A 56,753-nucleotide genomic window follows, 5' to 3' on the forward strand; every position below is an offset into this window, starting at 1 on the left:
TGGGAATTGAGATGGAAGGGCAGTTCCGATTTTCTGACGTCGATCGGATTGGGCTTTATCGCCTTGTGGGCGGAGATTCCCCAAAAGTCACAGTGACGTTGGTCCATCTCAGAGAACATTTCGGAAAAGGGGAAGATCGGCCCGTAGAAAGTGTGGTTGAAAAACAATATCTCGTCGAAGTGTGAAAGCTCATCCCACCCAATATGTTCGAGGGCAGCCCGATAGGCCCAGACATCGAACCCCTTGTTTTCCCTGATTAGAAAGCTGTCGGTAGCGTCAGAAAGGCGAGATCGGGCCTCGTCGTCTACCGGACCGTTGCAAACGACCAGCAGTTTTTCAACAAAGGGCCTTATCGATGCAATCAGGTGAAAATAATACTCATCTATCTTGCCTTCTTGATCGTAATAAAATGCGATTGCCAGGCGCCTCATCGACCTAATCTCTCTCTGGTGCAGATGGCACTTAGAATTAGAACGCTCCGATATGGGATCGCCGGCGGCACCGAACCACATCCTGCCACGCAAACATCATCGAGAGGCGGTGTTTCCAGGTTGCGCCCTCGATGCCCGTGATAGCGTTGAAAAACAGGTATTCCAAGACCGCTGGTTGGAATGGCACCATCTGGCAGGACGTCGACCGCACCCATTAAACCATTCGGTGCCGCCAAAAAAGGCCGGCCACATGCGATCTTCTACACGACGCCGACATGCGGCTTGCCAAATGATGCCAGCCTTCCAGGAAAAGCGCACAGCGTTTCGCCATGCCTGGAGTTTGATTTAGGGCTTGGCCACAGCTCGATAGATCGGTCTCAATATTTTGAACAGGGTAGGCGCTCTGAACCACAGAGAGTTTTTAATGGCCAAATTGAGTTTACCCAGAGAGCGCTTCACTGACGTTACCGACGTCTGCGACGATGACGCAGCGGGCGGTAGATGGTTTGCCACGGGATAACCGGCTTTCTTCCACTCAGACAACAAATGGCACTGCCAAGGGAAGTCGCCTGACGGCATCAGGCTGGCAAGTTTTTGCAGCTTGAACTCCAGCATGGTGTAGTTGTGCGCCGCCTGATGCGCGCACATGATGTGCCGCGTGGTATATCCGGCATCCTGAGCCGCGTAGGCGATCAGCCGCTCCAGCACATGGGCCAAGCCGCCGTCAACATGATTTGGCTCGGCATTGAAGTCTTCCCATTTCCACTTGTGTTCGAAGATTTTGCGCAGGGCGCGTGGCCGGAACCAGAACATGGTGCCATAGGCAGCGACCGGGGTGTCATGATCGAACTTGACCTTGATGTTCAAAAGCCGAGCGGTTTCCTCAACCTTTGGCCTGTTGAAGAACCATGCGTGCCCCATGGTCGGATAGGAAATATGAACGACAGGCGGAACGGCTAGTCCGACTAACGGATTGTCGTGAAACATATCCAAAACATTATGGACATACCCACGCGTATTCAGCAGATTCTCAAGCATATGCCGCTTGAACAGGTTGCTTCTCGACGCCTGCACTTGAGGCGACTTTTTTGTATGCAGGCGACAGACAAGGTCATAGCGGTCGTCGACGAGCAGATCGCGCAAGGAAATGAAAAGCGAGGACATGTCACGACCGCGATTTTTCTCGACGATGCGGACGATGACGTTCTTCACGCCAGGGCGTTTTGCCAGTGTGGCTTCAATCTCGGCCTTTTTTTCCGGCGTATCGGTCGTGGCAATGAAATCATAGGGCACCGGGATGTTGCCGGTCAGCGCCAGTATCTCTTCCAGCATGTCGGTGTAGTAAATATGCGCGCAGACGGCGATCTTGCCGTAGTCGGAAGGAGCGTCGCCGTCTTTGGCTCGCTCATCGGGCAAGACGCTCATCAGCGCGGCATTGGTGTTTAGATTCCTCAATTCCGAAGTGCGCAGGACATTGCGCCAAATCAGATTGAGATCGTAGTCGGATGTCTCTTCAAGAACTCGCAAAGCGCGCGGCAAATCAATGCCTTGAGCATTCAAAAACGTCGGATCATGAAAAAACGGACGTCGCTTTAGCAAGGGAAAGCGGTTGATGATTGTCTCATCAACGTTAATAAACGCCGGATAGTGCGAACCATATTTATCCGGATCGACATACGCTTCCGCCGAGTAGCCAAGATCTGTAAAATGCTTGGTAAACTGCGACTCGTGCAGCATGATAGCGTCGATGTAAGTTTTGATCGCGGGCAGATTTTCCCAGTATGTCTTGAAGGCACGTGATTTCAGCATCTTCTCGCGGATGGCAATGAAGTTTGCTGTGAGATGGCGGGGCAGATGGCCTGTTCCGGTAAACGGATTTGGCGTCATTTGCGAATGAGCAGCGCTGCCCCAGAAATCACAATCCCGGCGCTCCATTTCCGAAAACATTTCCGAAAACGGAAAAAGAGGCCCGTAGCAGGTGTCATTCAGCAGGATAAGTTCATCATACTCGGAAAGAGCGTCAAAGCCGACAGCGTCAATACCGGTCTTGTATCCCCATACGTCAAATCCCACGTTCTCCCGGACCAGAAGCTGATCACAACTGGCTTTGATTGCTATTTCCGAAAGCTTGGAAAGATTTCCGTTGGATACGACAACAATCCTCTCGACAAATTCGCGCAGCTTTTCGAGCAGGAAGATGACATAGTCATCGGCAATTCCATGCTCGTTGTAGAGAGAAAATACGGCAATACGACGCACCTTGATGCTCCTGACTAGATCGTGAACCTGTCTGATGCCCGCCATTATCCGCCACTACGCCGAGAGTTCGGTTTCAAAACCGCCCTCGTGCTGCGATAGATCGGCCGCAGTGCTTTGAACAGGATAGGCGCTCTGAACCTCAGAGAGCTTTTAACGGCCAAATTGAGTTCAGCCAGAGAATGCTTCACCGACGTCGGCATTGGTGCCGGAGTGGCCGATACATGGCTTCCCAAGGGATAGCCGCCCTTTCTCCACTCAGACACCATATGACACTGCCAAGGGAAGTCCCCTGACGGCATGAAGCTGGCGAGCTTTTGCAGCTTGAACTCCAGCATGGTGTAGTTGTGCTCGGCCTGATGCGCGCACATAATGTGCTGCGTTGTATATCCAGCATCCTGAACCGCGTAGGCGATCAGCCGCTCCAGCGCATGGGCGAAGCCGCCGTCGACATGATCCGGCTCGGCATTGAACTCCTCCCATTTCCACTTGTGTTCGAACATTTTGCGCAAGGCGCGTGGCCGGAACCAGAACATGGTGCCATAGGCAGCCACCGGAGTGTTCTCATCGAATTTGACGTCGATATTCAGAAGCCGCGCGGTTTCCTCAACCCTTGGCTTGTTGGCAAACCACGAGAACCCCATGGTCGGATAGGAGATATGAAAGATAGGCGGAATGGCCAGGCCGACCGAAGGATTGTCGTGAAACATATCCAACACGTTGTGCACGTACCCGCGGCTATTCAGCAGATTGTCAACCATATGCCGCTTGAACAGGTTGCCCATCGATGACTGCACTTGGGGCGATTTTTTTGTATGCAGGCGACAGACAAGGTCATAGCGATCGTCAACAAGCAGATCGCGCAAGGAGATGAAAAGCGAGGACATGTCACGGCCGCGGTTCTGCTCGACAACGCGGACGATGACGTTCTTCACGCCAGGGCGGTTCGCCAGGGCGGTTTCGATTTCGGCCTTTTTTTCCGGCGTGTTCGTGGTGGCAATGAAATCATAGGGCACCGGGATGTTGCCGGTCAGGCCCAGTATCTCGTCGAGCATATCGGTGTAGTAGATATGCGCGCAGACAGCGATCTTGCCATAGTCGGGAGCAGCACCGTCGCCTTTAATCCGCTTGTCCGGCAAGACACTCATCAGCGCGGCGTTGGTGTTGAGCGTTCTCAAATCCGAAGAGCGCAGAACATTGCGCCAAATCAGATTGAGGTCGTAGTCGGATGTCTCTTTGAGCACCCGCAAAGCACGCGGCAAATCGACGGCGTTTTTATCCAAAAATGTTGGATCATTGAAAAAAAGGCGACGCTTTAAAATGGGGCTTCTATCATTGTAAATCTGATCGACATCGATCATCACAGGGTACGCGGAATTGTATTTATCCGAGTCAAGGTATGTTTCAGATTTGTATCCCAAGTCCTCAAAAAGAACTGTAAAACGCGACTCATGCAAGAGAACAGACTCCGCATAGTCTCTGATTCTCGGCATTCTCTCCCAGTAGTTTCGAAAAGCGATCGACTCAAGCATCGCCTTCCGCACGGCGATAAAATGAGAGTTCAGATGGCGGGGCAAGACCCCTGTTCCAGTGAAAGGATTGGGAGTTACCTCCTTGTGATCGGATATGCCCCAAAAATCGCAATCCCGGCCTTCCATTTCCGAAAACATTTCCGAGAACGGGAAAACAGGTCCGTAGAATGTGTGGTTAAGCAAAAGGATTTCATCATAATCGCCGAGCTTGTCGTAACCGATGAACTCGAGCCCTTGGCGATACGCCCCTACGTCAAATCCTGTATTCTCGCGGATGATAGTCTCGTCAACCGCGGATCGCAGTGAAGCTTCCGATGATTTTGAAATCTCCCCGTTTGAGACAAAAATAATCGTCTCCACGAATGGCCGCAATTTTTCTAGAAGGTAGAATATATAGTCATCAACCTGACCGCGTTCGTCATAGAAGAAAAATATCGCTGCACGCCGCATCGCCAAGTCCCTGCAAATATCACATCCACGTGGTATAGGGACCACGTCTCCCGTGGAAGCATTTTCGACGGCAGAACGCTTCCGTTGTCACGATCTCATAATTCTAGCCAAGTTGTGAATCGATCCACTCGGAAAGCTGACCGATCCCCTCGTCTACACTTTTCAAAGGTCGCCATTCCAGTTCGCGCACCGTCCTGTCGATGTTGGCGACAGCGCAGCGAACGTCGCCGTTGCGGAACATGCCGTTGACGTGCGGTTCCGGAGCCCCGTATCTTTTTGCGACGATCCTTGCCAGGTCAAGAACCGTGGTCTTGGACCCGGTGCCGACATCATAGGCGAGCGACTGTGACAGATCCGTGGCCGTGGCCTTGTCGAGAGCCGACGCCACATCATCGATGAAGACGAAGTCGCGTCCGATATCCCCGTCCTCATAGATCGGGATGCTCTTGCCTTCCTTCGCCATCCTGATGAACAACGACACGATTCCCGTGTAGCTGTTGGTCAGCGATTGGCCAGGACCATATACGTTCTGAAGGCGAAGCACGTTGACAGCTGTTCCGAACGAAAGAGCCCAAGCCCGCAATATCTGTTCCTGGGTTAGTTTCGTCGCTCCGTAGATGCTGGTTGGATTCGGTATCGTTTTTTCCGCGTCCATTGGCAGAGGTTCGAGCCCGGAAAAATCCCACTCCGCGCGTTCGAGCTGCTGTTTCGATCTCTGACCGGGATACGTTATCTCGCCTGTTTTCCTGGACCGCCATGCCCCTTCTCCATAGACGGCGCGGCTCGAAGCCAGGACAAAACGCTCAGGAACGTGCGATGCCGTGGCGAAAGCATCCAACATGCGGGTGGTGCCAAGAACATTTGCTATTGCGTGGCGAGAGGCCTCCGTGAGCGACTGACCCGTGCCCGTTTCGGCAGCCAGATGCACCACAACTTCAGGTCGGATGGTTTCCAGTGCCTGCGCCCAGGTCGAGGCCTCGGTCACATCGGCAACCACGAGTTCAATGCGAGGATCAAGGTCGGCGGGACGCTTTCGCTCTGCGTGGATCTGCGGATGCAAACTGTCGATGACAACCACGCGATCGAAGCGGTTTGCCAATTTGGTGGACAACGCGCATCCAATGAATCCAGCTCCGCCGGTCATCACGCATGTTTTGGGCATTCAGGTAGCATTCCCGTTTCATTGACTTGGCCGTTCGTTATCAGCGTCAACCTCATTTGAATAGATACAAGAGGTCAGCTCCGGTCGAATTGGATTTTGGGGTGTCGCATTCGGGTTTCCCGCCTGCCTGCAGAGGGTTGCAGCAAACGGCGAATCTCTGACGAAACGACCCGATCAGCGATCAATATGTTGCCTGCATCCTGAAGCAATCCAGATTTATCGCGGTCCAGTCACGTGCAAAGCTATGCACCGGTCTGGTTTGCGGCCCTATTTTCGACACCCAGGCAACCAATTAGCCAGCGCCGGCTCGTGGCCTGGAAGCTCTGCCATTCACCATGATCAAGAGAATGACTGAAGCCGCAAAGCCGGCAGTGCAAAGTTCCAGCGTTTTCAGCAAGTGACTGCTGTCGTAATAGAAACGAATTTTGCTTGGCCTGTTCACCTCGACGGCAGGGAAAAAATCTAAAAACTTCCCCAGTTCGACCGGTTTTCCATCTAGCGTGGCTCGCCAATACTTATTCGTACGAATAGGGAAAACGACCCATCCATGGGCTGCGCCCGAATATTCCACTGTCAGGTCGTCCGGTTGATACGCCGCAAGGCGCACAGGGCCAAAATCTGCTTCCGGTTGTCCACTTAACCCGTCCACATAATAGCCCGAGCCTGAAACCGTGTGATTTTCAATAACGCTAACACCCCGCTCTGCCGACGCGATCGAGAAATTCTGTGGAAGACGCGCTCTCTCACCAATCCTCATTTTCGGGATGCCGGGGAATACACTCGATCCAATTTGATAAGTTGCCCCTCCAGCGGTTTCGAAGGCCCATGCACTGAGCATCTTCTGGCTATTGGGTTTGGCCATTGAAATGACGTACCGATACGTTCCGGCCACAAGAGGAACGTCTTGATTGAAATTAAAGGTGGCGTATTGGTTGTTGCGTATCGCCTCCGGTGTCAATTCAGTATGAGCCACGAGGAGCTTGTCTCGATAAAGATCAAACATCACCGCCGAAGGGGCGAAATCCCTATCATAAGTTCCGAATAACACTTGCATGTTCGTAGCGCTGATAGACTTGTCAATTACCAAGTCACCTTGAAGAGCGCCATTGGTGAGGGAGGCAGTAGCCCGCTGGCCTATGCCAGTGGTCTCGTAACTCGATTCAGTACAGCCTTCTTTGACAAGGAAGAAACGGACCGCAGCATAGGTAATCTCTGGGCTGGAAAAATTAATGTCAGAGCATTGAATGATGGAGGCCGTGTATGTTGTCTGAAAAGAAGGGGCTATGTCAGCGCCTATCTTGTTTTGAGCATCGGTACGAAATCCGTGAGCAAACAATTCTGGCAGCCGATAGTTTGACAAAAATCCCGAGACAAGGAAGCTGCCGTCCGCAATGATGCTTTGACCTGGAAGGATCTTGGACGCCACATAGGATATCGATGGCGTGTCCGGGAAAAAAGTCTCGATGTCAGGTCGCGCATTAAGCTGCCTGAACCAATAGCCAAGGTTGATTGCCTGTAAGAGGCATATAAAAACCACCAAATGAAATCTATAAGGCGATTCAGGCTTTGGAGACTGTGGCGCTAAGAATTTCACGGAATATGAAGATAATACAGCTGCCGACAATCCAAATAAGACCGACCCCCTGCTCCACGCGTTGAAACCAAACCCTGGAATTGCGTTCACTATGCTGGCCGGAGCCATGCCAAATACGGTTGCTAGCATGAATACCGCCACGAATAGCCCAAAAACAGCAAATCGATTGGGTGACTTGAAAATGAAATAAAACGCGAGAAGGGTTAGGAGAGCAGCAGGTATTCCTGCCGAAAAGGTACGCTCGACGCCAAGATTGTTCACAAAGTCAGAGCCAAACATATTGACGATGTCATAGGGTGTGAACCAAGTTCCGCCTGTTCGGCTCGACAAATCAGTTGAAACGAGAATTTCTCTAACTTGCAAGAGGCCGGGAAGGGCAAGGAACGCACCCGCTATGCCTGCGAATCCCAGCCCAAAAATTCGCCTAACCGGAAGCTGATTGATGCCGGCGCTCCGGACTTCGGCAAAGAGGACTGCGATCGCCAGCATCAGGGACGATATACCTCCAAGGAGGGCGACGAATGGAAAACCGGCCAGACCTATCAAGGCGACACTGAGAGTGAACCCAAACGCCCAACCCAAACGGCCTGTTTGCCAATAGCGAAGCTGAGTGGCGAGAACCCAGGGAACAAGAGCGCTCGTTGTCAGGTGCGGCCAGTGTGCCCAAGCGATGTTGAACCCGCAAAATGCGAATGTAATGGCGCCGAAAACCGCAGCCACACGATTTCTGAACATGAAAAACAGCAGGCAATAGGCACCGAAAGCCGCCAGCAGATAATTTGACAAAAGTGCGAACGTATAGCCCATGGCCTCATTGGGCGTGAGGGCATAAACCAGGAAGGGTACTGACAGGCCTTCGTAAATCGGCGCCTGGATGCCCGGCGCACCCAGTTGGTGGAGTGGGTTCCATAGCGGGATGTGCCCTTCCCGCAACTCTCGCCTGAACTCCCGCCAGTTTGGAAGCCGGTGATCCAAGGCGTCAGAACGCTCCGCATTGACAAGGTCGGTGTCGACCCCGGCATTGTCCCATCCTGGATAAGCCAACATCAAATCCATCGGTGCCAGCGTTTGCCGCAAAGGATTTACGCCCACGATCCCCAGGACAAGAGCGAAAAGAAGCACCATCGAAATGATGTGTCGCAAAAACGGGATCCGGTCCGGCAAATGGGTGTCTTGCACGGATGTCTCCGTCATTTGCGTCGTCATGCACTTTTCCCTTTTCGCAAAACCAACTCTGCCAAGGCGACCAGGCAATCTCCGAGAACGGTGACGAGCCGGTTGCCGAGGGCAACCGCGGTGGCCGATGGAAGCGGCAAACCCGCGGCAGTTAATCCCATGATCAGAACGGCCTCGCGCACGCCAAGCCCTCCTGGCGCCCCCGGAACGACAAAACCAACGAGCCAAGCCGTGGCTCCTATGCCGATCAATTCAGCAATATGGCCTCCATCGTTTATGGCCCTCACAAGCGCGACGATCAGAAACCCATTGCCCATGAAAAACAATGCATAGAGGAAAAAGGCCTCTGCAGATGTAATGAGCGCCCTGCCTCCGATGTCCGCCATCCTGAAGCGGAACAAAAGTCCCATCCCAAACGCGATCGCCAAAAGACCGGCGGCGATCAATCCCACAGTCAAAGTAGGGTGGCCGGGACCATACCGCGCATACGCAGCTTGGAAAATCGGCCACGCCAGCAACGCGCCCGACCCCCCGGCGGCGAGAACAATGACGGACAGCTCCCCCATCTGGGCAACGGCAAGCGCCCTGTTCGAGGTCCCGGCACTGCGGGCAAGGGCGAAGCGACCAACCATATGCATCACATTGCTCGGCAGGTATTTGTAAATCTGCGTCCTTCCAAAAATGGCGAGCGCACGACCCAATCCAAGCGACGGTCCGTCGACGAGAACCAGGAACCGATACCAGGCGATGGCGACCAGTTGCAGAATGACTGCATAAGCGACAGCGCACCCCAATATGGCGATCAAGAAGAGCGGGGAAACGAGCTGGCGCTGCACATCGCCGAAGGAACGATGGATCGCCAGCCCCACGAAGACGAGCGCCGCGAGACTGACGGTCACCGCTCCAAGGCGAACGAAAGACTTTAGCCTGAGCCTGCTGCTTTTGGGTGGCTGTGCCGTCTGCGTTGGCTCAGTCACAGCGGCAAAGGACCATGGTCCAGGGAAAAGGCTTGCTGACTTTCACGACTTTTAGCGTCTTGCTCAACAGATCGATGAAAGACGCGGATGACCAGTGATTGATATGCCCTGGCGTGTTGCCAAACTGGGTTACATATTTTCCCCTGGCGACATTCAGGACCCGCCAGATCGGCTCTCGCGGCACGCTGACAAGGAGATACGGCTTGCCAAGCGATTTCAGGACCGAGAGCGCTTGTTGCGTATTTGGAACATGCTCGAGAACCTCACAGCATATTACCAACTCAGCGGAGTTCGCCTGCGGCGTCAGTTCGAAAAGCGAGCGCGTTTCAAACAACGGCGCTATCCCACGCTTGACGCATTGCTCATTGGCCTGCGAAACACTGACGCCTTCCAGATCGCTGCCGCGGACGTTCCACCCCCGATCATGAAGTCGAATGGACAAATTTCCTTCGCCACAGCCGACCTCGTAGGCATTGCGAACGCCTGTCTCGGCCGTCAACGCATCGAAGCTACTTAAAAAGCCATCCATCAAATATCGCGCAACCGGATTCCGGGTGTTGTACTTATCATAGTAATTACCTGGAACGTTATCGTAAGCGACCGGCGTATCATTCATCTTATATCGTTCCGCCTACACTTTCTTTCTTGATTTTTCTCTCCATCGCAAACGACCGGACCCTGGCCCTTGCACCATACTCTTGCTGCAATTGCCTGATCCTTATTTCTTCAAGCAATTGCCTGTTGACCGCGATGAGCTCGGAAATGATGCCGCTCATCGCAAGAATGCCGGCAATCGCGAGCAAGGCGCTGGACAGAACGAGTGACTGGATGTTGCCACTGCCTTCGCCCATCAAATAGTGGACAAGGAACCGAATAACCCCGATCACCCCCGGCGCGGCGACGATTGCCGCACATGTCGAGAAGAAGCGCAGCGGGCTATAGACGACAAAAATCCTCACGACCGTTATCAACGAGCGCCGCACATAGCTCGGTATGCTCTTGACCAGCCGCGAGGGTCGAAGATCGCCGTTGACGCGGATCGGCACCGAGGTGATCGGGATGTTCCTGCGCCCCGCCTGGATGATCGTTTCCAGCGTATAGGTATAGCGGTTGAAGACATTGAGCTGTATCGCCGCGTCGCGATGAATGGCCCGGAAACCGCTCGGGGCGTCAGGGACCGTCGTGCCACTGGCAAGCTTGACAACGAAGCTGCCAAGCTTCTGCAGAAATTTCTTGACCGGTGAAAAATGCTCTATCTCGCTGATCGGCCTTGCGCCGATGACGATCTGAGCTTTTTTCTCCAGTATTGGCCGGACGAGATCGGGAATGCAGGAGGCATCGTACTGGTTGTCCGCATCGGTGTTGACGATGACGTCCGCGCCCAGTTTCAGCGCGGTTTCGATGCCGGTCATGAACGCTTTGGCAAGCCCCTGATTATGGGGCAGCGAGACCACGTGATCGACGCCGTTTTCCCGGGCGACCTCGACCGTGCGGTCGGTGGAGCCATCATCGATTACGAGCCATTCCACCGTGCTGAAACCCGCGACCTGACGCGGCAGATCGGCCAGTGTGACGGCGAGCGTCCCCTCCTCATTCAAGCATGGGATTTGAATAATAAGCTTTGACAATCCACCCTCTTCTTTCCGCAAGGCTGATAGGCTGCCGTATTCCATATGGACCTAAAGAACTTTGCTTCCGCGCGCTACCTGCTTTGGCAAAATATGCTGTTTTTGCGGCTGACAAAAACGGCGCGAGGAGCTCCGGGCGGCGCCGAGTTCATGGCGTTCAGGCGAACTCGCTCAGGGAGCCATTATGCATTGGTCACGAGCCGGATGGCGGGGGCCGCCGACATTGACCGACATCTGTTCTGAGCTTGCCGGTATTGCCCTGCGCCGGTGGCCGGTTTTGCCTTGCGCGGGTTCGCGTCTCTCAGGGCAGGACCCGACGTACCACTGCTTCCGTCGAAAGCCGCCAGTCCGGCGCAGACCAGCCGAAGGCGGAGGCGAACTTCGCGCTCGAAAGCCGGGAATTGGCAGGGCGTCGCGCCTTGGTCGGGTAGTCCGTCGTCGTAATGTCGCGGACCCGCGCTGAAGGACCGCCAGACACGCGGCTCGTGTCGAGGATATGACGGGCAAAGCCGCTCCAGTTGGCCTCGCCGGTGCCGGCCAGGTGATAGATGCCGAACGCGGCGAAGTCCTTGTTGCTGTGCAGCGTGGCCGCGGCATGCAGGATCGCATCGGCGATATCCAGCGCTGAGGTGGGATTTCCCCATTGATCGGCCACCACTGAGATCTCGTCGCGGTCGGCCGCAAGCCGAAGCATGGTTTTGACGAAGTTCTTGCCGAACGGACTGTAGACCCAGGCGGTGCGCAGGATCAGGTTGCGCGGATTGGCGGCGGCCACCGCCTGTTCGCCGGCGAGCTTGGAAGCGCCGTATACGCTGGCTGGCGCGGTCGCATCGGTTTCGACATAGCTACCGGAAGCGCTGCCGTCGAAGACGTAGTCGGTCGAAAGGTGGATGACGGGAACGCCAAGCCGCGCCGCGGCTTGCGCCACCTTGCCGGCGCCGACGGCGTTCACCCTGAATGCCAGATCGGGCTCATCCTCGGCCTGATCCACGGCCGTGTAGGCGGCAGCCGAGACGACGACGTCAGGCCTGGCCGCAGCAATGGCTTCGATCACGGTGTCGGGGTTTGCCAGGTCGAGCTGCGGACGGCCAATGGCGATGACGTCTACACCGGCAAGCTGGCCGGCCTCCAGAAGGCTCGACACAACCTGGCCTTCGCGTCCGGTGACAACGAGCCTCACGCGGCCCCCTTGCGGGCTTCGCCCAGTCTTTCGCCGGCATAGTTCTGCTCGCGGATTGGCCCCCACCACCATTTGTTGTCGAGGTACCAGTCCACGGTTCTGGCCAGGCCGCTGTCGAAATTCTCGTTGGGCACCCAGCCGAGGTCCCGGCTTATCTTCGATGCGTCGATGGCATAGCGGCGGTCATGGCCGGGGCGGTCGGTGACGAAGGAAATCAGGTCGCGGTAGCTCTTGCCGCCGGCCCGGGGACGCCTGCTGTCGAGCAGGTCGCAAATCGTCTCGACGACGCTGAGGTTTGTCCGCTCCGAATTGCCGCCGACATTGTAGCTCTCGCCCGGCGTGCCTTTGGTGGCGACCAGTTCCAGGGCTCGGGCGTGATCCTCGACGAACAGCCAGTCGCGCACATTGGCACCGGCGCCATAGACCGGCAGCGGCTTTTCGTCGAGCGCGTTGAGGATGACGAGCGGGATCAGTTTTTCGGGAAAATGATAGGGGCCGTAATTGTTCGAACAGTTGGAGAGCACGACCGGCAGGCCGTAGGTCTCGTGCCAGGCGCGGACCAGATGGTCCGAGGCCGCCTTCGAGGCCGAATAGGGCGAGGACGGCGCGTAAGGCGTCTCCTCGACGAACATGCCGCCATCGAAAGGCAGGTCGCCGAACACTTCATCGGTCGACACGTGATGGAAGCGGAAGCGGCCCTTCCTGTCGTCGGCAAGGCCGCGCCAGTATTCGAGCGCCGCATTGAGGATGCGGTAGGTGCCGACGATGTTGGTCTCGATGAAGGCGCCAGGCCCATCGATCGAGCGGTCGACATGGCTCTCGGCGGCAAGGTTCATGACGATGTCGATATCGTCACGGCGCATTATGTCGAGCACCGCTTTCTCGTCGCATATATCGACCTGGGCGAAGCGATAATTGTGCGCGTTCTCGATTTGCCGCAGCGAGGCCAGGTTGCCGGCATAGGTGAGCTTGTCGAGATTGGTCACCCTATAGGCCGGATTGGCGCACAGATGCCGACACACCGCCGAACCGATGAAGCCAGCCCCGCCTGTCACCAGAAAATTCATGCCGCTATCCTCATGCCCATCAGGCAAACACTTCGGCCTCGGCGAGCACCGGCGCCTTGAGGTCCTTGTCCGAAAGCTGGAATCCGCCAGCCACTGAAGGCCATTCGATGCCGATGATGGGATCATCGAAGCGAACAGACCGATCGTGCTCGGGCGAATAGGTGTCGGTAACCTTATAGAGAACCTCGGTGTCGGGCACGAGCGTCACAAAGCCATGCGCGAAACCCTTCGGCACCAGAATCTGATTGCCCTTTTCGGCCGAAATCTCGCAGGCGACCCACTTCCCAAAGGTTTTCGAACCACGGCGGATATCGACTGCGACGTCGAGGATACTGCCGCGAATGACGCGCAGCAGCTTGTCCTGGGCCCGCGGCTCGAGCTGGTAGTGAAGCCCTCGCAAGACGCCTGCCGTAGCGGAATAGGAGTGGTTGTCCTGGACGAAAACCAAGTCGATGCCCGCCTGCGAAAACCGCTCGGCATTGTAGGTTTCCATGAAGAAGCCGCGTGCATCGCCATGTCGCTTGGGAACGATTTCCAGCACGCCATCGATGCCGAGGGACCTGATCTCCAAAGCTTAGCCCTCCAACAGATCGGCGACGCGCCGCCGCAGATAGGCGGCATATTCATTTTTGCCCAACCGAGTTGCGCGTTGCAGCACTTGCTCTGCCGTCAACCAGCCCTGCTCGAAGGCGATCTCCTCAGGGCAAGCAACCTTGATGCCCTGCCGATGTTCGATCGTGCGCACGAAAGAAGAGGCTTCGTGCAAACTGTCGTGCGTGCCGGTGTCGAGCCAGGCATAGCCACGTCCCAAACGGTGCACGTGCAGCTTGCCGCGCTCGAGATAGACATTGTTGACAGCCGTGATCTCGAGCTCGCCTCGCGCCGAGGGGCGGATCGTCGGGGCGATGTCGACCACGTCATTGTCGTAGAAATAGAGACCGGTGACTGCCCAGTTCGACTTCGGCTTCTGCGGCTTTTCCTCAATCGTCAGCGCGGTTCCGGTTGCCCTGTCGAAGGACACAACACCATAGCGCTCGGGATCCTCGACATGGTAGGCGAACACCGAAGCACCCGCTTCGCGCGCAGCGGCGGCGCGGCAAAGCTGCGACAGGCCGTCACCGAAATATATGTTGTCGCCAAGAATCATCGAGACACTGTCTTTGCCGATGAAATCACGGCCGATAATGAAAGCTTCCGCAAGACCATTGGGCTGCGGCTGCTCGGCGTAGGAGAACGCCAGCCCGAACTCCGATCCGTCGCCGAGTAAATCACGAAAAGCCGGCAGATCACGCGGCGTCGAAACAATCAGAATCTCACGGATTCCCGCGAGCATCAGTACGCTCAGCGGATAATAAATCATCGGCTTGTCGTATATCGGAAGGATTTGCTTAGAGACTGCTAATGTCAGTGGATAAAGACGCGTTCCACTGCCTCCAGCAAGGATAATTCCTTTCAAGAAGCTCTCCTTGACATGCTGAGCCCCCCGGCCCTGATCGACCGTGCTTAGGTTTCATTCAATGGCTTGTCAATGCGGCACCCGGCACAGGAGAGGTCTGTTTCGCACGCCAGGACATGACCTCCGCCACCCCTACCCAAAATACGCCTGGTACCACTCGACGAACCGCCCTACCCCGTCTGCCACGGACGTGCCGGGGCGGTAGCCAACAGCCTCCTGCAGCGCGGAAGTGTCGGCGAATGTGTCCGGCACGTCGCCGGCCTGCAGCGGCAAGAGTTCTATGACGGCCTTGCGGCCAAGCGCGCTTTCCAACGCCTCGACATAGGCGGTCAGCCTCACCGGATTGTTGTTGCCGATGTTGAAGATGCGCCAGGGCGCGCTGCTCGTTGCCGGATCCGGATGACCGGAATCCCAGGCGGGATTGCCGGCTGCAGGGCTGTCGCTGGTCCGGATCACACCTTCGGCGATGTCGTCGATATAGGTGAAATCGCGCGTGTGGTTGCCATTGTTGAACAGCTTGATCGGCTCGCCGGCCAGAATGCTCCTGGTGAACAGGAACAGCGCCATGTCGGGGCGCCCCCAGGGGCCATACACGGTGAAGAACCGCAGCCCGGTCGTCGGCAGCCCGAACAGATGGCTGTAGCTGTGCGCCATCAGCTCGTTGGCGCGCTTGGTCGCGGCGTAGAACTGCAGCGGATGATCGGCCGGGCGGTGCTCGGAAAACGGCATGTCGGTGTTGGCGCCGTAAACGCTCGAGGTGCTGGCATAGGTCAGGTGCGCTATGCCGGCATTGCGGCAGGCCTCCAGCATGTTGGTGAAAGCGACGATGTTGCTTTCGACATAGGCGCGCGGGTTTTCCAGGCTGTAGCGCACCCCTGCCTGGGCGGCGAGATGGATCACCCGATCAAAGCCGTGAGCGGCAAAGCAGCCGTCCACGATTTCGCTGTTTGCAAGATTGCCGTGGATGAAATGATAGCCGGCATTGGTGCGTTGGCTGGCTTCGGCCAGCAGCCGCAGCCGCGCCTGCTTGATCCGCGTGTCATAGTAGTCGTTGACGCTGTCGATGCCGACAACCTCGTCGCCACGCTCCAGAAGCCGCCTGGCGACATGATAGCCTATGAAGCCGGCGGCGCCGGTGACCAGAACCTTCATCGGAAGCGCCCATCCTCGGGAATGGATCCCTGACGTCTATGGCACGCCAATCTTCCTACAGACCTCAGGAGCGTTTCAGCAGCGACCAGACGGCCGGCACAAGGCTTGCCGCCAGCGCAACCTTGATGAGGTCGCCGACGATGAACGGCACGACGCCGAACTGCCAGGACTTTTCCGGGCCGATCAGCAACGCCAGCCAGGCAAAGCCCATCGCCATCATCACCACTTCGGCAACCAGCATAGCGTTGAAAAGCTTGATCGGGTGGCGATCCCAGCCGCGATCCGCGGCCCAGCCGACAATCGCCGCCATGACGACAAAGCCCGCGAGATAGCCACCCGTCGGGCCGACCATGTAGGCAAGGCCAATGCCCTTCTCAGGCGTGCCCTGGAAGACCGGGAAGCCCATGGCGCCTTCCGCCATGTAGAGCAGCAGCGTGGCGACGCCGAGGCGAAGGCCGAAGGCGGCGGCGATCAGCAAGACGGCGAGCGTCTGCATCGAGATGTCGACGGGCCCCAGCACAACCTTGGTCTTGGCCGACAGGGTCAGCAGCAGCGTTCCGGCAATCGCCAGGAAAAGCTGTGTTGCCAGTCGCGCCGCGCCTTCCTGCGGCAAAGCCAGAGAAACAAGCGGGCGCATCGTCGTTGCAGTTGCCATGGTCTTCCCCATTCGGTCTAGCGCGATCCTATAATCGCGGTCCTGCGTTTTCCTATATTGGCTTGCGTGCTATGCGGCAATCGGTTTTGCCGTTCCGGGAACAATGTGCCGACATGGCTCTCAAATTCGATACCAGCTTCGATCCGCACTACGGCCAGGGTGTGAACGTCGGCCCGGACGTGCAGCGCGTCACGGTCCGGAACCCCAGCCCCTTCACCTTTCATGGCACCAACAGCTATGTCATCGGGCGCGACACGCTGGCGGTCATCGATCCCGGGCCGGATGACGAGGCGCATCTTCAGACCTTGCTCGGTGTGATCGCCGGCAGGCCGGTCAGCCATATCTTCGTCAGCCACACGCATCGCGACCATTCCCCGCTGGCGGCCCGGCTGAAGGAGCGCACCGGTGCTTTGGTGATGGCGGAAGGGCCGCACCGGCCGGCGAGGCCACTGCATATCGGCGAGACCAATGCGCTCGACGCCAGCGCCGACACCGCTTTCATTCCCGACATCGCACTCCCGGACGGCGCGTTGGTCGCCGGCGACGGCTGGGCGATCCGTACGGTTCTGACCCCCGGCCACACCGCCAATCACGCGGTGTTCGCGCTGGAAGAAACCGGCATCCTGTTTTCGGCCGATCATGTCATGGCGTGGGCGACATCGATTGTCGCGCCGCCGGACGGGGCCATGGCCGATTACATGGCGTCGCTGGACCGCATGATCGAGCGCGACGACCGCCTGCTGCTGCCTGGGCACGGCGGGCCGGTGACGAAGCCGCGCGCTTTCATGCGGGGACTGAAGACCCATCGCAAGATGCGCGAGCGGGCCATATTGGAGCGGGTCAGAGCCGGCGACCGGACGATTCCCGACATGGTGAAGGCGATCTATCGCGACACCGATCCCCGGCTGCATGGTGCCGCCGGACTGTCGGTACTTGCCCATCTCGAGGACCTGGTGGCGCGCGGGATGGTATCGACAGACGCCGCCCCCGCTATCGACGGCATTTTCATCCCAACCCGATAGGGCCTGCCCCCGGGGGGCTCCCGAAGGCGCTGGATCCGTGGGAAAATGCCTATTCGGCCGGAGCCGCTCCGACCTGGCCGGCGACTTCCTGATCCAGTTCCGCCAGGAAATCGGTGATGCGCGCGGCATTGTCACCAAGGTCGTAGCGGCCGTAACGCGAGGCCGACCGCATGTCGACGATCACGCTATCGCCATCGTCCGTCACGCGGATCGCCACATCGGCCGGAAGGCCGAGCACGAAACCCTTGGCGACAGCGGTGATGGTCACGTCGCTTTGCCCGGCAAGGTCGGGATAGGGTTCGGAAAGATCCCAGCTGCGCCGGTCGAGCACGGTTTCGACGGCATTGACGATGGTCTCGAATGGCAGGTCGTAGCTGCGCGCGGTGACCAATGGATAGCTGTCGGCCTGCAGCCTCTGTTCGCCCGGCGTCGATGGGGACAGCACATTCATGTCCTTTGTCCGCTCGCTGACGTCGAGCGCGGGCGGCTCATCGAAATCGGTCGAAATGTCCCTGAGCGGCGGATAGATCGTCGCCCAGTAGGCGGCAACGCCATAGGGGACCAGCACCAGCAGTGCCAGCAAGGCGCCGACGGTCAGGTCGCGGCCGCCGCGATCGCCGAATTTCCATAGTCTCGAAAAGGCAAAGGCGGCGAACAGCAGCGCCAGCGCCGCGAGCAGCGCGACGATGCCGAGCACCCACAGGAACACCGGCGTCTCGACGAGATCGAAGCGGTGGCCGGCGAAGTCGGTCAGCAAAAGCACCGCTGAAAACGCGGCCGTGCGCCGCGACCAGCCGGCAGCCTTCGACGTTCGCCGTTCGGGAATGCTAACCATGGTTCTCTGCGTTGCCCCAACCCGGACGGAGGTTTAGTGCCTTTTCGCGGCGGCTTGAAGCCGAAACACGCAACATCCCCTCAATCCGTCGGCAAGCGGTAGTCCCTGAACTGCTGGCGCAAGGTGATCTTCTGGATCTTGCCGGTGGCGGTATGCGGTATTTCGCCGACGAAGGCGACATCGTCGGGCATCCACCACTTGGCCACCTTGCCATCCATGAAGTGGAGAATATCCGCCTTGGTCGGCTCCTTGCCGGGCTTGGTAACGACGACCAGCAAGGGCCGCTCGCCCCATTTCGAATGATGGACGCCGATCGCCGCAGCTTCCGCCACGTCCGGGTGGCCGACGGCCAGATTCTCGAGATCGATGGTCGAAATCCATTCGCCGCCGGACTTGATGACGTCCTTGGCACGATCGGTGATCTGCATGTAGCCGCCGGCGTCGATGTGAGCGACATCTCCGGTATCGAACCAGCCGTCCTCATCGAATTGCTCCGCCCCGGCGCCACCATAATAGGCGCGAGCGACGGCCGGGCCGCGCACTTTCAGGCGGCCAAAGGTCTTGCCATCCCAGGGTTGCGCATTGTTCTCGTCATCGGTCACCTTCATTTCAACGCCGAAGGGCGGGTAGCCCTGCTTTTGCTTGATATCAAGCCGAGCCTCGCCCTGGAGAGCGGTATATTCCGGCTTCAAGGTGCACAGCGTGCCGAGCGGCGACATTTCAGTCATGCCCCAGGCATGGATGACCTCGACACCGTAATCGTCATGGAACTTCGTCATGATCGCGCGTGGACAGGCAGAACCGCCGATGACGACCTTGTTGAGATAGGGAAGCTTCTTGCCGGTCTCCTCCAGATATTGCAGCAGCATCATCCAGACGGTCGGTACGGCGGCGCTGAAGGTTACCTTCTCGGTGTCGAGCAACTCATAGATCGAGGCGCCGTCCATCTTGCAGCCGGGCATGACCAGCTTGGCGCCGATCATCGGCCCGCTCTGGCCAAGGCCCCAGGCATTGGCGTGGAACATCGGCACAACCGGCAGGATCGTGTCGCGCGACGACAGCCCCATCGCGTCGGGCATGGCGGCGATCATGGCGTGCAGCACGTTCGAGCGGTGGCTGTAGACGACGCCCTTGGGATCGCCTGTGGTGCCTGATGTGTAGCACATGCCGGCGGCGGTGCCTTCGTCGAAGGCCTTCCAGGCGAAGTCGCCATCGGCCTCGTCAAGCCAGTCCTCATAGGCGACGGCATTGGGCAAGGTCGTCTGTGGCGTGTGCGCCTTGTCGGTCAGCACGATCACCTTCTTCAGCGATTTGACGGCACCGGCGATCTTTTCCAGCAAAGGAATGAAGGTGAGGTCGACGAAGACCGCCTTGTCCTCGGCATGGTTCATGATCCAGACGATCTGCTCGGGAAACAGGCGCGGATTGAGCGTGTGATAGATCGCGCCGACGCCCATGATGCCGTACCAGGCCTCGAGGTGGCGCGCCGTGTTCCAGGCCAGCGTGGCGATACGGTCGCCCAAGCCATAGCCGTCCCGCTCAAGCCGCTGGGCGACCTTGAGAGAACGACGATGGATGTCGGCGTAGGTGGTGCGCACGATGGGCCCCTCGATCGAGCGCGATACGATCTCGCGCACCCCATGCTGCCGTTCGGCGTTGTCGATAAGCTTGTGGCACAGCAGCGGCCATTCCTGCATCAGCCCCAGCATCCGGTTCCTCCTCCCTCGCGCATTTTGCGTCGTAGCTTTGGCGCATTGTGAAGCGAACCGGCGGATTGTCCAGTCACCCGCTCGCGCGGCACACGAATTTCAGGGTCCGTGCCGCAACGGCAAGCAGTTGAATTTTGACATGTTTTGGATTTTGGACTGCTGGGCATTCGTGCCACCGCGATGGCAGGAGGGTCGAAAACACTGCAGGCGCTACGGTGTCCTATCCCACGAATTGACTGGGAAATCCGCCACAATCCGGCCATCGTCGGCGTTAAGCTTCGTTAACGGGTAAAGGGGGCGATTGGCGACTGAAAGAGGTTCGCATGGACACGCAGCTCGACGACAAAGCCCTTGAGAGCACACTTGCCGAAAGCCTGGCCGATCTGGTGCCGGACGAAAAGACTGTTTCCGAAGACGAATTTGTTGAAGTTGTCGGCGGCGCGCTCGAAGCGGTCGGCGGCACGCTCCTGTTCAAGATGTGCGTCCAGAACGAGGGGGAAGGCCAGCACGTCGCGGCCGCATCCGTCGGCGCTGGAGGCAATCGCCAGTTCCTGCTGCTCACCTTGCCGACCGGCGGCGGCTCGCTGAAGGTCGAGACCGTTTCCAGGAGCAGCAACCCGGTTGCGGGCATCGCGGCCGCCTATGCCGGACTGATGGACGCATTCAAGACCGCCGCCTGAGCCACGGCTGCCACTCGAAGCGCTGCAGCGCCACGCCTTGGTGATTGGCGCGCCTGTTTTCGTGATGTGAACCCACCTTGCGCAACAGCTGTGCCCGCCACACTTTAAGGGGCCACGCAAGGAGAACCAGCATGGACAAGATCGCCAACCCGGCACCCGGCTTCCAGCGCAACCCCGACAAGATCATCACCATCGAACCCTATGTCGGCACCGTCACGGTGCGCGCTGGCGATACGGTCATCGCGTCGTCCACGAAGGCCAAGGTCCTGAGCGAAGCGCCCTATCCCGCCGTCTTCTACATTCCGTTCGCCGACATCGATTTCGACAGGCTGAGCGGCACCGAACACTCGACCCATTGCCCTTACAAGGGCGATGCCAGCTATTGGAGCGTGCTGCCTGCCGGCGAAGCCGGTCAGAACGCGATGTGGGCCTATGAGCGGCCTTTCGACGAAATGACCGAAATCCGCGACCACGGTGCTTTCTACGCCAGCAAGGTGACAATCGAAGCCACGCCGGGTTGAGTAGGGGTCAGTTCCAGCTCGTCCTGCGGAATTAGTCCGTGGTGCCGTGATTGCCTGTGCCGTCGGCATCGTCGAGGCGCACGAAGATCATGCCTTTGGCTTTCAGCGCCAGCAGGCCTTGCACCACGCCCTGGCCGGCGGCGTGGGTCGGCTGGTTGATGTGTGAGATGATGACGTCGCCGTCCTTGGCCGCGGCGATGCGCTTGGCGGTTTCCTTGGCGCCGAGCAGCGAACCGCCATCGCCATTGATCGAGAAGCCGGCAATCTTGAAGCCGAGCTTGCGGATCATCGCGATCGCCGAGGGGCTGTATTCGGCAGTTGCACCGCGGAACCATTTGGGCGTCGGCTCGCCGGTCCTGGCGAGTGCCGCGGCCCCCGACTCGACTTCGGCCAGCACGGCATCCGGGCTGCCGGCGCTCTTTATGCCATAGATCTTCTGTGGCGTGTCGACCGCCGGAATGTGGCGGTCGCCGTGATTTTCCAGTTCGAAAAGGTCTGGATGCGCCCGCATGATCTCGACGGCCGCGGCATTGCGCTTCAGCCAGATGCCGGTGACGAAAATGGTGGCGGGGATCTTGTTTTCCACCAGGGCCGAGAGAATGCGTGTGTCGGTCCGTCCGTCGCAAGCATCGAGCGTGAGCGCAACGCGGCCCGCTCCGCTCGCCGCGGGCTTGATGTGCAGCGTGGGCTCGACCAGCGTCGCGGCATGGGCGCTGGATACAGCCACCAACGACATGGCGATCATGCAGAGATGTCTTTGCAGCAGACGCATCAAACCGAATTCCTGATTGGCGATTTCAAGCCGGCATCCAAAGACCCGCATGAAGGCGGAAATCGGACGATGGATAGCAGAAAAATGCATGGCGCGGCAATTTGACTGCCCTGGTGCACGCGCCATTTCGGCAGCCTGACGAGCCGTTGCCCTTCAGACAGCGCGTTGCCGCTTCATCTCGGTGCGATTACGCAATGCCTTGATCTCCCTATCCGCGCCCCGCTTTCGCCACCTGTACCGCGGCCTGCGCGGCCGCCAGCCTGGCGATCGGCACGCGATAGGGCGAGCACGACACATAGTCGAGCCCGACCTCCTCGCAGAAGCGGATCGATGCCGGGTCGCCGCCATGTTCGCCGCAGATGCCGAGCTTGATGTCGGGGCGCGTCGCCCTGCCCTTTTGCGCGGCCATGCGCACCAATTCCCCTACGCCGTCGATGTCGAGCGAGACGAATGGATCCTGCTCGATGATGCCTTTCTGGCGGTAGGTCTCCAGGAACGAGGCCGCATCGTCGCGCGAGATGCCGAACGTGGTCTGGGTGAGGTCATTGGTGCCGAAGGAGAAGAACTCGGCTGTAGCGGCGATGACATGGGCGCGGATCGCCGCGCGCGGCAGTTCGATCATCGTGCCGGTGAGGTAGTCGATCTTGACGCCGCTCTCCTCCATGACGCTCTTGGCGACCGCATCGATGCGCGCCTTCACATAGTCGAGCTCCTTCACCAGGCCGACCAGCGGCACCATGATTTCGGGGACGACCAGCGCGCCGGCCTTCTGGCCGGCCTCGACGGCGGCCTCGAAAATGGCGCGTGCCTGCATCTCGGCGATCTCGGGATAGGAGACGGCCAGCCGGCAGCCGCGATGGCCGAGCATCGGATTGAATTCGTGCAAGGCCTCGGTGCGCTGCCTGAGCTTGTTGGGCGACACATTCATGACGGCCGCGACCTCGGCGATTTCGGCCTCGGTCTTGGGCAGGAATTCATGCAGCGGCGGATCGAGCAAGCGTATTGTCACCGGCAGGCCGGCCATGATCTCGAACAATTCCAGGAAATCCGAGCGCTGCATGGGCAGAAGCTTGGCAAGGGCGGCGCGCCGATCCTTTTCGGTGTCGGCCAGGATCATCTCGCGCATGGCGACGATGCGGGCGCCGTCGAAGAACATGTGCTCGGTGCGGCAGAGACCGATGCCTTCAGCGCCGAAAGAACGCGCCATGCGGGCATCGAGCGGGGTTTCGGCATTGGTGCGCACCTTCATGCGGCGCACGGCGTCCGCCCATTCCATGATGGCGGCAAAATCGCCGGACAGTTCGGGCTGCAGCATCGCCACGGCGCCCTTCAGCACCTGGCCGTTGCCGCCGTCGATGGTGATGATGTCGCCCTTGCGGAAGGTCTGCCCCATCGAGAGCAGCGTGCCGGCCTTGTAGTCGACGCGCAGCGAGCCGGCGCCAGACACGCAAGGCTTGCCCATGCCGCGCGCGACGACGGCGGCATGGCTGGTCATGCCTCCGCGCGTGGTCAGGATACCTTCCGCGGCGTGCATGCCGTGGATGTCCTCGGGGCTGGTCTCGATGCGCACCAGGATCGCCTTGCGGCCCTGTGCCTTCAAGTCTTCCGCATCGCCGGAGGAAAAGACGATCTCGCCGGTGGCAGCGCCAGGCGAGGCCGGCAGGCCGACGCCGATGACGTCGCGCGCGGCCTTAGGGTCGATGGTCGGGTGCAGCAATTGGTCGAGCGAGGCCGGATCGATGCGGGCGACGGCTTCCTCCTTCGTGATCAGGCCGTCCCTTGCCATTTCGACGGCAATCTTCAGCGCCGCCTTGGCGGTGCGCTTGCCCGAGCGGGTCTGCAACATCCACAACTTGCCGCGCTCGATGGTGAATTCGAGGTCCTGCATGTCGCGATAGTGCTTTTCCAGGCTGTCGGAAATGGTGACGAAGGATTGGAAGGCGTCCGGCATCAGCTTCTGCAGCGACGGCTTGTCGGAACCGGCTGCGATGCGGGCGGCTTCGGTGATGTTCTGCGGCGTGCGGATGCCGGCGACGACATCCTCGCCCTGTGCGTTCACCAGGAATTCGCCATAGAGCTGCTTTTCGCCGGTCGACGGGTTACGCGTGAAGGCGACGCCGGTGGCCGAGGTCTCGCCCATATTGCCGAACACCATGGCCTGGACGTTGACCGCCGTGCCCCAGCTTTCGGGGATGTCGTGCAGGCGACGGTAGGTGATGGCGCGGTTGTTCATCCAGCTCGAGAACACCGCGCCGATGGCGCCCCAGAGCTGCTCCTGCGGATCCTGCGGGAACGGCCTGCCGAGCTCTTCCTCGACCTTGGCCTTGTAGAGCGCGATGACGCCTTGCCATTCGATGGCCGTCAGTTCGGTGTCGAGCTCATGGCCGAGGCTTGCCTTCTGGTCTTCGAGGATTTCCTCGAACACCTCGTGATCGAGGCCCATGACGACATCGGAATACATCTGGATGAAGCGGCGGTAGCTGTCATAGGCAAAGCGCGCATCTTCGGAATCGGTGGCCAGCGCCTCGACCGTTTCGTCGTTGAGGCCAAGATTGAGCACGGTGTCCATCATGCCCGGCATCGAGGCGCGAGCTCCGGAGCGCACCGACACCAGCAGCAGCTTCGAAGGATCGCCGAACCGGCGGCCGGTCAGCCGGCCGATGTGATCGAGCGCGACCGCGACATCGCCTTCCAGCCCCGCCGGATAGGCGCGGCCATTGGCATAATAGGCATTGCAGACCTCGGTGGTGATGGTGAAGCCTGGCGGCACCGGCAGGCCCAGGCTGCACATCTCGGCCAGGTTGGCTCCCTTGCCGCCCAGCAGATTCTTGTCGCCGGCACGGCCTTCCGCCGCACCATCGCCAAAGGTGAAAACCCATTTGGTCATGCTTTGCTCTCCGGTTGCAGGAGATTGGAAAGATTGGCGAAACGGAAAGTTCCACCCTGGTCCGACTTTGGAGCGATATGATGCTGCAGTGCGAAAGGCAAGCGCCGGCAGAGCCGTCCCGCCGCTACAATCGATTAAGAAAAAGCCTCGCTTCGGCATGCGTCAAAAAGACTTGCCACCTCACCACTTGATGACTAGAACATAAAGGGAACAAAAAGGTGCCCCATGAAACTGACTGGAAAGCTCGACTATCTGGAAATGCCGGCGACCGGCGGCACGCTGGACCGGTTGAAGGCTTTCTACAGTGCCGCCTTTGCCTGGTCGTTCACCGACTACGGGCCGACCTATTCGGCCTTTACCGAGGGTCTGGATGGCGGTTTTCAGGCGGATACCGCGGAAGCACCTGCCCAGCCGCTGCCAGTGCTCTATAGCGACGACCTCGAGGAAACCCTCGGCGCCGTCGAAAGTGCAGGCGGCACGATCATCAAGCCGATCTTCCCGTTTCCCGGCGGCCGGCGCTTTCACTTCGTCGATCCGGCCGGCAACGAGCTGGCTGTCTGGGGGCAATAGCCTTCCCGAATGGGATCCGGGCGTTCCTGCCATCGCTCATAACCATTGTGCTTTTCGGCTGCTCTGCTAATAACGCGCCGCACAAGCGACTCTGACGGCTATTGGGGCGTCGCCAAGTGGTAAGGCATCGGTTTTTGGTACCGACATTCCCAGGTTCGAATCCTGGCGCCCCAGCCATCCCATTGCCACCGGATGGTTGCGCCGCGGCCTGATCCGTGCTTGGCCTGGATCGTCCTGCGGCTCAAGGCCTCGGACCGATGTCAGCTCTCTTCGAAGATTGTTGGAGCAGATGAACTTTTGTTCGGTGGCCATATCGACCGCCTTTATCGTCACGCTCGTTGCGGTTCTGGTCCTCGCACTGCTGCCAGTGCCCGAGCTTCAGGAATTCGGGTTCGATATCGGTTTCGAAAATGACAGGGTCAATCACGCCAGCGCATTCGCCACCCTGGCTGCTCTTGGAGCTCTTGGCTGGCCCAGGCGCATAGTCACGCTGGTCATTTTCCTGGCGCTGGTCGGGGCCGCCATCGAAGTCCTTCAGGGCACGACGCTGATAGACCGCGATCTCGACATGTTCGACTGGGTTGCCGATTGCATCGGCATTGCGGGCGGCCTCGTGGTCGCGCTGTGTGTAAATTGGGTCATGCGCCGCAAAGGCTGATAGCCAACCGCACCCTGCTCTGCTGGCCGGAGCCGCCAATCCGAACGCTTCAGCTCGCCTCGCGCATCGCCTCGGCGGCCTGAAGGTCGACCGAAACGAGCTGGCTGACGCCCTGCTCGGCCATGGTCACGCCAAACAGCCGGTCCATGCGTGCCATGGTGATCGGATTGTGGGTGATGATGACGAAGCGCGTCTCGGTGGTCTTGGCCATCTCGTCCATGAGATTGCAGAAGCGCTCGACATTGTGATCGTCGAGCGGCGCGTCGACTTCGTCGAGCACGCAGATCGGCGCCGGGTTGGTCAGGAAGACGGCGAAGATCAGCGACATCGCCGTCAGCGCCTGCTCGCCACCGGACAGCAGCGTCATGGTCTGCGGCTTCTTGCCGGGCGGGCGGGCAAGGATTTCAAGCCCTGCCTCGAGCGGATCGTCGGACTCGATCAGCTGCAATTCCGCCGTGCCGCCGCCGAACAGATGCGAGAACAGCCGCTGGAAGTGGCTGTTGACCACATCGAAGGCGGCGAGCAGCCGCTCGCGGCCTTCGCGGTTGAGGCTCTGGATCGCCTGCCGCAGCTTGCGGATCGCCTCGATGATATCCTCGCGCTCGGTAACGATCGCTTCGAGCCGGTCGGAGAGCTCCTTCTGTTCTTCCTCGGCGCGCAGATTGACGGCGCCGAGCCGTTCGCGCTCGATCTTCAACCGGTCAAGCTGGCGTTCTATCTCGGCCATTTCGGGGATCGGGTCGTCGGCTTCCAGGCCGGTATGGCGGATGACCAGATGCGGCGGCGTGTTCAGCGTTTCCTGGATACGCGCCTCGACCTCGAGCCGGCGCTCGTCGGCCGCCGTCAGCCTTTCCTCGGCGCGGGCACGGGTCTCACGCGCCTCGGCCAGCGACTGGATGGCCGATGTGGCTCCCTTGTCCAGTTCGGCCTGCCGGTTTTCCGCTTCCTGCAGCCGGTCGGCGGCCGCCTTGCGCAAGGTTTCGGCCTCGGTGAGCTGCGACAGCAGCGCGCGCCGCTTGGCATCGATCTCATCGGGCGCATCGGCCAGCCGTTCGCGCTCGGCCTCGGCCTCGGCCTTGCGCTCGCCGAGCGAGGCGATCTGGGTCGAGGCGTTTTCGGCGCGTACCAGCCAGTTGCTGCGCTCGGCACCGATGGCATCGAGCCGGCGCGTCCGCGCCTCGGCCTCGCGCCGCAGCCCTTCATGGACGGCCCGCGCGTCGGCAAGCGTGGCGCGGTCGCGGGAGACATTGGCCGAGGACTGTTCAAGCTGCAATTGCAGGTCGCCGAGATCGGGCGCGTCCTGCAGCAGCATTTCGGCCTCGACGAAGGCCGCCGAGGTTTCCTCATGGCTGTCGACGATGCGCGCGCGCGCCTCATCGAGTGCCGCGCGCCGGCTCGCCAGCTCGCCGCCGGCCTTTTCGGCCTCGGCCAGCGCATTGCGGGCCGCATCCAGCCGGTGCTGAGCGTCGCGTCCAGCCTGGCGCGTGTTGCGTTCGGCCTCGCTTGCCTGGCGAAGCGCCTGCTCGGCCCGTGCTAGCGCCTCCTCAGCCTGGCGCAGCACAAGTGTCGCTTGCACTGCTTCGGCATCAAGTTCGGCAAGCCGGTTCTTCTGCGCCAGCCTTTGTGCGGCGGCCGTCGGCGCATCGGCGCTGGCGGTCAGGCCGTCCCAGCGCCAGAGCGCGCCTTCACGGCTGACCAGTCTCTGGCCGGGCGCAAGCAGCGCCTGGAGCCGGCGGCCGTCAGCGGCCTCGACGATGCCGATCTGCGCCAGGCGGCGGGCAAGCTGCGCCGGGGCGCGAACCACGCTGGCCAGGCTCTTGATGCCTTCCGGCAGTGCCGCGTCGCCCGGCTGGATCTGGCTTTCGCCCCAATGCGCCGGCGCGCTGCGGTCGAGCGGCACGTCGAGGTCTTCGCCAAGGGCAGCACCCAGCGCCGTCTCGAAGCCGCGCTCGACACTGATTTGCTCCAGTACCGAAGGGAAGAGATCGCCACTGGCGGCATTGAGGATCTTGGCCAGCGTGCGTGCTTCGGTCTCGATCCGCGCCAGTTCGGCCCTGGCGTCCTGAAGCGGCGGGCGGGCAGCGCTTTCGGCGGCTCGAGCATCGATGACCGATTGTTCGGCCTGCGCCACGGCGGCTTCGGATTCTTCCAGCAGCGCCATGGCCTGTTCGACCAGCACGCGCTTTTCGGCCGGATCCGGCAGGCCGGCGACCTTGGAGAGGATATCCGACAATTCGCGGTCGACCTCGGCGAGCTGGCGGGCAAAGCGGTCGCGGCGCTCGGCCGTTTCGCGCAGCGTGCGCTCGATCTGATGGCGCGAAGCGGCGGCCTCGGCCCGTTCGGCGGTCAGCGCGGCAAGCCTGGCTTCGCTTTGCGCCAGCGTCGATGCCGCCTGTTCGAAAGCCGCGCGGGTGGTGGCCTCGCGCTCCGCGGCGCCGGCGTTCTCGGAATTCAGCGTAGCTTCTTCGGTGCGCAGCCGTTCGAGGACATCGGCATTGTCGCGCACCATCCGCTCCTCGCGAGCGATGTCGCCGTCGAGCTGCTGCAGGCGGCGCCCGATTTCGGCCTGGCGGTTGCGAATGCGTCCGGCTTCCTCCTCGATCTGCGACCTGGCGATCGACAGGCGCTGGAAGGCGGCGGCGGCGGCGGCTTCCGCGTCGCGCAGATCGGGCAGGCGATGAGCGCTGATGCCCTGCTCCTTGGCCGCGTTCATCTGCGCGGCGGCGCGGTCGCCGACCAGTGCCGTGGCAACAGCCAGCGCGGAACGTGCCTCGCCTTCCTGTGTCTTGGCGAGCGTCCAGCGCAGATGCAGCAATGTCGCTTCGGCCTTGCGGATATCGGCCGACAGGTTCTTGAAGCGCGAGGCCTGGCGCGCCTGGCGCTTCAGGCTTTCGATCTGGCTTTCCAACTCGCCGACGACGTCGTCCAGGCGTTCCAAATTCTGTTCGGCCGCCTTCAGCCGCAGTTCCGCCTCGTGGCGGCGGGTGTGCAGGCCGGAAATGCCGGCGGCCTCTTCGAGCAGCGCGCGGCGCGCCTGCGGCTTGGCCTGGATCAGTTCACCGATGCGGCCCTGCCCGACCATCGACGGCGAGCGCGCGCCAGTCGACTGATCAGCGAACAGAAGCTGCACATCCTTGGCGCGCGCTTCCTTGCCATTGATGCGGTAGAGCGAGCCGGCCTCGCGCTCGATGCGGCGCGACACCTGCAACTCGTCGGCATCGTTGAACGCAGCGGGCGCCGAACGATCACTGTTGTCGAGGAAAAGCGTGACTTCGGCGGTGTTGCGGGCGGGCCGCGTGCCTGAACCGGAAAAGATGACGTCGTCCATGCCGGACGCGCGCATGTTTTTGTAGGAGCTTTCGCCCATCACCCAGCGCAACGCCTCGACAAGGTTCGACTTGCCGCAACCGTTCGGCCCGACAATACCCGTGAGGCCGCGTTCGATGACGAACTCGCCGGGCTCGACGAAGGACTTGAAACCGAGGAGGCGAAGGCGCGAAAACTTCATTCGCGCCGCCCCGCAAGCGGGTTCCGCAAAAGTGTTCCGCGGTTTTGCGAATAGAGCCCGCGACAAGGCAAATGGATGGGCACGCCGAAGCGCTGCCGCTTCAGCGCTGCGCGAGCGTCAGAGCAGAGGGTCGATGATGGCCGACATTTCCTCAATCGACATCGCCCCTTTGTAGGTCTTACCGTTGATGAAGAAGGTCGGTGTCGAGTCGACCTTGAATTCATTGGCGCCGCGCTTCTGGACCGATCTCACATCGTCCAGAAGTTTCTGGTCCGTCAAGCAGGCCTCGAAGGACTCCTGTGTAAAACCGGCGAGCTTCGAGATTTGCAGCAGCGCATCCTTGGTGTTCGACACGCCAACCCAGTTCGCCTGCTGCCTGAACAGCACGTCCACCATCGGGAAATAGTTGTCCTTGGCGCAGCGCGCCAGCATGAAACCGGCTTCCGCGCTCGGGTCGAACGGGAATTCGCGCAGGATATAGCGTGCCTTGCCGGTGTCGATGTACTTCGTCTTCAGGTCCGGGAAGGTGGTTTCGGCGAAATGCGCGCAATGCGGGCAGGTCATCGAGGCGTATTCGACGATGGTGACCTTGGCGTCATCCTTGCCGAGCTGCTTGTCAGGCAGCGCGCCCGGCTTCAACAGTTCTGCCATATCGACATTGCCCTGGGATTCGGGAACCTTGGCGGCAGCCGGCGTGGCGGGCTTTGCGGGAGCGGCCGGATCCGCGGGCTTCACATCCGCCGCCTTGGCCTGCTCGCCGGAGTCGCTGCAGGCGGCAAGCAGGGCCACCGCCGGAATGGCGGCCAGCGAAGACAGGACGTTTCTGCGAGACAGACTTTTGCCGAACGGAGGACGGTTCATACGAATCACCTGACAAGGGTTGAATTTTGCAATGCAAAGGCACGAAAAGGCGAGAGTTGGCGCGAATTAAGGCATCTCCATCCCCAATCCAATCGTGAAACCTGACAAAGGCGATCACGAATGCGAGATGTTGACGACAAATCCATGACTGTCTTCAAGGGGTTTTTGACTTCCTTTCACCCAAAATGGTTGCGCCAAGCCTTTCCAGCGAGGCGCGCAGCCCGTCATCCTCGATCAGTTCGACCGTACTGGACAGTCTGGTCTGCTCCGCCGCCGTCAACGGCCTGAAGGTCGGTTTAGGCCGTCCCTTGTCCGTCGTCACCGGTTTTTGCACGATCCTGATGCGGCCTATTGCCGTAAAGCCGAGGAAAGCGTTGACCCGGTTGATGATCTCGCCGGTCTCGTGCTGCAGATGAAGTGCTGCCATGCCTTCACAGGCAATGACCAATACCGCCGGCTCGAACGGATCGTCCTCATGCAGGCGGCGTGGCCATTGAATTTTCTCAGGCCGCGAGCGGCTGGCCAGGCGCGGCCCGGCGATCTCTTCCCAGGACTGGACGAGACCAATCGAGATGCCTGCCCGTTTGCGCAGCACCGGGTCGAGGATTTTGGTGGCAAGATCGCTCACCGGAACGGGATTGCCGTAGGGCGTTCTCCCTGCCATGTACGTTCTCCAGCCGCGACCCCAGCAGATTACCGGCAAGGCCAATACACGATCAATGGCACCAGCAGACCAGACCCGCAAGACCCAGGCACGCAAGGCCCAGACACGCAAGGCAATGCCGGACGATACCGCGTCGCGCCTGCTCGCCTGGTACGACGTGCATCATCGCGAGCTGCCGTGGCGGGTGAGCCCGCGCGAGCATGCACGCGGCGTGCGGCCCGATCCCTACCGCATCTGGCTGTCCGAAGTCATGCTGCAGCAGACCACAGTCGAGGCGGTGAAATCCTATTTTCGAGCCTTTGTCGAGAAATGGCCCGATGTCGAGGCACTGGCCGCGGCGCCGACCGAGGACGTGATGAAGGCCTGGGCGGGGCTCGGCTATTACTCCCGCGCCCGCAACCTCAAGGCCTGCGCCGATCTGGTGGCGGCACGCGGCGGCCGGTTTCCCGACACCGAGGCCGGTTTGAGAGACCTGCCCGGCATCGGCGCCTACACCTCGGCGGCGATCACGGCGATCGCTTTCGACCGCCCCGCTGCCGTGGTCGACGGCAATGTCGAACGCGTCATATCGAGGCTGTTTTCGATCACCACGCCGCTCAGCGAAGCCAAGACCGAGATACGCGCCCATGTCGAGGCCATGGTGCCGGTGGCGAGGCCGGGCGATTTCGCCCAGGCGATGATGGATCTCGGCGCCACGATCTGCACCCCGCGCCGGCCGCGCTGCATGCTGTGCCCGCTGCGCGAGAGCTGTAGTGCCGTCGTTTCGGGCGACCCTGAAAACTTCCCGGTGCGGCTGCCCAAAGCCGACAAGCCGCAGCGACGCGGTGCTGCTTTCGTCGCCATGCGCGAGGACGGGGCCATACTTCTGCGAAAACGGCCGGACAAAGGTCTGCTCGGCGGCATGACCGAGGTGCCGACAACGGGCTGGACCGCGCGGGTGGACGGCGCCACCACGCAGGCGGCGGCGCCCTTTCCCGGCGACTGGCGGCGCGCCGGGACAATCACGCATGTCTTCACCCATTTCGCGCTCGAGCTCGAAGTCTTTCACGCCCACATCAAAGGTGCTGCGCCGGCAGGGCATTTCTGGTCGCACGCCCACGAGATTTCCGAAGAGGCCCTGCCCACTGTCATGAAAAAGGCGATCGAGGCTGCGATACCCGGCGCGACGAAAAAGCAACGCCCGCATTGAAAGAGGCTTCATGACCGAGATCCGCCACATCGTTTTCGACATCGGCCGCGTGCTGATCCACTACGATCCAGACATTCCGTTCAGCCGCCTCATCCCCGATGCCGAAGAGAGAAAGTGGTTCTTCGACAATATCTGCACGCATGACTGGAACATCGAGCAGGATCGCGGCCGGAGCTGGGAAGAGGCCGAGGCGCTGCTGATTGCGGACTATCCCGACCATGCGGAAAACATCCGCAATTTCCGCCGCCACTGGCACGACATGGTGCCGCATGCCTATGACGACAGCGTCGCCATAATGCTTGGCCTGATCGAGAGCGGCCATGATGTGACCATGCTGACCAACTTCGCCTCCGACACTCTGGCGGAAGCCCGCGAACGCTTCGATTTCCTCAATCGGCCACGCGGCGTGACCATCTCCGGCGAGATCGGCAAGATCAAGCCGGATCGTGACATTTATGACCATCACGTGGCTGCGTTCGGGCTCGAACCCTCGGCGACGCTGTTCATCGACGACAGCCAGAAGAATGTCGACGGCGCCAAGGCCGCGGGCTGGAAAGCCGTGCTGTTCACCGATGCCAGGACGCTTCAAGCAGATCTTGAACGCTTGGGAATCAAGGCGCGATCTGAATCGCTTGCGGCGATGCGCTGAGATTTTGATTCAACGCAATACGCGATAATTCGGCAGGGGGTCAGCCCCCTGCCCGCTCCATGCCGAGACGGGCGATGCGGCGCAGTTCGTCGATCGGGGTCAGCCCGCCGCTGCGCTCATAATGCCAGAAGGTCCAGCCATTGCAGGCGTCCAGCCCCTGCACTTCGGCGCCGATCTTGTGGATCGAGCCGGCGCTGTCGCCGATCGCCACCGTGCCGTCGGCGCGCACCTTGGCCGCCCAGCGCTTCTTGGCGTCGTACAGCGTGACGCCCGGCTGCATCAGCCCGGTGTCGAGAAGGCTGACGAAGGCGACGCGCGGCTCGGCGCGCTTGCCGGTTAACACCGTCAGATCAGCATCCTCCAGCGGCCGCACCGCATCGATACGCTCGTTGGCGGCGTCGATATAGGGCTGCTCGCGCTCAATGCCGACGAAATGGCGACCAAGACGCTTGGCGACCGCACCTGTCGTGCCGGAGCCGAAGAAGGGGTCGAGCACGATGTCGCCGGGCTTGGTCGAGGCCATCATGATGCGGGCGAGCAGCGCTTCCGGCTTCTGCGTCGGGTGCAGCTTGTCGCCATTGTCGTTCTTCAGCCGCTCGCCGCCGGTGCAGATCGGGAACAGCCAGTCGGAGCGCATCTGGATGTCGTCGTTGGACGCCTTCAGCGCCTCGTAGTTGAACGTATAGCCCTTGCCCTTCTGGTCCCGGGAAGCCCAGATCATCGTCTCATGCGCGTTCTGAAAACGGCGGCCACGGAAATTCGGCATCGGATTGGTCTTGCGCCAGACCACGTCGTTGAGGATCCAGAAGCCCAGATCCTGCATCTTGGCGCCGACCCGGAAGATGTTGTGATAGGAGCCGATGACCCAGATGGTGCCGTTGGGCTTCAGCACGCGGCGCGCCGCCAAAAGCCACGCGCGGGTGAAGGCGTCATAGGCCTCAAAATTCTCGAACTGGTCCCAGTGATCGTCGACCGCGTCAACCTTGGACTGGTCGGGCCGGTGCAGATCGCCGTCGAGCTGCAGATTGTAGGGCGGATCGGCGAAGATGACGTCGATCGACTTTTCGGGTAGGCGGTCGAGGGCCGCGACGCAGTCGCCCTTGAGGATCGTGTCCAGCCATTCGGATTGCTGGGGAGCGCGGGACAACTCGTGGAGAAGACGCACGGCAGACATTTTTACACCCAAGGCACGCGTTACTGTTTACTCCCCGTTATGGTTACCGATCAGCGTAAATATTCGGTGAAGGCCGGCGCGATCGCCTGCCAGGTTTGCGAAGGCCGGGCCATTGGTGTATGCCGCGCCGCCTGAGGCCTTCCTGGCCGCTTCATCCTTTCTTTGTCCGGATCACCATGCCCCAGCCAGACCTTGTCATCTTCGATTGCGACGGCGTGCTCGTCGATTCCGAAATCATCGCCGCGCGGGTCGAGGCCGAGCTGATAACGCTCGCCGGATATGAAATCTCGGCCGAGGAGATTGCCGAAAGCTATGCGGGCCTGACGTTCAAGGACATACTGATGCGGATCGAGGAGAAGTCCAAGATTCCGTTCCAGGCGTCGCTGATCGACCGCGCCGAAGAGCTCGTCGACCGCAAACTGCGCAGCGATGTGCGTGCCATCGAGGGCGTGCGCGAAGCGGTCGCCTCGGTCACGGCGCAACGCTGCATCTGCTCCAACTCACGCTCGGAGCGGATAGAATTCATGCTGGAGAAAGTGCATCTGCTGACCTTCTTCGCCGGCCGCATCTTCTCGGCACTGGAAATACCGAGCAAAAAGACCAAACCCGCGCCGGACGTGTTCCTGTTCGCGGCGGAAAGACTCGGCGCGAACCCAGCCAACACTTTCGTCATCGAGGATTCCGTGCACGGCGTCGCCGGCGCCAGGGCAGCCGGCATGCGGGTGATCGGCTTCACCGGCGCCAGCCACAGCTACCCTGGCCATGCCGACGCGCTGACCGAGGCCGGCGCCGAAACGGTCATCCGCCGCTGGGCAGAGCTGAAAAGCGTGATCGCGGCGCTTTCGGAATGGTCGGCCGACGCCTGAGCACCGTGCGCCGCCACGCAGGTTGCCCTTAAAGTATCAGGACTAGACCGCGACTAGTTTGTCGCCGCGGCCCTCTTCCTGTGGGTCTTCTTCGGCTTGTCCGTCGCCTTCGGCGCAGTTTCGTCATAGCCGGCATAGACCTGATAATCCTGCGCCGTCGGTGCCGGCACGACGACATTGGAATCGGTGAAGACGAACTGGGTGGCGACCGACGGATCGGTGACCTGGACCTGGTACTGGTGAATCTGCGAATAGAGCACGTCGGTGCCGTGCATCACCGCGGTGCGGATCGGCATGGTGATGGTGCCGGGCGTAAACTTCGCTCCCGGCACGATCTTGCCGGCAACCGCTATCTTCATCGTCAGCTGTCCGTCGGCACGGCTGCAATCGCGGGTCACGTCGGAAATCGACGCCTGGTAAATGATCCTCGCGGAATCATCAGGCGGTGTGGCAGCGGCGGCGTCAGCCGCGGCCTGCGCCGCGGCATCCGCGGCGGCGTCGCCGGTCTTCTTGAGCTTCGGCTTGGCCTTCTTGACCTCGTTGGCATAGGTGTTGAAAAAGGCCGTGCCGTCGCGCACCGTCACCCGCGGGCAATAGGCGTTCAGCTGGCTGGCCAGAATCTTGGGATCCTGCGCAGGCGGAGGCGCCGTCGGGTCCTTCTTGCCGAAACCGAGGTTAAGGATGCCATTGTCGCCCGATTGGCAGCCGGCGGCGGCGAGCATAAAGCCGGTGAGCGCAAGACCCGCCAAAAAGCGGCCACTTGATGTACGAAACGCCATGAAACTGCACTTCCCTCTCGTAAAGCTGGTGACGTATATCAACGGCGCGGCAAAAATGCGACTGGAGCCGGCACAGAAATTAACCACCTTGTGGTGAACGGAAAAGCCAAGCGGCAACGGGACTGAGATATGCAATATGTGAGTACGCGCGGGGAAGCACCCGCGCTTGGATTTTCCGATGCCGTGCTGGCGGGGCTGGCACGCGATGGCGGGCTTTACGTGCCGCGCGAGTGGCCGCAGTTTTCAGCTTCCGATATCCGTGCCATGCGTGGCCTTGCCTATCCCGATCTCGCGATCCGCGTGCTGTCGCCGTTCCTTGGCGGCGAAATTCCGGCGCCGGTCTTCGAGCGCCTGGTGCGCGAAGCCTATGCCACGTTCCGTCACGAGGCGGTCTGCCCGCTTGTCCAGACCGGCCCCAACACGTTTGTCCTCGAACTCTTCCATGGGCCGACGCTGGCATTCAAGGATGTGGCGATGCAGGTGCTCGCCCGGCTGATGGACCATGTGCTTGCCGAACGCGACCAGCATGCCACCATCGTCGGCGCCACGTCAGGCGACACCGGCGGCGCGGCGATCGACGCCTTTGCCGGGCGCAGCCGCACCGACATCTTCATCCTGTTCCCGCATGGCCGCGTTTCGCCGGTGCAGCAGCGGCAGATGACGACGTCGAAGGCCGAAAACGTCCATGCGCTAGCGATCGAAGGCAATTTCGACGACTGCCAGGGGCTGCTCAAGGACATGTTCAACGACCACGCCTTCCGCGACCGGGTGGCGCTGTCGGGGGTCAATTCGATCAACTGGGCGCGCATCATGGCCCAGATCGTCTACTATTTCTCCTCGGCCCTGTCGCTCGGCGCGCCGGACAGACCGGTGTCGTTCACCGTCCCGACCGGCAATTTCGGCGATATCTTCGCCGGCTATGCCGCCAAGAAGATGGGCCTGCCGATCGAACGGCTGGTCATCGCCACCAACGACAACGACATATTGGCGCGCACTTTCGCCACCGGCGAGTACCGCACCAAGGGTGTCTTTGCGACCACTTCGCCTTCGATGGACATCCAGGTTTCGTCGAATTTCGAACGCCTGCTGTTCGAAGCCTCCAACCGCGACGCGGCGACCGTGCGACGCTACATGGACGGCCTGAAGCAGTCCGGCGCCTTCACCATTGAAGCCCGTGAAATCAATGGGATGCGGTCGGAGTTCGACGCCGGCCGCGCCACCATGGACGAGGTCGCCGCCACCATCCGTTCGACACTCGCGGCCAGCAATTACCTGCTCGACCCGCACACGGCGGCAGCCGTGCATGTCGCGGCGGGCAAGGCGGCAAGCGCCGTGCCGATGGTGGTGCTGGGCACGGCGCACCCGGCAAAATTCCCGGCCGCCGTCGAGGCCGCCAGCGGCGTCTCGCCGGCCCTGCCCGCATGGCTAGGGGGATTGATGACATTTGAGGAAAAATACACGGTACTTCCATCCGACCTGAAAATGGTGGAAGATTACGTCAGCCGCCGCGCGCGGGCGGCGCGTTAGGGAGTACGAACCATATGGGTGTTGAGGTAAGCCGTCTGTCGAACGGCCTGACAGTCGCCACCGAAACCCTTCCAAGTATCGAATCGGTTGCCTTGGGTGCCTGGGTCAAGTCCGGTGCCCGCAATGAACGTGACGAAGAGCATGGCATGGCCCATCTGCTCGAGCACATGGCGTTCAAGGGCACGAAGCGACGGACGGCCTTCGAAATCGCCTCGGAAATCGAGGATGTCGGCGGCGAGATCAATGCCGCCACCAGTGTCGAGACCACATCCTACTACGCCAGGGTGCTCAGCGACGACGTGCCGCTGGCCGTCGACATCCTCGCCGACATCCTGCAGGAGTCCGAATTCGACCCGCAGGAGCTCGAGCGCGAGCAGCACGTCATCCTGCAGGAGATCGGCGCCGCCCACGATACGCCAGACGATATCGTCTTCGACCGTTTCACCGAGACGGCCTTTCGCCACCAGACCATCGGCCGCTCGATCCTGGGCACGCCGGAAACCGTCAAATCCTTCACCTCCAAGCAGCTGCACGATTTCATCGAACGCCAATATGGCGCCGAACGGATGGTGATCGTGGCTGCCGGCGACATCAAGCACGACAATTTCGTGCGCGAGGTGGAGAAGCAGCTCGGCGGCTTCCGCAGCAAGGCCGACAGCACCATCCCGCAATATGCGCAATATGTCGGCGGCGATTTCCGCGAGGACCGCGACCTGATGGACGCGCAGATCGTGCTGGGCTTCGAAGGCCGCGCCTATCACGTGCGCGATTTCTATGCCTCGCAGGTGCTGTCGATGATTCTCGGCGGCGGCATGTCGTCGCGCCTGTTCCAGGAAGTCCGCGAGAAACGCGGCCTGTGTTATTCGGTCTATGCCTTCCACTGGGGCTTTTCCGACACCGGCATTTTCGGCGTCCACGCCGCGACGGGCCAGAGCGACATCGCCGAACTCGTGCCTGTCATCATCGACGAGCTGCAGAAGGCCGGCGAGAACATCCTGCAGGAAGAACTCGACCGCGCGCGCGCGCAGTATCGCGCCGGACTGATCATGTCCGCCGAAAGCCCGGCCAGCCGCGCCTCGCAGATCGCAAGGCAACTGCTTTTGTTCGGCAGGCCGATCGCCAAGGAGGAATTGATGGAGCGCCTGTCGGCGCTGACGGTGGAGCGGCTGACAGACCTGTCGTCGCGGATGTTCTCAACCAAGCCGACGCTCACCGCTGTCGGGCCCGTGGGTACGCTGGCACCATATGAGGCGATCCTCGATTCGCTTCCGGGCACGCAGATCACGGCCCGCAGGCTCGCCGTCTAAGTCCCCCAAGCGCCGTGTTCGCGCTCCCTTTCTTTCGCCGTGACCTGCCGGCGCTGAAGGGCAATCTCGTCACGTTGCGCGTGCCATACACCAATGACTATCGGGAATGGTCGACGCTGCGCGGCGAAAGCCGCGCCTTCCTGGAGCCGTGGGAGCCGCGCTGGACCCCCGATGAACTCGACCGCACGGCATGGCGCCTGCGCATCAGCCGCTACCGCGAAGATTATGCGCAGGGAACCGCGATCGCCTTCTTCATCTTCGAGAAGTCGAGCGGCAAGCTGGCCGGCGGCATCACGCTCGGCAACATACGCCACGGTGTCTCGCAAAGCGGCCATGTCGGCTACTGGATCGGCGAGCGCTTCGGCGGCCGCGGCCTGATGACCGACGCGGTCAAGGTCGTGGCCCGGTTCGCCTTCGACACGCTGAGGTTGCACCGGATCGAAGCCGCCTGTATTCCCGACAACATCCGATCGATCCGCGTGCTTGAAAAAGCCGGATTCCGGCGCGAAGGACTGTTAAGATCCTATCTCAGGATCAACGGCATCTGGCAGGACCATTACCTCTACGCCCGGATCGCGGACGATCCGCTGGACGCAGGAACGAAGGACTGATTTTTGACGAATTTCCTGCGAAACGGGCCGCTGTTCGCCTTTGTCCTCGCGGCAATCCTGACGCTGTGCGCGGCTTCGTCGGCCTTTGCCGTCGAACCGATCAAGATTGCCCGCGACGACGTCGCGCTCGACCTGTCGCGCGCCTTCGAGATCTACCGCAACCAGGGTGAGAATTTCCAGGTTTCGACCGCGCCCGGGCCGGACGGCATCGTGCGGCGCATCGAGGTCGAGGCCAATGACGCGCGTTCGACCGGCGACTGGGCGGTGTTTGCGCTGGCCAACACCACCGACCAGCAGCTCGACAGGTTGATCGTGGCGCCGCATTTCCGGCTGGTCAATTCCGGCATCTTCTGGCCCGATCTCGGCGCCACCCGCATTGCGGCGATCACGCCCAGCGAGGGCTTCGCGCTCGACCGCCAGACCAGCCCCGACGCCGATGTGTTCCGGGTGACGCTGAACCCGGGGACGGTGATCACCTTCATCGCCGAACTCGCCTCGCCCAAGCTGCCGCAGGTCTATCTGTGGGAGCCGGAAGCCTACAAGGACTCGGTCAACTCCTACACGCTGTTTCGCGGCATCGTCATCGGCATTGCGGGCCTTCTGGCGCTGTTCCTGACCATCCTTTTCGTGGTCAAGGGAACCTCGATGTTCCCGGCAACCGCGGCCCTTGCCTGGGCGGTGCTTGCCTATATCTGCGTCGATTTCGGTTTCCTCAACAAGGTCATCGAAATCTCGCCCGGCAACGAGCAGATGTGGCGAGCGGGAACGGAGGTGGCGCTGGCGGCGACCTTCGTGGTCTTCCTGTTCGCCTATCTCAACCTCAACCGCTGGCACGGTCACTTCAGCTATGGCGCGCTGGTCTGGATCCTCGGGCTGGTGCTGATTGCAGGCGTGGCCATCGTCGATCCTGCGGTCGCCGCAGGCATCGCCCGCATCTCCTTTGCCGCCACCGCATTGACCGGGCTCGGCCTGATCATCTTCCTCGGGATTCGTGGCTATGACCGCGCCATCATGCTGGTGCCCAGTTGGGTCATGGTGCTGCTGTGGCTATGCGGGTCGTGGATGGCGATCACCGGCATGCTCGACAATGACATCGCCCAGCCGGCGCTCGGCGGCGGGCTGATCCTGATCATTCTGCTCATCGGCTTCACCGTCATGCAGCATGCCTTTGCCGGCGGCGCGCTGCATCAGGGGCTGTTCTCCGACCTCGAACGCCAGGCGCTGGCGGTTGCCGGGTCGGGCGACACGGTGTGGGACTGGGACGTGCTGCGCGACCGCGTCGTCACCAAGCCCGATGTCAGCATCCAGCTCGGCCTGGCGCCCAACAGCCTTGGGGGTGCTGCGCGCAACTGGCTGCCGGTGCTGCATGCCGACGACCGCGACACGTTCCGCACGACGCTCGACGTGGTGCTGGAGCACCGGCGCGGCCGGGTGGCGCAGAATTTCCGCCTGCGTGGCGCTGACGGGCACTACCACTGGTTCGCCTTGCGGGCGCGGCCGGTCATCGGATCGGACGGCGAGGTCATCCGCTGCGTCGGCACCATGGTCGACGTCACCGAGCAGAAGAAGTCCGAGGAGCGGCTGCTGCACGATGCCGTGCACGACAATCTGACCGGCCTGCCGAACCGCGAATTGTTCATGAACCGGCTGGAAGCGATCATCTCGATCGCCCGCACCGAAGAGAAGGTGCGTCCGACCGTCTTCGTCATCGACATCGACCGCTTCAAGCAGGTCAATGACGGGCTCGGCATTTCGGCCGGCGACACCATCCTGCTCACCATTGCGCGCCGCCTGCACCGGCTGTTGAAACCGAAGGATTCGCTGTCGCGCTTTGCCGGCGACCAGTTCGCGCTGATGCTTTTGTCCGAACAGGACCCTGCCCGCATCGCCGGCGTGGCGGACGCCATCAAGCATGCGATCAACAACCCGATCACCTTCGCCAAGCGCGAGATCGTGCTGACCGCCTCGATCGGCCTGATCACCTGGACCTCGGCGCAGACTTCGGCCGAGGACATGGTCAAGGACGCCGAGCTTGCCATGCACCAGGCCAAGCGTTTCGGCGGCGACAGGATCGAGCCGTTCCGCCCGGCTTTCCGCACCGTCGGCACCGACCGGCTGCAGTTCGAATCCGACCTGCGGCGCGCCATCGAGCGCCGCGAATTCACGCTGGCCTACCAGCCGATCGTGCGGCTGGAGGACGGCAGCGTCGCCGGCTTCGAGGCCTTGCTGCGCTGGGACCATCCGCGCCGCGGCATGATCCCGCCGGCGGATTTCATTCCGGTCGCCGAAAGCTGTGGGCTGATCGTGCAGCTTGGGCTGTTCGCCATGCAGCAGGCCGCCGAGGACCTGGCCGGATGGCAAAAGCAGATCGGCGACGCGCCGCTGTCGGTCTCGGTCAATTTGTCCAGCCGCCAGCTGATCCGCCGCGACCTGGTCAGCGATGTCCGCTCGGTCATCGCGCGGGCCAATCTGAAGCCGCGCTGCTTCCGGCTCGAGCTCACCGAGTCCCTGGTGATGGACAATCCCGAGCAGACCGCCCATGTGCTGACCAAGCTGAAACAGCTCGGCATTGGCCTGTCGCTGGACGATTTCGGCACCGGCTATTCATCGCTCGCCTATTTGACGCGTTTCCCGTTCGACACGATCAAGATCGACAAGAGTTTCGTCGATGACAGCACGCCGAAGCGCGCTGTGCTGCTCAAATCCATGGTCAACATGGCGCATGAACTCGGCCTGTCGGTGGTCGCCGAGGGCATCTCGGACGAACGCGATGCGCTGGAATTGCGCCAGATGGGTTGCGAATATGTGCAGAGCTTCATGTTCGGCGCGCCGATGCCGGGCGACCAGGTGCTGAAGACGTTGAAGGAGCAGTATCCGCTGACGCAGGCTTAGAGGCTGCGTTAGCGTGACAGGTCAGGCGTGTCCGGCAGCCAGGCTGAGATGCGCCAGATCGATACCGATCGAGGCGAGGATGCGATCGTATTTGCGCTCGATGTCCGCGTCGAAGAGAAGTTCGGGACTGGCCGGACAGGTCAGCCAGCCATTCTCGGCGATCTCGGTTTCCAGTTGGCCGGCGCCCCATCCGGAATAGCCGAGCGCCATCAGCGCGTGACGCGGGCCGCGGCCCGACGATATAGCGCGCAATATATCGACCGTCGCGGTCAGGCAGATATCGTCGGAAACGGTCAGCGACGATTCCACGCGGTAGTCGCCCGAATGCAGGACGAAGCCTCGGCTGCGATCGACAGGCCCGCCATTGCGCACGACGAAATCGCGCGCCTGCGCCGGCAGGCGGATCGCTTCCTGCTCGTTCATGATGCCGAGCTGCACCAACAGATCCGGAAACAGCATCTGCTGTGTCTGGTTGATGATCAGGCCCATCGCGCCTTCATCGCTGTGGGCGCAGATGTAGATGACCGAACGCGTGAAACGGTCGTCCTTCATGCCGGGCATGGCAATCAGGAACTGATCGTCGAGAAAGCCGCGTCCAGCAGCCGTCTTTTTGTGGCGCAACAAATCCATGACAGGGAGGGTACCGTGTTTCCCCGGCGCCGAAAAGATGCGCCGCGCCGGATTCGACCAAAGCCCATGGCGCCAGGCCGCCATGGCTTGCCACCAGGGGTCACGCAAATATGATGCCGGCAGGGCCATGAAATCATTGCACCGCCACGAACGGACGATCAAATCACCGCCATGCAAAGCTTGAAAATCCTGCTGCTCGGCGCCGCCATCGGATCGGCGAGCGTTCTCCCCGCCTCGGCCTCCTCGTCCGCCTGGTACAACAGCGAAGGCGGCAAGGTGCGGCTGGTGACATCAGGCAAAGCCGACGAGGCCGGCCGCATCCAGGGCGTTCTCGACATCGCGCTCAAGCCGGGCTGGAAGACCTATTGGCGTGATCCGGGCGACGCCGGTGTGCCGCCGCAGCTCGATGTTTCGGCCAGCACCAATATTGCCGATGCCACCCTCTCGTTTCCGGCACCCCAACGCCACGACGACGGTTATGGCAAATGGGCAGGCTACAACTATCCGGTTTCGCTGCCGGTGGTGTTCAAATTGTCGGCAGCGAAGGATTCGGCCGTCATCGACGCCGACGTCTTCCTCGGCATTTGCGAAACGATCTGCATACCGGTGCAGACGCGGCTGACGGTCGACCCTGGTTCCGACCCCGACAATGCAGACGATGCAGCCCTGGTGAAGGCAAGTTTCGCGGCATTGCCGGCGCCCGCGAGATCGGATTTCGGCATCAATGTCCTGCCGGGCGATCACGAGACGCTGGTTGTCGAGGCGAATTTTCCCGGTGACCCCGACGCGGCGGATTTCTTCGTCGCCGGCGAGCGGGATTACATGTTCGGCGCCCCTTCCCGCAGCGAAAAGGACGGCAAGCTGATCTTCACCGTGCCGATCCTCGACCGCCCCTCGGCAACGCCAACGGATGGCGGACTTCACTACACGCTGACGAGCTCGGCGGGCGCCGTCGAAGGGCTGCTGCCTTTCCCTTGATCCAGCTTGCCCGAACGGTTGCAGGATGCCGCCGAGTTCGCTACGCAAGCATGCATCCTTCCTTCCCATTCCCCAAGCGAGGAACTCATGACCATTTCCGTCGGCGACAAGCTGCCCGAGGTAACCTTCAAGACGATGACCGACGACGGCGCCAAGACGATCACCTCAGCCGAGATTTTCCCGGGCAAGAAAGTGGTCCTGTTCGGTGTTCCCGGCGCCTTCACACCGACCTGCAGCAACAACCACCTGCCCGGCTATCTCGAGAACCATGATGCAATCCTGGCACGTGGCGTCGACACCATCGCCGTCGTTTCGGTCAACGACGTCCATGTCATGGGCGCCTGGGCACGCTTCACCGGCGGTGAGGGCAAGATCCTGTTCCTCGCCGACGGCAGCGGCGATTTCGCCAAGGCGGTCGGCCTCGACAACGACCTTTCCGCCGCCGGCATGGGCCTGCGCTCGAAGCGGTTTTCGATGATCGTCGACGACGGTAAGGTCACCGCGATCAATGTCGAGACCAAGCCGGGTGTCGACGAGTCCGGCGCGGCTCATATTCTCGGGCAGCTCTAGGCGTCAACGGTCGCGTCGGGCGAAGCCGCAGGGCTGACCTCGCCCGACGACCGCTTGCACCCCAGAACTGCCGGCTTTCGGGGGGATCCCAACGATGTTCGACGTCTTCTGGCGCGCTGTCGTGATCGGCATCGGCGCCACGGTGCTGATGGATCTCTGGGCCATCCTGCTCCATAAGGCATTTGGCCAGCCACGGCCGAACTGGGGACCGGTCGGTCGCTGGGTCTGGCATCTCACCGACAAGGTCTTTCACGATGATATCGGCGACGCGGCACCCTACGCGCACGAAGTGGCGCTGGGCTGGGCGTTTCACTATTTCGTCGGCATCGTCTACGGCATCATCCTGGTCGTGCTGGCAGGGACCGGCTGGCTTGCCGCGCCGACCTTCCTGCCGGCCTTCATCCTCGGCATCGTCACCGTCGGCGCCGGCTGGTTCCTGTTGGCGCCCGGCATGGGTGCCGGATGGGCAGCCTCGAGGCGGCCCAATCCGATGCGGATCCGGGCGCTGAACCTGGTGGCGCACACGGTCTTCGCGCTCGGGCTTTGGGGCACGGCGCTGCTGATACGCTAGCTAGACAGCTACAACAGACGGTTCAGATCCCGCCGCCCGTCCACCACACGGACAACCCACTCGACAGGGCCGTCGTCGGTGTGGGAATCGTTTCGTAGAGCAGTACAAACGGCGCCTCCACCAGCATTCGTGCGGAAGGCCTGATGTCAGGTCGCCTAACACCCATGCGCGGCTGGTCTGCCAGTTGCATGGCCCGCGCTTCCAACCGATCATAGTAGCGATCGGCCGCCCGTATGTTTTCGCTGCCTATCGTCACGTAGATGTCGATGAGGTCCGTCCTGGCTGCGGGTGACCAAACCAGCCTAACGGCCATTCGACGAGGCTTCCGTCAGCTTTCGCCGGGCTTCCTTCCGCAACGCGTCGAAATCCACAGGCTCCGGTGGGCCGCTTGCCTTGCCTTCATCCCACCGTTGCCTCAGCCGGCGAATATCGTCATGCCGCAATTCGCGCTTGGCCTGCCAATCCCGCACCGCTTCACGCACAATCTCGCTAGCGGTGGCATACTCGCCGGCTTCCACGGCCTCTCGCATGGCAGCGGCCTGTTGCGGCGTCACAGCCACGCTCATTTTTTCCACGTTTGCCATGCTGAGTCCTTATGGCATTGCTCTATGGTAGGAAATTTTACTCCTATCCATGTCCTTGAGCAACCGCGACGGTGCCTGAAAGAGACTGTCCTAGCCCTATGCGTACTTGGTCAAGGTAGCCTGTCGATCGGCCGCCACCCATGGATGACGCGGCGGGCGCCGATATCGTAGGTAAAATAGTTGCCGCCGCCGGCCGGTTGGTCCGCCTCGCGGCTGATCTCCCGCCCGTTAAGCGACAGCAACAGGAGCGTTCCAACGCCTCCATGGCCCACAAAAGCAATGTCATCAGCGTCGTTGCCGTCGAGTACGACTGCGACCTCGCTCACGATACGGTGCTGAGCATCGATGGCCCGCTCCCACCCGCGAATGCTTTCGTGCGGGTTGGCGAAGAACTGGTCGGCGACTGCTTCGAACTCCGGCGGCGGCAGGAAGCCGGTCGCGGACCGGTCATTCTCATGCATCCGCTCCCTGACCTCGACCGCAAGGCGGAGATGACTTGCCAGGATTTCGGCCGTTTCTATTGCCTTGCGTTCGCCCGACGACACGATGCGCCGGATTGCACCGACCCATGGCTGATCGAGCATGGCAACAGCTCTCGCCCGCCCGACGCCGGACAGCCCCCATTCCGGCACGGGAATGGCGGCATCGATCTGAACCTGGGGATGCGTGACATAGTAGAGGATCGGCACGATCGAGGTTCCTGCCTGAAAGTGGACCGGCCGTCGGAACTCAATAGCTTTGGGTCGAACGACGCGCTTTCGTGGCCACCGGCTGCTTGGGCTGGGCATCCGGCTTCGGCGCTGATACCGCCGGCTTGAAAGAGCCCTTCTTGAACGGCGCCATGCCTTCCCGCGCGAGCTCGTCGGCGCGCTCGTTCTCGGTGTGGCCGGCATGGCCCTTCACCCAGTTCCAGGTGACCTTGTGGCGTCGGTTGGCTTCATCCAGCTCCTGCCACAGCTCGCCGTTCTTGACCGGCTTCTTGTCGGCGGTCTTCCAGCCGTTCTTCTTCCAGCCATGGATCCATTTGGAAATGCCGTCCATGACATATTTGCTGTCGGTGTGAAGCTCGACCGTGCAGGGCTCCTTCAGCGCATTCAGCGCCGATATGGCCGCCAGCAACTCCATGCGGTTGTTGGTCGTTTCGGCCTCGCCACCGGAAAGCTCCTTGGTGGTGCCGTTGAAGCGCAGGATGGCACCCCAGCCGCCAGGGCCGGGATTGCCCGAACAGGCGCCGTCGGTGAAGATTTCAACCTGTTTGCTCATGATACCCCATATCAGGCCAATCCATATTCCGAAGCAGATTTGATCGCCCGATGGAACCGCATCCGCCTGATATATTCGGTCGGGTCGCGTTTCATGACCAGGCCGCCATCGGGAACGGTCAGCCAGTCGTAGAGCCGGGTCAGCATGAAACGCAGCGCCGAACCGCGAGCCAGCATGGGCAGTGCCGCCTTTTCCTCTTCGCTCAGCGGGCGCACGCTCTGATAGCCGGCGAGCAGTGCCTTGCCCTTGGTGAGGTTGAAGGAGAAATCCTTCTCGAAACACCAGGCGTTGAGGCAGGTGGCGACGTCGTAGGCATAGAGGTCATCACAGGCGAAATAGAAATCGATCAGGCCGGACAGCTTTTCGCCCAGGAAGAAGACGTTGTCCGGAAACAGATCGGCATGGATGATGCCCGCCGGAAGGCCCTTAGGCCAGTTGCGCGCGAAATCGGCGAAGTCGGCGTCGACCTCCGCCGCCAGGCCTGGCTCGACCTCGTCCGCCCGGTCGCGGGCTGCGTTCCAAAGCTTGCGCCAACCGTCGATGGCGAGCGCATTCGGGCGGGTCATCGGAAAATCGGCACCGGCCAGGTGCAAGGCGGCCAGCGCTTTGCCGACCTCGGCGCAGTGCGTCGCCGTCGGGCGCCGCAGCGAAAGCCCTTCGAGAAAGGTGATGATGACGGCCGGCCGGCCGGCCAGCGTGCCGATGACGCTGCCATCATGCGCGGTCACCGGCAGCGGGCAGGACACGCCCTTGTTGGCGAGATGGCCCATCAGCCCGAGGAAAAACGGCAAATCCGCCTTGTCGACGCGCTTCTCGTAGAGCGTCAGTATGTAGGAGCCGCTGGAGGTGTGCAGCAGGAAGTTGGAGTTTTCCGTGCCCTCGGCGATGCCCTTGTAGGACAGGAGATCGCCAACCGGATAGTGCTTCAGGAAAGCGCCGAGTTCGCCCTCCGCAACGTCGGTATAGACCGCCATCCGCCTTACGCGGCCCCATTGACGAAGGCCATATCGGCCGGCGTCAGTTCGACATCGCGCAGTACCCGCATGACCGGAAAATCCTCTGTTTCGGTGGCCGTGATGGCGAGGTCGATGGTGACATCGAAGCGCTGGCGGAACGCGTCGATGATTTCGTCGACGATGATCTCCGGCGCCGATGCCCCTGCCGACAGGCCGAGCGTCGAAATGTTGCCGATGTCATTCCACGGAATCTCGGCTGCGCGCTGCACGAGAAGCGACATTGTGGCGCCGGCACGCTCGGCCACTTCGACAAGGCGCCGCGAATTGGAGGAATTGGGAGCGCCGACGATCAGGTAGAGATCTGCGCCAGGGGCGGTGTCCTTGACCGCTTCCTGGCGGTTGGTGGTTGCGTAGCAGATTGATTCCGCCGCCGGCGCATACAGATCGGGAAAGCGCTCCCGCAGCGCACGGATAATGCCGGCGGTGTCCTCGACCGATAGTGTGGTCTGGGTGACGAAGCCAAGCGCCTTCGGATCGGCGGGCACGAGCCTGGCGGCATCGGCCTCGGTCTCGACCAGCGTGACAGCGCCGTCCGGCAATTGGCCCATGGTGCCGATCACCTCGGGGTGCCCGGCGTGGCCGATCAACAGCACATGGCGGCCAAGCCGCTGATGGCGCATCGCCTGTTTGTGGACCTTGGAGACCAGCGGGCAGGTAGCGTCGAGATAGAACAGGTTGCGCGCCTGCGCGTCCGCCGGCACCGATTTCGGCACGCCGTGCGCCGAGAAGACGACCGGCGACTGCCGGTGTTCGGCCGGGATCTCGGAAAGTTCCTCAATGAAGACGGCGCCGAGGCTTTGCAGCCCTTCGACAACGTAACGGTTGTGCACGATCTCGTGGCGGACATAGACCGGCGCGCCGTATTTCTTCAGCGCCAGCACGACGATCTGGATGGCACGGTCGACGCCGGCGCAGAAACCGCGCGGCTGGCAGAGCCGGATCGTCAGCGGAGGCTTGTTGGTTGTCTGATGCATTAGATCCTGGCCGGTTCGTCAGCGCCGAAATGAGGTGCCTAGCCCTGCCCTGTCAAGGGCGTCGGTAGAAAGGGGGCGTCGCGCGCGGTCATTCTTCTTTCGCGGGACGGCGAAGCCGCAGGATGAGCACTGCGGCCAGTGCCGCGGCAAGCCCATACCAGGTCATCGCATACTGCAGATGGCTGTTCGGCAGGTCGATGATGGTGACGCCGCCGATCGGCAGACCGCCGGGATTCGGCGTCTTGTCGGCATCGATGAAGATCGGCACCAGCGTGAACCCGGCCGGCAGGCCGGCGCTCGCCGCCATGGCGTCGCGGTCCTTCCAGTAGAAGATGTTCTTTGCCACGTCATTGTCGGGAAGCATCATCGACGGCTTTGCCGGCAACGGATTGCGGGCAAGCCCGGTGATGGTCACCTTGCCTGGGATCTGCCCCTTGGCGCGCTTGGCCGGGTCTTTCAGATCATAGGGTATGAAACCACGATTGATCAGCACGAAGCGGCCATCATCGAGGGCAAGCGGCGTGTAGACGTTGAAGCCGGCATCACCTTCCCAGGTCGCGTAGAAATGCCGTTCGCCCGAATGCAGGAACGTGCCGGAGACCGTGACCGGCGTGTAGTCGACGTCGCCGGTGGAGGCGAATTCCTTCTCGACTTCGGCTAGCGGCAGCGGCGCAGAATGCGTGCGCTGGTCGATGGTCTGCAGGAGACCTTCCTTCCAGTGCAGGCGCTGGACCTGCCAGGTGCCGAGCGCCAGCAGGATCAAAAGCAGCACCAGGCCAAGGCCGAGCAGCAATGCCGATCGTGGCCGCGAACGGCCGGCACCTTTGATGGCTGCCTCGCTCATTCGCCGCGGTCCAGCCGGCCTTCGGCCGCCTTGTTGGCATATTGGAGAGTGAGCAGCACGCCCTTGATCAGCCGCAGCGCCGTCAGGCACAGCACCAGGGCCAGCGGGATCCAGACCAGCAGATGCAGCCACAGCGGCGGGCTCAGCGTCACCTCGACCCAGAGCGCCAGGCCGACGATGATGAAGCCGATGATCAGGATGACGAAGACCGCCGGTCCATCGCCCGCATCGGCGAAGGAATAATCGAGGCCGCAATTGATGCAGCGTTTGCCGACGGTGAGGAAGCCGGAAAACAGCCGCCCTTCGCCGCAGCGCGGGCAGCGGCCGTGCAGGCCGGCCGAAATCGGATCGATCGGAGGCCAGATCGCCTTGTCTTCACTCATCGCTACTGCTCGATCTCTATCGGTGTCCCATCGGCCACCATTGCCCAGATTTCGTCCATGTCGGAGTCCGTAACGGCAATGCAGCCATCAGTCCAGTCGACCAATTGAAGCAGCCAGCCCCACCAGCCGAAACCATTGGGCTGGCCGTGGATCATGATCATGCCACCGACGTCGACATTGCGCGCCTTTGCCGCCACCAGATCGTCGGCACTGGGATAGGAGATGTGGATCGATCTGTGCGCGATGCTGTTGGGGTTGCGCCAATCGAGCATATAGCGCCCCTCGGGCGTGCGCTGGTCGCCCTCCTGGTGCTTATGGCCGACGGGATCCCCGCCAAGCGCAATGCCGTAGCGGCGCACGACCTTGCCGTCGCCGATCAGTTCCAGTAGCCGCTCCGCCTTGTGGACACGCACCAGATCGACCTGCTCCGCCGCAAAGGCCGGAAATGCCAGGAGGATGAACGCGCAAATCGCCCAGGGAATTGTCTGCCGCATGGGCAACCGATCGGCGATCATTGCGCCGAAAAGAAGAAGGCGGCCACGTCGCCGCGGCCGCCTTCTTGAAATCAAAATCCCAAAGGCCGGATCAGTGGCCTTCGATCACCGCACCAGCCGATCCCCAGACATAGATCGCCGAGAACAGGAACAGCCAGACCACATCGACGAAGTGCCAGTACCAGGCGGCCGCCTCGAAGCCGAAATGCTGCTTGGGGGTGAAATCACCCTTCATCGCGCGGATCAGGCAGACCAGCAGGAAGATGGTGCCGATGATGACATGGAACCCGTGGAAGCCGGTCGCCATGAAGAAGGTGGCGCCGTAGATGGAATCCTTGAAGCCAAACGGAGCGTGTATGTACTCGTAGGCCTGCACCATGGTGAACAGCATGCCGAGGCCGACGGTCAGCACCAGGCCGTTGATCAGGCCCTTGCGATCGCCATGGATAAGCGAATGGTGCGCCCAGGTGACCGTGGTGCCCGACAGCAGCAGGATGATGGTGTTGTAGAGCGGCAGGTGGAAGGGGTCGAGAACCTCCATGCCCTTCGGCGGCCAGACACCACCGGTAAATGTGTGGCGCGCATAGTTCTGCACCTCACCGGCAAAAAGGCTGGCGTCGAAATAGGCCCAGAACCAGGCGACGAAGAACATCACCTCAGACGCGATGAACATGATCATGCCGTAGCGCAGATGCAGCGACACGACACGCGTGTGATGGCCCTCATGCGCTTCCTTGATCGTGTCCGACCACCAGGCGAACATGGTGTAGAGGACGATCACCAGGCCGATGAAGAACAGCCACGGATTGGCGATGTTGTGGCCGAAGATCGGGAAGGAGCCGCCCTTCAAATACTCCATGAGGCAGACGCCGCCAAAGGCGGTGACGAGTGCGCCTACCGATCCCAGGAAAGGCCATGGGCTCGGATTGACCAGATGATAGTCATGCTGTGGTTTTGCGTGCGCGTCTGCCATATCAACCCCCGAGATTTGCTTCGGTATCTGAAACTGTCTTGCTGGTGCCTTGTACCGGCTCCGAAGAGGCAACCGGCTTGTTCTTCTCGGCCGGGAACATCGTGTAGGACAGCGTGATCGTCTTCACGTCCTTCAGTTCCGGCACATTCACGATATCGGGGTCCACGTAGAACAGGACCGGCATGTCCAGCGTCTCGCCAGGCTTCAGCGACGTATCGGTAAAGCAGAAACACTCGACCTTGTTGAAATACGGGCCCGCCAATTCCGGCTGCACGTTGAAGGTGGCGCGGCCGGTGACGGGGCGATCGAACTTGTTGGTCGCCTGATAATGCGCCTGCACGGTCTCGCCTATCTTCATGGTCATCGAGCGCTGGACCGGCTGGAATTCCCACGGCACACCGGCAACATTGGCGTCGAAACGCACTGTGATCTCACGGTCGAGCACACGGCCGGCATACTGCTTCTCGACACGTTGCGTCGTGCCGCCATAGCCGGTCGCCTGGCAGAACATTTTGTAGAGAGGCACGGCGGCATAGGCCATGCCGATCATGCCTGTGAAGAAGGCAAGGCACACCGCAGCGACGATGCGGTTGCTGTTCTTGCCGGTCGGTTTTTTGGACGTCTCGACGCTCATCACATCGTGCCCAGATTGTGGCCGAACTTGATGATCGTGGCGATGTAGAAAATGACGACAAGCACCGCCAGCGCCACGCCGATCGCGATGGACCGGCTGCGCTGGGCCTTCCTCTGACGCTCGGTCAAGGTGACCCTCTCAAGCTTTTCCTCGACCATGATCATGCCCCACCCATGGCAAGCGCGCGTTCGACAACGCTGTCGGCCAGGTAGGCAGCGAAGATGGCGAAGAGATAAAGCAACGAATAGGCGAACAGCGCCTTGGCCGGCTTCATGGCGCGGTCGTCGTCGGCCATACCGAGCACTTTCCACGCATACCAGACAAAGCCAACCCCAAGCAGCATGGCGGCCACGCCATAGAAAGGCGTCGTGTAGCCGAGCAGCCACGGCGCCACGCCGACCGGGGCCAGCACCAGTGCATAAGCGAAAATCTGACGGCGGGTCGACGCGTGGCCGGCGACATTGGGCATCATCGGGATGCCGGCACGCTCATAGTCCCCCGACTTGAACAGCGCGAGCGCCCAGAAATGCGGCGGCGTCCACAGGAAGATGATCAGGAACAGGACGATGCTTTCGAGGCTGACCGATCCGGTCACCGCGGCCCAGCCGATCACCGGCGGAATGGCGCCGGCCGCGCCGCCGATGACGATGTTCTGCGGCGTCCAGCGCTTCAGCCACATCGTGTAGACGACGGCATAGAAGAAGATGGTGAAGGCCAGCAGCGTCGCCGACAGCCAGTTGACCAGCACGCCGAGCGTCATCACCGACAGCACCGACAGCACCAGGCCGAAGCTGAGCGCCTCGTGCGGCTGGATGCGGCCGGACGGCACCGGACGGCTTGCGGTCCTGGTCATCACCGCGTCGATGTCGGCGTCGTACCACATGTTGAGCGCGCCCGAGGCGCCGGCGCCAATGGCGATGGACAGGATGGCGATCACAGCCAGCAGCGGGTTGATGGTCACCGGGGCGGCGACAAGCCCGACAAACGCCGTGAACACTACCAGCGACATGACGCGCGGCTTCAGCAGGGCGAAGAAATCGCCCGCCGTCGCTTCCGACATGCGGAAGCCCGCTTCGTCAATGCTGGTTTCGTCGACTAGGGCCATGCGTACTCAGTCCATCATTCCGTTGGCCAAAACCGCCGGCGGGCCGGCGGTTTTGTATTCGGGCGGGAGCCGCCTTACTTGATCTTCGGCAGCTGCTCCCACTGGTGGAACGGCGGCGGCGAAGGCAGCTGCCATTCGAGCGTGGTGGCACCCTCGCCCCATGGGTTGGCGCCGGCGATCCGCTTCTTCTGGAAGGCTTCGAACACGCCGTAGAGGAAGATCACCACGCCGACGGCCGAGATATAAGAGCCGATCGACGACACGTAGTTCCAGCCGGCAAACGCGTCCGGATAGTCGATGGTGCGGCGCGGCATGCCGGCCAGGCCAAGGAAGTGCTGCGGGAAGAAGATCAGGTTGACGCCGACGAAGGTGACCCAGAAGTGGGTGTTGGCGATCACGGGCGAATACATGTAGCCGGTCATCTTGGGGAACCAGTAGTACCAGCCGGCGAAGATGGCGAACACCGCGCCCAGCGACAGCACGTAGTGGAAGTGGGCGATGACGAAATAGGTGTCGTGCAGCGAGCGGTCGAGGCCGGCATTGGCCAGCTGGACGCCGGTGACGCCGCCGATGGTGAACAGAAAGATGAAGCCCAACGCCCACAGCATCGGCGTCTTGAACGAGATCGACCCGCCCCACATCGTCGCGATCCAAGAGAAGATCTTCACGCCCGTCGGCACCGCGATGACCATGGTGGCAAAAACGAAGTAGCGCTGCGTGTCGAGCGACAGGCCGGTCGTATACATGTGGTGCGCCCAGACGATGAAGCCGACGGCGCCGATCGCGACCATGGCGTATGCCATGCCGAGATAACCGAACACCGGCTTCTTCGAGAAGGTCGAGACGATATGGCTGATGATGCCGAAGCCCGGCAGGATCAGGATGTACACTTCCGGATGGCCGAAGAACCAGAACAGGTGCTGGAACAGCAGCGGATCGCCGCCGCCATCGGGGGCAAAGAAGGTGGTGCCGAAATTGCGGTCGGTGAGCAGCATGGTGATGCCACCGGCCAGGACCGGCAGGGACAGCAGCAGCAGGAAGGCAGTGACCAGCACCGACCAGGCGAACAGCGGCATCTTGTGCAGCGTCATGCCCGGAGCGCGCATGTTGAAGATGGTGGTGATGAAGTTGATGGCGCCGAGGATCGACGAGGCACCGGCGATGTGGATCGACAGGATCGCCAGATCCATGGCCGGGCCCGGCTGACCCGAGGTCGACAGCGGCGGATAGAGCGTCCAGCCGCCGCCGACGCCGTAGGCGCCCGGCGCGCTCGGCACGAACATCGAGGTGAGCAGCAGGATGAAGGCCGGCGGCAGCAGCCAGAAGGAGATGTTGTTCATGCGCGGGAACGCCATGTCGGGCGCACCGATCATGATCGGCACCATCCAGTTGGCGAAGCCGCCGATCAGCGCCGGCATGACCATGAAGAAGATCATGATCAGCGCATGCGCGGTGGCGAAGGCATTGTACATGCTCTTGCCGCCGTCGACCGCTGCGTCACCGTTCATGCCGTAGACCATCTGCGCCAGACCGCTGAAGATCTGGATGCCAGGCTCCTGCAGCTCCATGCGGATGGCGACCGACAGCGCGCCGCCGATGATGCCAGCCATGATCGCGAAGATCAGGTAGAGCGTGCCGATGTCCTTGTGGTTGGTCGAATAGACCCAGCGCACCCAGCCATGATAAGGCTTGTGGTCGTGGCTGTCGTGAGCTGCAGCGTCTGCCATGTTCCGCTCCGTTCCCTAAATCTTGCTAACCCGCGGCATCAATTGCCGGCGGCCGCTACCTTGTTCTGGCCATCGACCTCGGCCATCAGCGTCTTGTTGGCGCCGGGCAGATCGGTCTTGGCCGCAGCCAGCCAGGTCTTGAACTGCGCGTCGGAGACGACACGAATGGCGATCGGCATGAAGGCGTGGTCCTTGCCGCAAAGCTGCGAGCACTGACCGTAATAGAGGCCTTCCTTCTCCGCCTTGAACCAGGTCTCGTTGGTGCGCCCCGGAATGGCGTCGATCTTGATGCCGAAGGACGGCATGGCGAAGGAGTGGATCACGTCGGTCGCGGTGACGAGCACGCGCGTCATCGTGTTGACCGGCACCACCAGCTCATTGTCGACGGCGAGCAGGCGCGGATAGACCTTGCGATCCTCCTTGCCGGCCTTGGCGCGGTCGCCATCCTGGAGGATGGCCGAATTGAAGGAGAGCGTGTTGTCGGTCTGGTATTCATAGTCCCAGTTCCACTGGTTGCCGGTCGCCTTGACGGTCAGCTTGGCTTCTTCCGGCGGAGTGTACTGCGCGGTCAGGAGCTGGAACGAGGGGATGGCGAGACAGAGCAGGATCACGACCGGGCCGACGGTCCAGATCACCTCGATCAGCGTGTTGTGGCTGGTCTTGGAGGGAACCGGGTTTGCGCTCGCGCGGAACCTGACGATGCAGTAGGCGAGGAGAAGCAGCACCAGAATGGTGATCGGGACGATGAACCACATCGTGTAGTTCCCGAACCATTCGATCTGCCGCATCATGTCGGTCGCCGGCGCCTGGAAGGTCGTCTCCCACGCCACGGGCTGGTCTGCATGGGCGGACGTGACCGCGAAAAGCGCGGTGGCAGCCCCAGCACTGGCTAGAAACTTGGCGTCTGCTAGGAAATTTCTCATCGCCCTCTTCGTCTCCCAGTTCCTCGCGGCGGTGCCAACGAGAATAACGAACAATGCCGGGACGGGAATCCCGACAGTCTCAAACTGGTTCAAACCATACTCTTTTTCCCTCCGCAAGAAAGGAGCGGAGGAAACTGTGCGGCATTTTTGCGCGCAAGGTGAGACGGCTCTTCCGGGGCAGCGGCGATGGCGGCGAATCGCGTATGTCCGGCAGGCTGCTCGCCTCATGTTGGCGAGGTGCGCGATGCGTCGTAATTCAGGCGAATTTGACAGAGAAAAGCGCTGTATTGCCTGTTTCGGGACAGTTCGGCAGCGGTCTCGTCCTTTACTTGGCATTGGCGCGGCTTAAAGTGCCGTGATTCGCAATGGAGCCGTCATGAACTCTTGGCTTTCGAGACTGGGGCATACGAGACCGGAGCTTTCGAGCACCTTGGTCAAGGCCATGTTTCTTGCCGCTTTGTCCGCAGCCGGTCTGTTCGTGGCCGGTCAGGCCAATGCCGCCCAGCCGAGCGGCACGGTGCGCTCGACGCATGGCGCCTGGTCGATCATCTGCGACACGCCGGCGGGCGCCACCTCCGAACAATGCGTGATGATGCAGAATGTCGTCGCCGAGGACCGTCCGGAGATGGGGCTGTCGGTGGTCGTGCTGCGCACCGCCGACAACAAGGCCGAGATCCTGCGGGTGCT

The 56,753-nt window shown here is 61.3% G+C and carries 54 protein-coding genes, 1 tRNA gene and 1 pseudogene (2 of these 56 cut by a window edge); 17 read left to right on the forward strand and 39 right to left on the reverse strand.

Annotated elements, in window-relative coordinates:
* From D3242_RS00510 to D3242_RS00580, 14 genes are all read right to left on the reverse strand, one after another.
* A protein-coding gene (locus tag D3242_RS00510; protein WP_064982989.1) for a rhamnan synthesis F family protein crosses the window boundary here: on the reverse strand, positions 1–431 show its 5' portion. It extends 1,399 nt beyond the left edge of the window; only the first 431 of its 1,830 coding nucleotides appear in the window; its start codon is at positions 429–431; its stop codon lies off the left edge, out of view.
* Positions 432–776: 345 nt separating this feature from the next.
* Positions 777–2,690, reverse strand: a complete 1,914-nt coding sequence (locus tag D3242_RS00515; RefSeq protein ID WP_223217765.1) for a rhamnan synthesis F family protein — start codon at positions 2,688–2,690, stop codon at positions 777–779.
* 44 nt (positions 2,691–2,734) lie between these two features.
* Positions 2,735–4,669, reverse strand: coding sequence for a rhamnan synthesis F family protein (locus D3242_RS00520; RefSeq protein WP_064982992.1), 1,935 nt, complete (start codon positions 4,667–4,669; stop codon positions 2,735–2,737).
* 103 nt (positions 4,670–4,772) lie between these two features.
* Positions 4,773–5,831 carry an NAD-dependent epimerase/dehydratase family protein gene (locus D3242_RS00525; protein WP_064982994.1) on the reverse strand — a complete coding sequence of 353 codons (1,059 nt, stop codon included), beginning with the start codon at positions 5,829–5,831 and terminating at the stop codon, positions 4,773–4,775.
* Positions 5,832–6,123: 292 nt separating this feature from the next.
* Positions 6,124–8,631, reverse strand: coding sequence for a glycosyltransferase family protein (locus D3242_RS00530; protein WP_064982995.1), 2,508 nt, complete (start codon positions 8,629–8,631; stop codon positions 6,124–6,126).
* The gene (locus tag D3242_RS00535) at positions 8,628–9,500 is read right to left on the reverse strand and encodes a hypothetical protein (protein WP_147377438.1); all 873 of its coding nucleotides are present in this window, start codon (positions 9,498–9,500) and stop codon (positions 8,628–8,630) included. Before D3242_RS00535 ends, D3242_RS00530 begins: the two co-directional genes overlap by 4 nt.
* Positions 9,501–9,570: 70 nt before the next feature.
* Positions 9,571–10,194 (reverse strand): class I SAM-dependent methyltransferase, encoded by a 624-nt coding sequence (locus D3242_RS00540; RefSeq protein WP_038645467.1) that lies wholly within the window; start codon positions 10,192–10,194, stop codon positions 9,571–9,573.
* Position 10,195: 1 nt separating this feature from the next.
* On the reverse strand, positions 10,196–11,206 hold the full coding sequence (locus D3242_RS00545) for a glycosyltransferase family 2 protein (protein WP_223217766.1): 1,011 nt from the start codon (positions 11,204–11,206) through the stop codon (positions 10,196–10,198).
* Between the two features lie 301 nt (positions 11,207–11,507).
* A complete protein-coding gene (gene rfbD, locus D3242_RS00555; RefSeq protein WP_019857028.1) occupies positions 11,508–12,386 on the reverse strand; it encodes a dTDP-4-dehydrorhamnose reductase in 879 nt (292 codons plus the stop codon).
* Positions 12,383–13,453: a dTDP-glucose 4,6-dehydratase gene (gene rfbB, locus D3242_RS00560; RefSeq protein WP_019857027.1), complete on the reverse strand. Its 1,071-nt coding sequence runs from the start codon at positions 13,451–13,453 to the stop codon at positions 12,383–12,385. The genes rfbD and rfbB overlap by 4 nt, the downstream gene beginning before the upstream one ends.
* Before the next feature lie 19 nt (positions 13,454–13,472).
* Positions 13,473–14,024, reverse strand: coding sequence for a dTDP-4-dehydrorhamnose 3,5-epimerase (rfbC, locus tag D3242_RS00565; protein ID WP_019857026.1), 552 nt, complete (start codon positions 14,022–14,024; stop codon positions 13,473–13,475).
* Positions 14,025–14,027: 3 nt separating this feature from the next.
* Entirely contained in the window at positions 14,028–14,909 is an 882-nt protein-coding gene (gene rfbA / locus D3242_RS00570) for a glucose-1-phosphate thymidylyltransferase RfbA (protein ID WP_038645459.1), read from the reverse strand.
* Between the two features lie 132 nt (positions 14,910–15,041).
* Positions 15,042–16,061: an NAD-dependent epimerase gene (locus tag D3242_RS00575; protein ID WP_064983002.1), complete on the reverse strand. Its 1,020-nt coding sequence runs from the start codon at positions 16,059–16,061 to the stop codon at positions 15,042–15,044.
* 64 nt (positions 16,062–16,125) lie between these two features.
* Positions 16,126–16,716: a biotin transporter BioY gene (locus D3242_RS00580; RefSeq protein WP_027046626.1), complete on the reverse strand. Its 591-nt coding sequence runs from the start codon at positions 16,714–16,716 to the stop codon at positions 16,126–16,128.
* A gap of 113 nt (positions 16,717–16,829) precedes the next feature.
* Here D3242_RS00580 and D3242_RS00585 point away from each other — a divergent pair, with 113 nt between their 5' ends.
* On the forward strand, positions 16,830–17,738 hold the full coding sequence (locus D3242_RS00585; protein ID WP_064983003.1) for an MBL fold metallo-hydrolase: 909 nt from the start codon (positions 16,830–16,832) through the stop codon (positions 17,736–17,738).
* A 49-nt stretch (positions 17,739–17,787) separates the two neighbouring features.
* On the opposite strand, the gene D3242_RS00590 is transcribed toward D3242_RS00585, so the two are convergent.
* Together D3242_RS00590 and D3242_RS00595 are read right to left on the reverse strand one after the other, a co-directional pair.
* Entirely contained in the window at positions 17,788–18,573 is a 786-nt protein-coding gene (locus D3242_RS00590; protein ID WP_019857021.1) for a DUF1499 domain-containing protein, read from the reverse strand.
* Between the two features lie 80 nt (positions 18,574–18,653).
* Positions 18,654–20,282, reverse strand: a complete 1,629-nt coding sequence (locus D3242_RS00595) for a fatty-acid--CoA ligase (RefSeq protein ID WP_064983005.1) — start codon at positions 20,280–20,282, stop codon at positions 18,654–18,656.
* A gap of 323 nt (positions 20,283–20,605) precedes the next feature.
* Between D3242_RS00595 and D3242_RS00600 the strand changes: the two genes are divergently transcribed.
* On the forward strand, positions 20,606–20,962 hold the full coding sequence (locus D3242_RS00600) for a hypothetical protein (RefSeq protein WP_010914922.1): 357 nt from the start codon (positions 20,606–20,608) through the stop codon (positions 20,960–20,962).
* A gap of 131 nt (positions 20,963–21,093) precedes the next feature.
* Entirely contained in the window at positions 21,094–21,483 is a 390-nt protein-coding gene (locus D3242_RS00605) for a DUF427 domain-containing protein (protein WP_019857019.1), read from the forward strand.
* A 31-nt stretch (positions 21,484–21,514) separates the two neighbouring features.
* On the opposite strand, the gene D3242_RS00610 is transcribed toward D3242_RS00605, so the two are convergent.
* Positions 21,515–22,255: a polysaccharide deacetylase family protein gene (locus tag D3242_RS00610; protein WP_064983560.1), complete on the reverse strand. Its 741-nt coding sequence runs from the start codon at positions 22,253–22,255 to the stop codon at positions 21,515–21,517.
* 208 nt (positions 22,256–22,463) lie between these two features.
* Positions 22,464–25,142, reverse strand: coding sequence for a pyruvate, phosphate dikinase (gene ppdK, locus D3242_RS00615; RefSeq protein WP_064983007.1), 2,679 nt, complete (start codon positions 25,140–25,142; stop codon positions 22,464–22,466).
* Between the two features lie 225 nt (positions 25,143–25,367).
* Here ppdK and D3242_RS00620 point away from each other — a divergent pair, with 225 nt between their 5' ends.
* From D3242_RS00620 to D3242_RS00630, 3 genes are all read left to right on the forward strand, one after another.
* Positions 25,368–25,712: a VOC family protein gene (locus D3242_RS00620; protein WP_019857015.1), complete on the forward strand. Its 345-nt coding sequence runs from the start codon at positions 25,368–25,370 to the stop codon at positions 25,710–25,712.
* A 102-nt stretch (positions 25,713–25,814) separates the two neighbouring features.
* Positions 25,815–25,889: transfer RNA gene (locus tag D3242_RS00625), tRNA-Gln, on the forward strand.
* 112 nt (positions 25,890–26,001) lie between these two features.
* Positions 26,002–26,370 carry a VanZ family protein gene (locus tag D3242_RS00630; RefSeq protein ID WP_027046624.1) on the forward strand — a complete coding sequence of 123 codons (369 nt, stop codon included), beginning with the start codon at positions 26,002–26,004 and terminating at the stop codon, positions 26,368–26,370.
* A 49-nt stretch (positions 26,371–26,419) separates the two neighbouring features.
* Here D3242_RS00630 and smc read toward each other — a convergent pair whose 3' ends face one another.
* The 3 genes from smc to D3242_RS00645 all read right to left on the reverse strand — a co-directional run bounded on the left by smc (position 26,420) and on the right by D3242_RS00645 (position 31,403).
* Entirely contained in the window at positions 26,420–29,878 is a 3,459-nt protein-coding gene (smc, locus tag D3242_RS00635; protein WP_064983009.1) for a chromosome segregation protein SMC, read from the reverse strand.
* 117 nt (positions 29,879–29,995) lie between these two features.
* Entirely contained in the window at positions 29,996–30,739 is a 744-nt protein-coding gene (locus D3242_RS00640; RefSeq protein WP_027046623.1) for a DsbA family protein, read from the reverse strand.
* A 154-nt stretch (positions 30,740–30,893) separates the two neighbouring features.
* Positions 30,894–31,403, reverse strand: a complete 510-nt coding sequence (locus D3242_RS00645; RefSeq protein WP_019857012.1) for a DUF721 domain-containing protein — start codon at positions 31,401–31,403, stop codon at positions 30,894–30,896.
* Positions 31,404–31,458: 55 nt separating this feature from the next.
* Between D3242_RS00645 and mutY the strand changes: the two genes are divergently transcribed.
* Together mutY and D3242_RS00655 are read left to right on the forward strand one after the other, a co-directional pair.
* Positions 31,459–32,592 carry an A/G-specific adenine glycosylase gene (gene mutY, locus D3242_RS00650; protein ID WP_081296020.1) on the forward strand — a complete coding sequence of 378 codons (1,134 nt, stop codon included), beginning with the start codon at positions 31,459–31,461 and terminating at the stop codon, positions 32,590–32,592.
* Positions 32,593–32,602: 10 nt separating this feature from the next.
* Positions 32,603–33,241, forward strand: a complete 639-nt coding sequence (locus tag D3242_RS00655) for an HAD family hydrolase (protein WP_038645437.1) — start codon at positions 32,603–32,605, stop codon at positions 33,239–33,241.
* A 40-nt stretch (positions 33,242–33,281) separates the two neighbouring features.
* Here D3242_RS00655 and D3242_RS00660 read toward each other — a convergent pair whose 3' ends face one another.
* A complete protein-coding gene (locus D3242_RS00660) occupies positions 33,282–34,415 on the reverse strand; it encodes a site-specific DNA-methyltransferase (protein ID WP_038645434.1) in 1,134 nt (377 codons plus the stop codon).
* Positions 34,416–34,591: 176 nt separating this feature from the next.
* On the opposite strand from D3242_RS00660, the gene D3242_RS00665 reads away from it, so the two are divergent.
* Positions 34,592–35,281, forward strand: a complete 690-nt coding sequence (locus D3242_RS00665) for an HAD family hydrolase (protein ID WP_064983562.1) — start codon at positions 34,592–34,594, stop codon at positions 35,279–35,281.
* Between the two features lie 53 nt (positions 35,282–35,334).
* Here the strand turns inward: D3242_RS00665 and D3242_RS00670 are convergent, their stop codons facing one another.
* Entirely contained in the window at positions 35,335–36,060 is a 726-nt protein-coding gene (locus D3242_RS00670) for a hypothetical protein (protein WP_064983011.1), read from the reverse strand.
* A gap of 129 nt (positions 36,061–36,189) precedes the next feature.
* On the opposite strand from D3242_RS00670, the gene thrC reads away from it, so the two are divergent.
* The 4 genes from thrC to D3242_RS00690 are packed head-to-tail and all read left to right on the forward strand — an operon-like array spanning position 36,190 to position 42,397.
* A complete protein-coding gene (gene thrC / locus D3242_RS00675; protein ID WP_064983013.1) occupies positions 36,190–37,587 on the forward strand; it encodes a threonine synthase in 1,398 nt (465 codons plus the stop codon).
* 14 nt (positions 37,588–37,601) lie between these two features.
* A complete protein-coding gene (locus tag D3242_RS00680) occupies positions 37,602–38,894 on the forward strand; it encodes a M16 family metallopeptidase (RefSeq protein WP_064983015.1) in 1,293 nt (430 codons plus the stop codon).
* 14 nt (positions 38,895–38,908) lie between these two features.
* Positions 38,909–39,505, forward strand: a complete 597-nt coding sequence (locus D3242_RS00685; protein WP_010914906.1) for a GNAT family N-acetyltransferase — start codon at positions 38,909–38,911, stop codon at positions 39,503–39,505.
* Between the two features lie 3 nt (positions 39,506–39,508).
* Complete coding sequence (locus tag D3242_RS00690; protein WP_019857005.1) at positions 39,509–42,397, forward strand: EAL domain-containing protein; 2,889 nt, start codon at positions 39,509–39,511, stop codon at positions 42,395–42,397.
* A gap of 21 nt (positions 42,398–42,418) precedes the next feature.
* Here the strand turns inward: D3242_RS00690 and D3242_RS00695 are convergent, their stop codons facing one another.
* The gene (locus D3242_RS00695) at positions 42,419–43,027 is read right to left on the reverse strand and encodes a YqgE/AlgH family protein (RefSeq protein ID WP_027046619.1); all 609 of its coding nucleotides are present in this window, start codon (positions 43,025–43,027) and stop codon (positions 42,419–42,421) included.
* A gap of 171 nt (positions 43,028–43,198) precedes the next feature.
* Here D3242_RS00695 and D3242_RS00700 point away from each other — a divergent pair, with 171 nt between their 5' ends.
* The 3 genes from D3242_RS00700 to D3242_RS00710 all read left to right on the forward strand — a co-directional run bounded on the left by D3242_RS00700 (position 43,199) and on the right by D3242_RS00710 (position 45,146).
* Positions 43,199–44,005: a protein-disulfide reductase DsbD domain-containing protein gene (locus D3242_RS00700; protein WP_019857003.1), complete on the forward strand. Its 807-nt coding sequence runs from the start codon at positions 43,199–43,201 to the stop codon at positions 44,003–44,005.
* 87 nt (positions 44,006–44,092) lie between these two features.
* Positions 44,093–44,575 carry a peroxiredoxin gene (locus D3242_RS00705; protein ID WP_038645430.1) on the forward strand — a complete coding sequence of 161 codons (483 nt, stop codon included), beginning with the start codon at positions 44,093–44,095 and terminating at the stop codon, positions 44,573–44,575.
* A gap of 94 nt (positions 44,576–44,669) precedes the next feature.
* The gene (locus D3242_RS00710) at positions 44,670–45,146 is read left to right on the forward strand and encodes a DUF2938 domain-containing protein (RefSeq protein WP_064983017.1); all 477 of its coding nucleotides are present in this window, start codon (positions 44,670–44,672) and stop codon (positions 45,144–45,146) included.
* An 8-nt stretch (positions 45,147–45,154) separates the two neighbouring features.
* Here D3242_RS00710 and D3242_RS00715 read toward each other — a convergent pair.
* The 15 genes and pseudogenes from D3242_RS00715 to coxB form a co-directional block, all read right to left on the reverse strand.
* Positions 45,155–45,459 (reverse strand): annotated as a pseudogene (locus tag D3242_RS00715) (type II toxin-antitoxin system RelE/ParE family toxin).
* Positions 45,449–45,730, reverse strand: coding sequence for a ribbon-helix-helix domain-containing protein (locus D3242_RS00720; RefSeq protein WP_064983018.1), 282 nt, complete (start codon positions 45,728–45,730; stop codon positions 45,449–45,451). The pseudogene D3242_RS00715 and the gene D3242_RS00720 overlap by 11 nt, the downstream one beginning before the upstream one ends.
* A gap of 110 nt (positions 45,731–45,840) precedes the next feature.
* A complete protein-coding gene (locus D3242_RS00725) occupies positions 45,841–46,419 on the reverse strand; it encodes a histidine phosphatase family protein (RefSeq protein WP_064983019.1) in 579 nt (192 codons plus the stop codon).
* A gap of 40 nt (positions 46,420–46,459) precedes the next feature.
* Positions 46,460–46,993: a ribonuclease HI gene (rnhA, locus tag D3242_RS00730; protein WP_064983020.1), complete on the reverse strand. Its 534-nt coding sequence runs from the start codon at positions 46,991–46,993 to the stop codon at positions 46,460–46,462.
* A gap of 11 nt (positions 46,994–47,004) precedes the next feature.
* Positions 47,005–47,967 carry a homoserine kinase gene (locus D3242_RS00735; RefSeq protein WP_064983021.1) on the reverse strand — a complete coding sequence of 321 codons (963 nt, stop codon included), beginning with the start codon at positions 47,965–47,967 and terminating at the stop codon, positions 47,005–47,007.
* Between the two features lie 5 nt (positions 47,968–47,972).
* Positions 47,973–48,983, reverse strand: coding sequence for a 4-hydroxy-3-methylbut-2-enyl diphosphate reductase (gene ispH / locus D3242_RS00740; RefSeq protein WP_038645424.1), 1,011 nt, complete (start codon positions 48,981–48,983; stop codon positions 47,973–47,975).
* Between the two features lie 88 nt (positions 48,984–49,071).
* Positions 49,072–49,827, reverse strand: coding sequence for an SURF1 family protein (locus tag D3242_RS00745; protein ID WP_064983022.1), 756 nt, complete (start codon positions 49,825–49,827; stop codon positions 49,072–49,074).
* Complete coding sequence (locus D3242_RS00750) at positions 49,824–50,210, reverse strand: DUF983 domain-containing protein (RefSeq protein WP_064983023.1); 387 nt, start codon at positions 50,208–50,210, stop codon at positions 49,824–49,826. Before D3242_RS00750 ends, D3242_RS00745 begins: the two co-directional genes overlap by 4 nt.
* Positions 50,211–50,212: 2 nt before the next feature.
* Positions 50,213–50,704, reverse strand: a complete 492-nt coding sequence (locus D3242_RS00755) for a L,D-transpeptidase family protein (RefSeq protein ID WP_064983563.1) — start codon at positions 50,702–50,704, stop codon at positions 50,213–50,215.
* A 91-nt stretch (positions 50,705–50,795) separates the two neighbouring features.
* Positions 50,796–51,677 carry a cytochrome c oxidase subunit 3 gene (locus D3242_RS00760; RefSeq protein WP_019856993.1) on the reverse strand — a complete coding sequence of 294 codons (882 nt, stop codon included), beginning with the start codon at positions 51,675–51,677 and terminating at the stop codon, positions 50,796–50,798.
* 1 nt (position 51,678) lies between these two features.
* The gene (locus tag D3242_RS00765; protein ID WP_064983024.1) at positions 51,679–52,311 is read right to left on the reverse strand and encodes a cytochrome c oxidase assembly protein; all 633 of its coding nucleotides are present in this window, start codon (positions 52,309–52,311) and stop codon (positions 51,679–51,681) included.
* Positions 52,311–52,469 carry a hypothetical protein gene (locus tag D3242_RS00770; protein ID WP_081296056.1) on the reverse strand — a complete coding sequence of 53 codons (159 nt, stop codon included), beginning with the start codon at positions 52,467–52,469 and terminating at the stop codon, positions 52,311–52,313. The genes D3242_RS00765 and D3242_RS00770 overlap by 1 nt, the downstream gene beginning before the upstream one ends.
* Before the next feature lie 2 nt (positions 52,470–52,471).
* The gene (locus tag D3242_RS00775; RefSeq protein WP_019856991.1) at positions 52,472–53,416 is read right to left on the reverse strand and encodes a heme o synthase; all 945 of its coding nucleotides are present in this window, start codon (positions 53,414–53,416) and stop codon (positions 52,472–52,474) included.
* Positions 53,417–53,490: 74 nt separating this feature from the next.
* A complete protein-coding gene (gene ctaD, locus D3242_RS00780; protein WP_019856990.1) occupies positions 53,491–55,143 on the reverse strand; it encodes a cytochrome c oxidase subunit I in 1,653 nt (550 codons plus the stop codon).
* Between the two features lie 38 nt (positions 55,144–55,181).
* The gene (coxB, locus tag D3242_RS00785) at positions 55,182–56,066 is read right to left on the reverse strand and encodes a cytochrome c oxidase subunit II (protein WP_027046617.1); all 885 of its coding nucleotides are present in this window, start codon (positions 56,064–56,066) and stop codon (positions 55,182–55,184) included.
* Between the two features lie 376 nt (positions 56,067–56,442).
* On the opposite strand from coxB, the gene D3242_RS00790 reads away from it, so the two are divergent.
* On the forward strand, positions 56,443–56,753 hold the 5' portion of the coding sequence (locus tag D3242_RS00790; RefSeq protein ID WP_027046616.1) for an invasion associated locus B family protein. Its footprint extends 250 nt past the window's final position; the window shows 311 of its 561 coding nt (coding positions 1–311); the start codon lies at positions 56,443–56,445; its stop codon lies off the right edge, out of view.

This window comes from Mesorhizobium jarvisii, from assembly GCF_003601985.1.
Classification (GTDB): domain Bacteria; phylum Pseudomonadota; class Alphaproteobacteria; order Rhizobiales; family Rhizobiaceae; genus Mesorhizobium; species Mesorhizobium jarvisii.

Excerpts from the sequence above, each read along its gene's own strand:
- D3242_RS00520 (WP_064982992.1), bottom strand. The coding sequence starts at position 4,669 with ATGCGGCGTGCAGCGATATTTTTCTTCTATGACGAACGCGGTCAGGTT.
- D3242_RS00525 (WP_064982994.1), bottom strand. The coding sequence starts at position 5,831 with ATGCCCAAAACATGCGTGATGACCGGCGGAGCTGGATTCATTGGATGC.
- D3242_RS00530 (WP_064982995.1), bottom strand. The coding sequence starts at position 8,631 with ATGACGACGCAAATGACGGAGACATCCGTGCAAGACACCCATTTGCCG.
- D3242_RS00540 (WP_038645467.1), bottom strand. The coding sequence starts at position 10,194 with ATGAATGATACGCCGGTCGCTTACGATAACGTTCCAGGTAATTACTAT.
- rfbB (WP_019857027.1), bottom strand. The coding sequence starts at position 13,453 with ATGAATTTTCTGGTGACAGGCGGGGCTGGCTTCATCGGTTCGGCGGTG.
- D3242_RS00575 (WP_064983002.1), bottom strand. The coding sequence starts at position 16,061 with ATGAAGGTTCTGGTCACCGGCGCCGCCGGCTTCATAGGCTATCATGTC.
- D3242_RS00580 (WP_027046626.1), bottom strand. The coding sequence starts at position 16,716 with ATGGCAACTGCAACGACGATGCGCCCGCTTGTTTCTCTGGCTTTGCCG.
- D3242_RS00585 (WP_064983003.1), top strand. The coding sequence starts at position 16,830 with ATGGCTCTCAAATTCGATACCAGCTTCGATCCGCACTACGGCCAGGGT.
- D3242_RS00590 (WP_019857021.1), bottom strand. The coding sequence starts at position 18,573 with ATGGTTAGCATTCCCGAACGGCGAACGTCGAAGGCTGCCGGCTGGTCG.
- D3242_RS00595 (WP_064983005.1), bottom strand. The coding sequence starts at position 20,282 with ATGCTGGGGCTGATGCAGGAATGGCCGCTGCTGTGCCACAAGCTTATC.
- D3242_RS00600 (WP_010914922.1), top strand. The coding sequence starts at position 20,606 with ATGGACACGCAGCTCGACGACAAAGCCCTTGAGAGCACACTTGCCGAA.
- D3242_RS00605 (WP_019857019.1), top strand. The coding sequence starts at position 21,094 with ATGGACAAGATCGCCAACCCGGCACCCGGCTTCCAGCGCAACCCCGAC.
- D3242_RS00610 (WP_064983560.1), bottom strand. The coding sequence starts at position 22,255 with ATGCGTCTGCTGCAAAGACATCTCTGCATGATCGCCATGTCGTTGGTG.
- ppdK (WP_064983007.1), bottom strand. The coding sequence starts at position 25,142 with ATGACCAAATGGGTTTTCACCTTTGGCGATGGTGCGGCGGAAGGCCGT.
- D3242_RS00620 (WP_019857015.1), top strand. The coding sequence starts at position 25,368 with ATGAAACTGACTGGAAAGCTCGACTATCTGGAAATGCCGGCGACCGGC.
- D3242_RS00630 (WP_027046624.1), top strand. The coding sequence starts at position 26,002 with ATGAACTTTTGTTCGGTGGCCATATCGACCGCCTTTATCGTCACGCTC.
- smc (WP_064983009.1), bottom strand. The coding sequence starts at position 29,878 with ATGAAGTTTTCGCGCCTTCGCCTCCTCGGTTTCAAGTCCTTCGTCGAG.
- D3242_RS00640 (WP_027046623.1), bottom strand. The coding sequence starts at position 30,739 with ATGAACCGTCCTCCGTTCGGCAAAAGTCTGTCTCGCAGAAACGTCCTG.
- D3242_RS00645 (WP_019857012.1), bottom strand. The coding sequence starts at position 31,403 with ATGGCAGGGAGAACGCCCTACGGCAATCCCGTTCCGGTGAGCGATCTT.
- mutY (WP_081296020.1), top strand. The coding sequence starts at position 31,459 with ATGGCACCAGCAGACCAGACCCGCAAGACCCAGGCACGCAAGGCCCAG.
- D3242_RS00655 (WP_038645437.1), top strand. The coding sequence starts at position 32,603 with ATGACCGAGATCCGCCACATCGTTTTCGACATCGGCCGCGTGCTGATC.
- D3242_RS00660 (WP_038645434.1), bottom strand. The coding sequence starts at position 34,415 with ATGTCTGCCGTGCGTCTTCTCCACGAGTTGTCCCGCGCTCCCCAGCAA.
- D3242_RS00665 (WP_064983562.1), top strand. The coding sequence starts at position 34,592 with ATGCCCCAGCCAGACCTTGTCATCTTCGATTGCGACGGCGTGCTCGTC.
- D3242_RS00670 (WP_064983011.1), bottom strand. The coding sequence starts at position 36,060 with ATGGCGTTTCGTACATCAAGTGGCCGCTTTTTGGCGGGTCTTGCGCTC.
- thrC (WP_064983013.1), top strand. The coding sequence starts at position 36,190 with ATGCAATATGTGAGTACGCGCGGGGAAGCACCCGCGCTTGGATTTTCC.
- D3242_RS00680 (WP_064983015.1), top strand. The coding sequence starts at position 37,602 with ATGGGTGTTGAGGTAAGCCGTCTGTCGAACGGCCTGACAGTCGCCACC.
- D3242_RS00695 (WP_027046619.1), bottom strand. The coding sequence starts at position 43,027 with ATGGATTTGTTGCGCCACAAAAAGACGGCTGCTGGACGCGGCTTTCTC.
- D3242_RS00700 (WP_019857003.1), top strand. The coding sequence starts at position 43,199 with ATGCAAAGCTTGAAAATCCTGCTGCTCGGCGCCGCCATCGGATCGGCG.
- D3242_RS00705 (WP_038645430.1), top strand. The coding sequence starts at position 44,093 with ATGACCATTTCCGTCGGCGACAAGCTGCCCGAGGTAACCTTCAAGACG.
- D3242_RS00710 (WP_064983017.1), top strand. The coding sequence starts at position 44,670 with ATGTTCGACGTCTTCTGGCGCGCTGTCGTGATCGGCATCGGCGCCACG.
- D3242_RS00720 (WP_064983018.1), bottom strand. The coding sequence starts at position 45,730 with ATGGCAAACGTGGAAAAAATGAGCGTGGCTGTGACGCCGCAACAGGCC.
- rnhA (WP_064983020.1), bottom strand. The coding sequence starts at position 46,993 with ATGAGCAAACAGGTTGAAATCTTCACCGACGGCGCCTGTTCGGGCAAT.
- D3242_RS00735 (WP_064983021.1), bottom strand. The coding sequence starts at position 47,967 with ATGGCGGTCTATACCGACGTTGCGGAGGGCGAACTCGGCGCTTTCCTG.
- ispH (WP_038645424.1), bottom strand. The coding sequence starts at position 48,983 with ATGCATCAGACAACCAACAAGCCTCCGCTGACGATCCGGCTCTGCCAG.
- D3242_RS00745 (WP_064983022.1), bottom strand. The coding sequence starts at position 49,827 with ATGAGCGAGGCAGCCATCAAAGGTGCCGGCCGTTCGCGGCCACGATCG.
- D3242_RS00750 (WP_064983023.1), bottom strand. The coding sequence starts at position 50,210 with ATGAGTGAAGACAAGGCGATCTGGCCTCCGATCGATCCGATTTCGGCC.
- D3242_RS00755 (WP_064983563.1), bottom strand. The coding sequence starts at position 50,704 with ATGCGGCAGACAATTCCCTGGGCGATTTGCGCGTTCATCCTCCTGGCA.
- D3242_RS00760 (WP_019856993.1), bottom strand. The coding sequence starts at position 51,677 with ATGGCAGACGCGCACGCAAAACCACAGCATGACTATCATCTGGTCAAT.
- D3242_RS00765 (WP_064983024.1), bottom strand. The coding sequence starts at position 52,311 with ATGAGCGTCGAGACGTCCAAAAAACCGACCGGCAAGAACAGCAACCGC.
- D3242_RS00770 (WP_081296056.1), bottom strand. The coding sequence starts at position 52,469 with ATGGTCGAGGAAAAGCTTGAGAGGGTCACCTTGACCGAGCGTCAGAGG.
- D3242_RS00775 (WP_019856991.1), bottom strand. The coding sequence starts at position 53,416 with ATGGCCCTAGTCGACGAAACCAGCATTGACGAAGCGGGCTTCCGCATG.
- ctaD (WP_019856990.1), bottom strand. The coding sequence starts at position 55,143 with ATGGCAGACGCTGCAGCTCACGACAGCCACGACCACAAGCCTTATCAT.
- coxB (WP_027046617.1), bottom strand. The coding sequence starts at position 56,066 with ATGAGAAATTTCCTAGCAGACGCCAAGTTTCTAGCCAGTGCTGGGGCT.